The sequence below is a fragment of the Marinobacter sp. F4218 genome (genome assembly GCF_019443085.1).
Classification (GTDB): Bacteria; Pseudomonadota; Gammaproteobacteria; order Pseudomonadales; family Oleiphilaceae; genus Marinobacter; species Marinobacter albus.
In genome coordinates this window covers 285,092-342,762 of record NZ_JAHZIL010000003.1, presented here as the reverse complement: position 1 = coordinate 342,762, position 57,671 = coordinate 285,092, and the positions used below count along the sequence as shown (strand labels likewise).

Sequence of the window (57,671 nt, the reverse complement as noted above, 5' to 3'; positions counted from 1 at the left end):
CTCGCTCATCACCGTCGGTGGATGCTTGCGTTTGAGTTCTTGCCAGTTGCGGATGCCGCAGAGGACGTAGGCGCATGAGCCACCCCGGGATTCGGCATGGCGCAGCATTTTGGCGAGACGTTCCCGGCCATACTTGTTGTTGCAGAGACCGGTTTCCAGATCGATGATGTTGGTCGCCTCGAGTTCCCGATTGTTCTCAATCAGCAGAGAGTTCGCCCTCAGCAGGGTGTTCTGGCGATCAGCCATACGATCCGCGGCAAAGATTCGGGGGATCAGCTGCTTGGTCATGTCGGACTTGTAGATAAAGTCATCCACGCCTCGATCAAACGCTTCCGATAGTGCCTCCACGCTCTCCCGGGCGGTGAGCAGAATCACATAGGTGTAATGGTTGTTCTGTTCGTCCTGTTGCCGAACACTGTCGGTCAACTCGAGCCCATCCATCTCCGGCATCAGCCAGTCGGCAATCAGCACGCTGACCGGGCGTTGTTCGATCAGCTCAAGCGCGGCGGGGGAGTTGTTGACGATTCGTACGTCGCGGTAACCGGCATTGCGCAGGGTGCGGCCAACCACCATGCTGCTGAATTTGGCGTCATCTACTACGAGGATGGGTAGGTCCAGGTTTGGCATTGTTATCTACTTCTCACCAGTCCATTGTCGAATGCGGCGCCCTTTGCCGGATGCGGTCCGGCGTGGGTCTTGCTATGCTTTGGCACCTTGAACATCCGGGAATTAATGTAGGCCACAGTATACCCCCGGTGGCTACTGGAGAATAACGACCATGCCTTCTTTTGACATAGTTTCTGAAATTGACATGCACGAAGTCACCAACGCGGTGGACCAGGCCAAGAAAGACCTGGCCACCCGCTGGGATTTCAAGAACGTGGAAGCGAATATCGAGCGTGATGACAAGGGCATTACCATCAGTGCGGAGCAGGAATTTCAGCTGGAGCAGCTGCTGGACATGTTGCGAATGGCCTTTGCCAAACGCAAAATCGACGTCCGCGCCCTGTCCGAAGACGGTGAAAGCAAGTCCGGCAAGCTGGTAAAGCAGCACCTGCTCCTGAAGCAGGGTATTGAAACGGACATGGCGAAGAAGATCGTGAAGATGATCAAGGACGCCAAACTGAAAGTTCAGGCCAGCATTCAGGGTGACAAGGTTCGGGTAACCGGCAAGAAGCGGGACGATCTGCAAGCTGCCATGGCGATGCTGCGCGAAGCGGATCTGGAGATCCCGCTGCAGTTCAACAATTTTCGCGACTGATCCGGAGGCTTGACCATTCTTTCCAGCGACCGCCGCGCCCTGATCCGGGACACGCTCTACACATACACTCGCTGGCAGGTCATTGCCCTCCTGTTTCTGGGGTTTTCGGCGGGGCTGCCTTTCTTACTGGTTTTCTCCACGCTGAACGCCCGGCTGGCGGACGTGGGAGTGGAAACCGCCACCATCGGCTTCTTCAGCTGGCTGGGCATAACTTACTCCATCAAAGTTTTCTGGGCGCCCGTGGTGGATCGGTTACGGTTGCCGCTGCTGGACCGGTTGCTGGGGAAGCGCCGTAGCTGGATCATTCTGGCCCAGTCCGGGATCGCAACCGGCCTCTATCTGATGGCCAATGTCGATGCCACGACGGCACCGGAAATGATGGCCCTGTGCGGTCTTCTGGTTGCGTTCTCGTCGGCAACACAGGATGTCGCCATCGATGCCTATCGCATTGAAATCGCGGAGGAGCGATTGCAGGCGGCGCTGGCGGCCACCTACATCTTCGGCTACCGGCTAGCGCTGCTGGTTGCCGGTGCCGGCGCGCTGTATCTCGCGGAGTTCTGGTCCTGGCAGGTGTCCTACCAGGTGATGGCCTGCCTCGTCGGCGTCGGAGCCCTGACGGTACTGATCGTCCGCGAGCCGTCGGTTAACCACTTCGCCGCCGCCCAGGACATCGCCCACAAAATCGAACAGGAAGCGGCCAAACGTGGCCACCTCAATCCGCGCCTCGCACGACTCGTCGGCTGGTTCTATGCCGCCGTCGCCGGCCCGTTCCTGGATTTCTTCAATCGCTACAAAGAGCTGGCGGTGCTCATACTGGTGATGGTCGCGGTTTACCGGATTTCCGACATTGCCATGGGGGTAATGGCCAACCCCTTCTATCTGGACTTCATGGGCTTCAGCAAGACCCAGGTAGCAGATGTCACCAAGATCTTCGGTTTCTTCATGACCATTGCCGGTTCGCTGGCCGGCGGGGTCATGGTGGTGCGGTACGGCGTTCGCAGGATTCTGTTGCTGGGGGCGGTGATGACTGCAGCAACCAACCTGCTGTTCGTCCTCCTTGCCCAGTACCCGCCGAACGTGATTACGCTGGCGGCCGTGGTCAGTGCCGACAACCTGAGCGGTGGCATCGCCAACGTCGCGCTCATCGCCTGGTTGTCCAGCATGACCAGTGCCTCCTTCACGGCAACCCAGTACGCCCTGTTCAGCTCCCTGATGACCCTGCCGGGTAAGTTTCTTGGCGGCTTCTCAGGCATCGTCGTGGCCGACTTCGGCTACGCCCAGTTCTTCTTCGTTGCCGGTGTCATGGGCGTGCCGGCCATCCTGCTGGCGATGTTCATGATTCGACAGGGCGAGAGACTGGACGCGCTGGCACCACGAAAAGCCGAGCAGATTGATCCAGACTCAGAACCGGCTCTGAAGGAGTCCTGAGTGATGGAACCAAACAAGGATCAGAAAATCTGGCAGGTCGTTCTGAGCATTCCTGAAGGGAAGGTCGCCAGCTATGGACAGGTGGCGGGCATGGCCGGTCTCGGACGGCAGGCCCGGTATATCGGCCGCGCGCTGGGTAAACTCCCGGAGGGACATTCAGTTCCCTGGTACCGAGTAATCCGCAGCAATGGCCAGATCGCCTTCCCGGAAGGCTCGCCAACGTTCGTCTTGCAAAAAGAGCTGCTGGAACGAGACGGAGTAGAAGTAAAAAACGGGAAGATCAACCTGCGCGAATACCAATGGCAACCCTAGTCCTTCTTCGTTGTCAGTAAGCTTATTCCATAGGTCTGCCGGTCACGGGGTGGGGTACCTTTTCTGCCGGAACAAAGATGTCTGAGCGCAGCGAGTTCGTGTACCAGAAGAAAAGGTACCCCACCCCGGGGCCAGCCCTCAAACTCGAAGGCTACAGCCTCAAAGCCCCATCCACCTCAATCATGCGCCCGGAAAGGTAGTCGTTCTCAAAAATAAACGCCGCCGCTGAAGCAATCTCCTCAGGCTTACCCATGCGCTTCAGCGGAATGCCCGCGGTCATCTTCTCCAGCGCTTCCGGTTTCATGGAGGCGGTCATCTCGGTTTCGATAAAGCCCGGAGCAATGCCCATGCAGCGAATACCATAACGCGCCAGCTCCTTCGCCCAAACCGGTACCAGGGCAGACACACCCGCCTTGGCGGCAGAGTAGTTGCTCTGTCCCATATTCCCCGCGCGGGAAATCGAGGCAATGTTGATGATCACGCCCTGGTCGCCGTTCTTGATCATCTGGGTAGCCGCTTCCCGACCACACAGGAAAACACCGGTCAGGTTGACGTCAATAACCGACTGCCATTGGGACAGTTCCATGCGCTTCTCAACCTGGCCATCCTTAACCTTGACCATCAGGCCGTCCCGCAGGATGCCGGCGTTATTAATCAGACCGTTGAGCTGGCCAAAGTCGCTCGCAATGGCCGCGAAGGTTTGCTCGACCTCTTCTTCCTTGGCCACGTTGCAGACGTAGCTCTTTGCCTCCACACCTGCGGCTTTGCAGGCGGCAACGGCTTCGTCGAGCTTTTCGGGCATCAGATCGATGAGTGCCAGTTTGGCGCCCCGGGCGGCAAAGTATTCGGCCATGGCGCGGCCCAGGCCCTGGCCACCGCCAGTGATTGCGATTACGGAATCTTGAAGTTTCATGTTTTGCCCTAACTACTGTTATCAGGTGGTTTAGGTTTGACGTGTGTCCCGAACCCGCCGGCCGGCGTTGTCGTATTGAGCCATTTGTGTGGCTTCTTGTCCAAAACAGAGGGGCTGGGAGTATACCAGACCTTCTTAAATTCCTATTCAGACCGTGAGGGCCTGATGTCTGTGTTTCTGTTTCTCTTCATTATCATGCCGATTGCCGAGATGGCGGTGCTCATAAAGGTGGGCGGTATTATCGGTGTGTTGAATACCGTTGGCCTGGTGCTGTTAACGGCGGTCATCGGTGCCTGGCTTCTACGCCAGCAGGGGCTGGCCACCCTGCTCAAAGCGAACCAGCGTCTCAACAGTGGGGAATTGCCTGCCAAGGAGGTGGCCGAGGGGCTGATCCTGGCGGTCGGCGGAGCCCTGTTGCTGACCCCGGGCTTCATTACAGACACCATCGGGTTTCTCTGCCTCCTACCCGGCACCCGCCACTGGCTCGCGGCACAGGCCCTGAAGCGGATGGTGGTTTCCGGCCAGAGCCGGGGCTTTTATTTCCGCTCTGGAGGCGGCCAGGGACCCTTTGATCAGCCCCCATTTGGTAACCGTGAGAATCCCTTCGGCAGACAGCGACCATTCGATCGTGACAGCAATGGCGACATCATTGAGGGTGAGTACCAGGACGAGACCGAATCCGATCGCGATCGCATCGAAAAAAAGTGAAAAAAAGTTGTATCCGGGGTGTTGAAAACCCCTACGCCAACCCCACATAGGTTGCACAAGTTCGCTGCAGGCTGATAACGGCTGGAAAACAGCAGGTTAGGCAGCCGGGCAATTTGGCCGGATGACGCTTTGCAAGTCCGACCTTTTTAAACAGCAAATGTCATTGCCACATTAATCTGACTACTGGAGAAACCGAGCAATGAAAATTCGTCCGCTACACGATCGTGTTGTCGTGCGCCGTAAGGAAGAAGAAGAGAAAACTGCGGGTGGCATCGTGCTGCCGGGTAATGCCAAGGAGAAGCCTTCTCAGGGTGAAGTCGTTGCCGTAGGCAACGGTCGCATTCTGGACAATGGCGAAACCCGCGCGCTGGCGGTCAAGGTGGGTGACACCGTGGTCTTTGGCCAGTACGCCGGAAACACCGTAAAAGTCGACGGTGAAGAGCTGCTCATCATGAGCGAGAACGACATTTACGGCGTGCTTGAGTGATCGCTCCGGCGACCGGCACGAACCCTCATTAATCCGATTGATTCAACAATTTCGGTTTAACGAACAGGAATAGAAGACATGGCAGCAAAAGACGTTAAATTCGGTGATAACGCGCGCAAGCGCATGGTCGCAGGCGTCAACGTTCTGGCAGACGCGGTTAAAGTGACCCTGGGTCCCAAGGGCCGCAACGTGGTCCTGGAAAAGTCCTTCGGCGCGCCGACCATCACCAAAGATGGTGTTTCCGTTGCGAAGGAAATCGAACTGCATGACAAGTTCGAGAACATGGGCGCCCAGATGGTGAAAGAGGTCGCCTCCCAGACCAACGACACCGCAGGTGACGGCACCACCACCGCGACTGTTCTGGCTCAGTCCATTGTTAACGAAGGCGTGAAGGCAGTAACTGCCGGCATGAACCCGATGGACCTTAAGCGCGGTATCGATAAGGCTACCATCGAAGCGGTGAAAGCGATTCGTGACATGGCCAAGCCGTGTGACGACAGCCGTAACATTGCCCAGGTAGGCACCATCTCCGCCAACGGCGACGAGACCATTGGCAAGCTGATTGCCGACGCCATGGAGCGTGTGGGCAAAGAAGGCGTCATTACTGTTGAGGAAGGCCGCGGCCTGGAAGATGAGCTGGACGTGGTCGAAGGTATGCAGTTCGACCGTGGCTTCCTGTCTCCGTACTTCATCAACAATCAGGACAACATGTCCGCCGAGCTGGACGATCCGTACATCCTGCTGGTCGACAAGAAGATCTCCAACATCCGCGAACTGCTGCCGGTGCTGGAATCTGTCGCCAAGGCTGGCAAGCCGCTGATGATTATCGCCGAAGACATTGAAGGCGAAGCGCTGGCGACTCTGGTTGTCAACAACATGCGCGGCATCGTAAAGGTTGCTGCGGTTAAGGCTCCTGGCTTCGGTGATCGTCGGAAAGAGATGCTGCAGGATATTGCCATCCTCTCAGGTGGTACTGTGATCTCCGAAGAAGTGGGTCTGACACTCGAGAACACCACTCTGGACGACCTGGGCACTGCCAAGCGTGTCAACATCACCAAGGAAAACACCACCATCATTGGCGGTGTGGGTGCGCAGGCCGATATCGAGGCCCGTGTTGAGCAGATCCGCAAGCAGATCGAAGACAGCTCCTCTGACTACGACAAAGAGAAGCTGCAAGAGCGTGTGGCCAAGCTGGCTGGCGGTGTTGCCGTCATCAAGGTGGGCGCTGGCTCCGAAGTGGAAATGAAAGAGAAGAAAGCTCGCGTTGAAGACGCACTGCATTCCACCCGTGCTGCGGTTGAGGAAGGTATTGTTGCCGGTGGTGGCGTTACCCTGATCCGTGCCATTGCGGCTCTGGACAAGGTCGATGCGATCAACGAAGAGCAGAAGGCCGGTGTCAACATCCTGCGCCGTGCCATGGAAGCTCCGCTGCGTCAAATCGTGTACAACGCCGGCGGTGAGTCTTCCGTGGTCGTTGCCAAGGTGCGCGAGGGTGAAGGTTCCTACGGCTACAACGCCTCTACCGAAGCGTACGGCGACATGCTGGAAATGGGTATCCTGGATCCTGCCAAGGTTACTCGCTCCGCGCTGCAGGCGGCTGCGTCTGTTGCATCCTTGATCATCACCACTGAGGCGATGGTTGCGGATGAGCCTCAGGACGAGTCTGCCGGCGGTGGTATGCCGGACATGGGCGGCATGGGCGGTATGGGAGGCATGGGCGGCATGATGTAATGCCGGCCTGATCCCGGTCGCGTCTTGGAACCTCAAGGCGCCGCCCGATCGACCTCAAAAACCCCGCGTCGGTTCGCACTGACGCGGGGTTTTTGTTTTTTTCTCATGAACTTGCCTCGGGCCTTTGTTAGACTCGGCTACCGACCAATTGTCTTTGTGTGGCCCGATGAGTGACGCCGAACCCAAATCCTTTCTCCGCCCCGGCAAGGTGATTCTCCTTGTCCTGTTGGGGCTGGTCGTCTATGCGGGGACACTGGTGGTTTGGATACCCGCAGGATGGGTCTGGCACCAGGCTTCAGCCCATGTTCCCCTGCCTGAACAGGTACAGGTCCGGCAGGTTTCCGGTCAGGTCTGGAACGGTGCCGCGGGATTGGTGGTGGCAGGTTATCCGGTACGTGTTGACTGGCATCTCGGCTGGCCGTCCCTGACCGACCTGTCGTTACCGGTCGACATTTCTGTTGCTTCGTCACAATCTTCGGTTGAGGGCGATGTTACGATTGGCTGGCCGGAGCGTGCCGAGCTCAATGCCCGTGGCCAGGTCGTGGTCAGCGAGTTTGAGGACCTGATTCGCCGGAGTGGTGGCGCCATGATCGAGGGCAACGTCACCGTTGATCGGTTGAACCTGGTGTGGGCGGATGGCCGAATCGCCCGTGTCGACGGGTTTGCTCGTTGGGCTGGAGGGCAGGTCACGTGGCCCATGGGTAACCAGACAGGCCAGGCACGATTCCCGCCCATGCAGGCCAACCTCGACACCACTCAAGGTGGAATCGCCTTGACCGTGGCAGAGCAGGATGGCACCGGCCCGGCAGCGGAGGCCAGCATCCTCTGGAATGGCATGATGGAAGTCCAGGTCTACAAACGTATGGTGGATCTGGCCGGTCAACCCTGGTCGGAATCGGCCAGCCCGGACGATGTGGTTTTCCGGGTCAAGCAACCATTGCTGCCGGGAGCGCGTTGATATGGCATTGATGGATGTTCAGGTTCAGAGCCGTATTTCCCGGGTTCTTGCGAATCTGCTGTTGCTGGCGCTCGCCGTTTACATCGGGATCGCCTTGGCCAAGGTTACCTGGCTTTTTGCCTGGGATGACAAGCCCGTGCCCGTGGCTCCGGTTTCAGAAAGCGGAAGCATGGGTGGCTCCGGCCAGGGTCTATCGTACCCCATGGCAAGTTTTGATTTTTTTGGTCGGCCGGCAGAGCAGCGTGGCGTTGCAGAGGTCGTCAAACGATCGGCCCCGGAAACAGGCCTGCGGCTGCGTCTTGAAGGGGTTCTCGTAGGACAGCGTCCGGAAGACTCCGGTGCTATAGTTGCAGGAAGCAACGGAGAAACCGCGTATTACCGGGTAGGGGACATGCTGCCCGGCAACGCAGAGTTGGCCGAAGTTGAACCCAGCCGCATTCTGATTCGTCGGGGCGGTCGGTACGAATCGCTGACGTTTGAAGAGCCGGATTCGGAAACCCTGGTTGCGGAAGCGCCGGAAGAGCCTGCAGAATCCTCCCCGGAAGCTTTCCTGGAAAATGCCCGGGCCGAGCTGGACAGTCAGGGGGTCGCGGCGCTTAACGCCTACGGGCTGAGCCCGGCGGATCAGAGCGGAACGTCTGGCTACGTGTATGACGGATCCAACGCCATGCTCAATGCGGTCAATCTTCAGGCCGGCGACGTGATCACCGCCATCAACGGGCAGCGGCTGGGGGACATAGAACAGGACAAATCCCTGCTTGAGAGCTGGCGAGGACAGTCTCAGGTGGACATAGAAATCGAACGTGACGGATCCATCCTCACCATTAGTTATGCCATACCCGAGCAGTGGCGCTGATCGGGTTCATCGATACAGGACGAAATCGCCGCATGTATAACCACAAGACAAATCTGTTGCGGGCTGTAGCCTTGCTTATCCTTCTGCCAATGATGTCCCTGGCCTACGGGCAGGAGGAAACCTGGCGGCTCAACCTGAAAGACGCCGATATCAGGGCGTTTGTGACTCAGGTTGCGGATATCACCGGATACAGTTTTGTCGTGGACCCTCGGGTCAAGGGCAAGGTCACAGTGCTTTCCAGCGCACCGATGAACAAGGACGAAATTTACGACCTTTTTCTGGCGGTATTGAACGTCCATGGATTTACCGCCATCCCCGGCGAAGAAGTCATCAAGGTGGTTCAGCAGGTTGATGCCAAGCAGTCGGCCGAGTCGATGTCCCGGTTTGAGGCCATTCCCTCCGAGCAGCTGATCACCCGGGTGATCCAGATCGACAACGCCAACGCTCTGGAGCTGGTCCCGATTCTGCGCCCGCTGGTGGCAAAATATGGCCACCTTGCTGGTGTGGCTGCCGCCAATGCGCTGATCGTCAGCGATCATTCCGCCAATATTCAACGTATCGAACAGATAGTTCGCGAGCTCGACAGCCCCTCCAAATATGAGGTGGAAGTGATTCAGCTCGATGAGGCCTGGGTCGGGGATATGGTGACCCTGTTACAGGAGCTCGCACCCGATGAACTCGGCAAGAGCGGAGGCGAGAATGTTGCACGCAAGTACAGCGTTACCGCCGACGAGCGCAGCAACCGCCTGATCCTCCGGGGCGATCAGACCTTTCGCGACAAGATGCGCAGTCTGATCCGGCAACTGGATCAGCCGTCAGCCACCGGTGGAACCACCAAAGTCCTTCGCCTGAAGCACGCCGACGCCAAGAACCTGTCCGAGATACTCAAAGGCGTGATGGGTGAGCTGGTCAAAGAGGAGTCTGCCGGCTCGAACGGGTCGTCCAGCAGCAAGCCCAGCGCCAATTTTGCGGTCTTTGCCGATGAAGGTCTGAATGCCCTCGTAGTCCGTGGCGAGCCATCACTGATGCAGGAGGCCGAACAGATCGTTGCGCACCTGGATGTCCGGCGTGCCCAGGTCCTGATTGAAGCCGCCATTGTGGAAATCAGTGACGAAGTGGGTGAGGACCTGGGCGTTCAGTTTGCCGTGGGTGACCGGTCAGGAAATTCCACGCCGATCGCCGGCACCAATTTCAGCAACGTTGGCCGCAGCCTGAGTGAAGTGATCAACGCCATTGTGACCGATACGCCGATCGGGCCGGCTGCGGGCGGCATCACCATCGGTGCTGGTCAGGATGACTCGGACGGCATCACCTGGGGCATTCTCCTCCAGGCCCTGTCCACCTCTGCCGCGGCAAACCTGTTGTCCACGCCCAGCATCATTACCCTCGATAACCAGGAGTCGGAAATCATCGTTGGTCAGAATGTGCCCTTCCGTACCGGGCAGTCCACGGTCACCGGCGATGGCACCACCAACCCCTTTACCACCATTGAGCGCCGGGACATCGGTCTGACTCTGAAAGTAACGCCGACCATCAGTGCCGACGGCCTGGTGCGGCTGGTGGTGGAGCAGACCACCGAGAACGTGGCCGACAGCATCGAGAACGCATCTGACATCGTGACCAACAAACGGGAAATCAAGACCACTGTTCTGGCCGATGACGGGGAAACCATTGTGCTCGGCGGCCTGATCCGCGATGACTATCAGATCAACAAGAGCAAGGTACCGCTCTTGGGCGACATTCCCTTCCTTGGCCGGTTGTTCTCCTCGGAATCCGAACGTCGTGTGAAGCGGAACCTGTTGGTGTTCCTGCGCCCTACCATCATGCTGGGTAAAACCGAAGCCGTTGCGGCAACGGACGATAAGTTCCAGGAGCTCTGGGATGTGAATCTGAATATCAGGGAAAAACTGGACCTGCCGCAGGTCGACGCCAACCCGGATATCGACGTGCTGTTCGATGGCCGGACCCGGGAGAGGCTGCGCGACACTAGCAAGTGAGCGGCGGCATCGGGCAGTCCAGCTGATCCGCCACCAGCCTCATCAACTCATATTCCCTGACGTCAACTTTGCCGTCGTGGGTGATGCAGTACCCGCACGCATCGATGATTGCAGGCTTCAACAGCGGTGACAGTCCATTTAATGCTGTCAGCGCTTCCCTCAGCTGCCGCATGGTGACCTTCTCGAGAACTGGCTGATTGCCTTCGCCAACGGTCGTGAAGCCGGCCATCGCTTCCCGGTAGAGCCGCTCGGCATCAGAGTTGTCAGCGGTTCCAGCGCGTGCCAGCAAACTCAGCAACTTCTGGATGGCGGGCATAACCGGCCGGTATTTGCGGTACCGGACCGGCATTTCCCGGCTGGCACCGCCCCCCAAGTGCCTGGAGAGGAAGCTGGTCAGGGCCAGCTCGAACAGGGTGACCCGATTATCCGCCGCAACCAGTTTCTGGATGTTAGTGATCAATCCCTCCCGCTCCTCCGGATCCAGTTTGCGCAGGGCCGGCATTGCCAGCTCCAGGGCAGGAAACCGGACTTCATCCCCCAGCGTCTTCAACGTCGGAAGGAGCTTGTCCAGAAGGTCTCGTTCGACGCCGAGTAGGGGGTGCGCGGGGATCAATGCCAACCGCTCCCGCTGGAGCTCCCGGGAGAGTCCGTCAATCACTAGGGCATAGCAGAGCTGGATGGCGCCCGCTCGCGTGTACAGCAGGTTGCGGAACGTCGCTGGCAGACGCGCCAGAAAACGGGTCGCAAAATCTTCACCCTGAACCGTCACTGTGCCGACACGTTCGGATAGCCTGTTGCCCAACGTGGACTCAGGGGCCGCCGTGGAGGCCAGCGGCGAGGTGCTGGACCGTTTTAACGGTTCCCATGTCCCATCAGTGTTGCTGGCAAACCCGGATGCCTGTACAGGCTGCCGAGCCCCGGTGGCGGACCGGAGGTCGGCACCGGTTTCCGTGTCACGGAAACGGCTTCGGAGCCGCGCCAGCATTCCGGGCTGAATGCAATTGATGCGTTCTTCGATTGGAGGATGGGAGGCAAGCAGGGCCGTAAACTTCATCCGCGCGCTTTCGCCGAAGCACATGTGGTTCATGTCACTGGCATGGCTGGTGGTGTCCAGATACCCGCCCTTGAGTCCGATTTTGAACAGGGCGCCGGCGATACCCTCGGGGTTGCGGGTAAACTGAACCGATGAGGCGTCGGCCAGCATTTCCCGTTGCCGGGAGACAGCGGCCTGAATCAGCCGCCCGAAAAACACTCCGACGTAGCCAATAACCAGCAGGGCAATACCAATCAGGCCCATTGCCGCCTGCCCGCGGCTGTCGCTGGAGGACCTGGAGGCGCGGTGGCTGCTGTAAAACGAGATGCGCATCAGGAAGCTGCCAATCTGCCCAATCATCAGGATGCCGGCCAGGATTGCGATCAGGCGCACGTTCAGTCGCATGTCACCATTCAGGATGTGGCTGAACTCATGCCCGACCACGCCCTGAAGCTCGTCACGGCTGAGTTGGGTGAGGGCTCCGTGGGTCACCACCATCACGGCTTCACCGGGCGTGTAGCCCGCGACAAAGGCATTGATGCCTGTTTCCTGGTCCATCACGTAGAGTTCGGGGACCGGAACCCCGCTGGCAATTGCCATTTCCTCGACAATGTTTCGAAGCTTGCGTTCGTCACCATCACGGGTGTCGGGGTCGATCGGCCGGGCACCCACCATCTTCGCGACGCGGGTGCCGCCGCCGGCCAGGTCGATCCACCGGACCAGGGAACTGACGCCAATCAGGGTCACAACCGTGGCTGAGGTCAGCAGGCCGTGACTGGAAAGCAGCCAGTCCTGGAAGGCAAGCCCTGAGGTTTCACTCCGGGTAACGAAATACCCGACCAGGCTGACGGCCAGTGTGATCAATACGACCGCCGTCAGAAACAGGAACACAAGAAGACTGGTGTTGCGCCGGGCACTGGCCTGGCGCTGGAAAAAACCGTGATGGGCCATAGGTCAGAGCATCAGAAAGCGACTTTTGGGGCCTGTCGGGCCTCCGGCGACTCAAGTTCAAGTTGCGAGGTTTCCTTGAAGGCGAACATCCCGGCGATGAAGTTATTGGGGAACTGCTCGCGGAAGATGTTGTAGCTCATAACGCCATCGTTGTAGGCCTGGCGGGCAAAGGCAACTCGGTTTTCGGTGCTGGACAGTTCCTCCATCAATTGCTGGATGGTTTCGTTGGCTTTCAGGTCCGGATAGTTCTCTGCCACCGCATAGAAGTTGGCGAGGGCCTTGGTCAGCAGATTTTCAGCGCTGCCCAGGCGTTGGATCTTTGTGCCGTCACCGGGGTCGCGGGCTGCATCCTTTTGGGCGCTGACGGCGTTGTTTCGAGCTTCCATCACCTGGGTGAGAGTCGACTTTTCATGGTCCAGGTAGGCTTTGGCAGCCTCTACAAGGTTAGGGATCAGGTCGTGGCGGCGCTGCAGCTGGACATCGATCTGAGCGAAGCCATTCTTGAACTGGTTTCTCAGCGATACAAGGCGGTTATAGATAAAAACCAGATAGATCACTGCGACGGCGATAACAATCAAACCGATAACGGTAGTTCCCATGGCTACTCCTTGGGGGATTAAGGTTTAGGCGTTATTCTCTGCGAACTGTTCGTGAAATCCCTTAACAAAGGTCTCAAATTCGCGTGGTTGAAGTGGTTTGCTGAAATAATATCCTTGGGCCAGTTGACAACCCCGCTGGCTCAGGTAGTACTCCTGTTCTGCAGTTTCCACACCTTCTGCGACAACGGAAAGGTTCAGGCTCTTTCCGAGGTCGATAATGGTGTTGGCAATTCTGGTATCTTCTTCGTTCACCAATAGATCGCGGATGAACTGTTTGTCGATCTTGAGGTGCTGGACCGGCATCTGCTTCAGGTAGGTGAGGGACGAGTAACCGGTGCCAAAATCGTCCACCGCGATGCTGATCCCCGCCTTGCTCAGGCGATGCAGCTTTTCCACGGCATCCGAAAGGTTGGTCATGAAGCTGGTCTCGGTGACCTCCAGCTCCAGCCGTCCGGCCGGGATATTGTGACGCTGAAGGGTTTCCAGAATATCGTTGACGATGTTGTCCTGACGCAGTTGCACCGCTGACAGGTTAACCGCGATACGCAGTGGCGTGCTTTCGGCCGCCCAGCGGGCTGCCTGCCAGCAAGCCTGTTCGAGTACCCATTGCCCTATCTCGACGATGGTTCCATTGGACTCCGCGACCGGAATGAAATCGTCCGGGGGTACCAGCCCTCGTACCGGGTGGTCCCAACGAAGCAGGGCCTCTGCACCAATAACCCGTTTGCTCTCAAGATTGATCTGGGGTTGATAGACAAGGTGGAGTTGATGGCTGGCAAGAGCCTGGGAGAGGTCTTTCTCAAGTTGCTTCCGGTCCCGGATTTCCTGATCAATGCTGGCAACATAGAATTGGAAGTGATCGTTCCCGTTCTGTTTCGCCAGTGTCATGGTCTGCTCTGCGCTTTGCAGTAACCGGTCCGCCTTGTCGGTGTCTGAGGGGAACAATGCCACACCCAGCGTTGCAGTGGTCGCAACATTCTGTTCTTCGACCAGCATCGGTTCCCCGATACACGCGAGAATTCGTTCGGCCGTGTCTGCCGCCTGGAACCCGTCCCGCAGGCCTTTTTCCACAATAACGAACTGGTCACTGCCAAGCCGGGCGATGGTGAAGCGGGTGCTTCCGAGCTTGGCGACAAGTCTGTCTGCGATGATCTGCAATATGATGTCGCCGGTGCGGAAGCCGCACTGTTCGTTAACGGATTTGAAGTCGTCTATGCCGCAGACCATCAGGGATAGAACGCTATTGCGCTTCCTGGCTTCCTGTATGTCCCGTTCCAGCAGCTCCATAAAGGTGTCGCGGCTCGGAAGGCCCGTGAGTTGATCGTAGCGTGAAAGTCGGCTGACCCTGTCCTCCGCCTCACGATGGCGTGTCTGACTGTCACCAATGGCCACCAACAGGTTGTTGGTGGCGTTGACCCAGAGCCCCAGTTCGTCACGCTGGTGTCCCGCCGGAATGGTCACTAGGCGATCATCCGGGTGTTCCGGGTCTACCTGCTTGACCGAGCGGACAATGCGCAGGAGGGGGCGGGTCAGAAGCAGGTGGAACACGAAGTAGAGGACCATTCCGAGAATCAGCGCCGTTGCCACGCCGGAGGCAAAAGTAACAGTCGCCCGATTAAGCCAGGTTTTCGCTGCGGGAGCCGTGTCGTAATGGACCTCAAGGTACCCGTACACAGTATTCGGATCGCCATCGCGAACGAGGGGAGTGCGATACAGTCTTTCGGGTTCAAAAATCGGGTCAGTGACGGGGCGGAAGGTTGTTTGTTGCAGTGGTCGGTTCCGGTTGCCCAGGGCCTCACCGTCAGGATGGGCGATTCGGGCCATGCGCACGGCCTCCCGGGCAAAAAGGCCATCAACCACTTGCTGCGCCAGTTCCGAATCGATGCTGAAGACAGCCTGTGTTGCCGCGTCCCTGACCATGGAAATGGTCTGGTCCGCCTGACTGTCGAGGTCCATGGAGACACGCCTAGCGTCCAGGATAACCTGTACGGTACTGACTAGGACGCCACTCAGGAGGGCTATGGCAAAAATCCACCAAAAAATACGATAGCCCAGGCGATGTTCAACCTCGAAGGAGTTTTTCATTCAGGCCTGTTTGTCATCCGTTTCTTCGGGAGGTCATGGTCGCATAATTTCCAAGACTTCGGGAGCTACGCGCCCGGCTGGCTTGTAAGTATGGTCCAGAGTCGGCGTAACCTCGTTGAGTATCGGCGATTTTTTCAGAGAATGCAGGGTGGGCGTGTATCAATTTGTTAGGTTTTCGTTCCCCTGGATACACAAACGCCCGCTACGGCGCGGGCGTTTGTGTTGCAGCGGTCTTCAGCTGCGGTCTGTCAGTCATTCTGCATGTCTGATCAGGCCAGGTTTTCGTTTACGAAATCCCAGTTGACCAGATTCCAGAAGGCTTCCAGATAGTTCGGGCGGGAGTTGCGATAGTCGATGTAGTAGGCGTGCTCCCACACGTCGACGGTCAGTACGGGCTTGTCTGCACCGGTCAGCGGGGTTTCCGCGTTGCTGGTGTTAACAATGGCCACGCTGCCGTCGGCCTTCTTGACGAGCCAGGTCCAGCCAGAACCGAAGTTGTTGGCGGCCTTGTCGTTGAACTCTTTCTTGAAGTCTTCGAACGAACCAAACGCTTTCTCGATAGCGTCCTTGGCAGCGCCAGTCGGTGCACCACCGCCATTCGGGCTCAGGCAGTTCCAGTAGAAGGTGTGGTTCCAGACCTGTGCGGCGTTGTTGAACAGCGGGCCGCTGGCACTCTTGATAATGTCTTCAAGAGATTTGTTGGCATTGTCCGTACCTTCGACCAGGCCGTTGAGCTTGGTCACATAGGTGTTGTGGTGTTTGCCATAATGGTACTCAAGGGTTTCCTGGGAGATGTGCGGTTCCAGGGCGTTCTTTTCATAGGGTAGTGCGGGAAGTTCAAATGCCATGAGGTCGTTCTCCCTGTCTCTCTGTTTTATGTGGATGTACAGTGGGCCAATATAAGGGCGATTTGAGCTATATCAACCCCTTGGTGTTAAAGAACTTTTAAACTCCGGGCTGCCCGGAAGGAACTGTGCGCAGTTACGGACGCGCCAGACCAGTTCCTCATAGCTGTCTGCCAGAATGTTTACGTGGCCAAGCTTTCGGCCCGGACGCTCCCCCTTATTATAGAGGTGTAAATGCGCGTACGGCAGTTCAAGTATGCGGTTCAGCTCACCGTGCTCACCAATGATGTTGATCATGCAGCTGAGGCCCCGCGGTTCCGTGTTACCGAGAGGGTGTCCGCTTATAGCCCGGATGTGATTCTCGAACTGGCTTGTCATCGCGCCTTCGATGGTCCAGTGACCGGAGTTGTGGACCCGCGGCGCCATTTCGTTGGCAATCAGCCCGTTTTCCGTTTCGAACAGCTCGAGAGTCAGTACGCCAACGTAGTTCAATTCGTTCAGTAAGGCACGAATATGCCGCTCGGCATCTTCCTGGATCGACCTGTCCAGATCAGGCGCAGGTGCGATGGAATATCGAAGAATGCCCTCGTGATGGGTGTTTTCCGTCATCGGATAGAAGGCCACGTCCCCATCCTCTGCACGCACTGCGATCATGGACACTTCGCGGGTGAAGTCGACAAATTTCTCGACAATCAGCCGTGGGTGTCCGATAGAGGCCCAGGCGTCGGCTGCATCCTCGGGACTGCGGAGTACCGCCTGGCCCTTGCCGTCATACCCTTCCGTGTTGGACTTCGCCACAACCGGGCAGCCAAGCTCTTCGGCTGCAGCCCGAAGAGATTCAGCGCTGTCGGCGATTCGCCACGCCGGGGTGGGGATGCCCAGTTGACCGAACAGCGTCTTTTCCAGTTCCCGGTTCTGGCAGACCTGAAGGGCGCGTGGGCAGGGGTGAACCGGTTTAACTTCGGCCAGCTTCTCGGCTACACTCACCGGCAGGTGCTCGAATTCGTAGGTGACACGGTCTACCCGTGACAGGAAGTCGTCCTGATATTGCCCTTCGCGATCAATAATGACTTCCCCGAGTCCGGCGCTTGGGCTGCCTGACATGTCATAGAAAACAAAGGTCTTGGCCAGCGGGTAACCGGCGAGGGCGAGCATGCGTCCAAGTTGGCCTGCACCTAAGACACCAATTCTCATCTTCATTCTCCTGCCATCGTGCGGCAAATTAAGCGTTCAGTTCGAGCGACGTCGCAATGTTTTACTGTTGCCTCGGGTCCGGGTTGTCCAGAACCGTTTGCGTCTGGGAGGCCCTGAATGCGTCAACGGCCTTGCGAACGTCGTCGTTGGCGGTGCCCACAATCTGGGCGGCCAGCAGGCCGGCATTGGTTGCCCCCGCTTTGCCAATGGCCAGGGTGCCTACCGCAATGCCGCCCGGCATCTGGACAATGGATAGCAGCGAGTCGAGACCGTTGAGTGCCTTGGACTGGACAGGAACCCCCAGAACCGGCAGGGAGGTTTGTGAGGCGACCATGCCCGGAAGGTGTGCGGCACCGCCGGCACCGGCAATAATCACTTTCAGGCCCCGGTCCGAGGCAGTCTTGGCATAATCGAACAGCAGGTCGGGCGTGCGGTGAGCCGAGACCACTTTGGTTTCGTAGGCGACGCCAAGCTTCTCAAGCATCTGCGCGGCGTGTTCCATAGTGGGCCAGTCCGATTTGGAGCCCATGATGAGTCCTACAAGCGGCTGCATAAGCAACGGTCCTGTGATAATTGGAAAGCCGGCCATTGTATGTTTTGGCTACTTACCATGCAACAAAGCCTGACCGCTCCGCGAATTGTCCCGCGCGGGAAAATCAGGGCTCCATTTCACCAAGTTTATAAGTGCATGTATTATCGGGTCTTGAGGTAAGGCCCGTCCATATTCAGGAGTTGTAATGGAACCAATCCGCCCAGATGACGATGAACTCAGATCCGAGACCCCGATTATCCGCGCCGAGCGCGGGGATTCGGAGCAGGCAAAAACAGAAGGCTCCTCCCGGGGTGGTGGAAGGAAGCCGTCCAGGGATGATGGTTCCGGAAAGGGAGGGGGAAAGGGCGCCGGCCGTGGCGGAAAGTCGCTTTTGTGGCTCGTTTTAATTGCGGTTGCCGGGGCCGCACTCGGCGGCTGGTATTCGCAGAATCAAAGGATCGAGGCTCTGGAAGGGCAGTTGGAGGAGGCGGATTATTGGGCCCGGCAAAGCAAGCTGGCGCTGGCTCGATTCGAAGGGGAGCTGTCGGAAACCGGAGAAAGTCTGCAGGAACGTGGCGCCTCGCTTTCGGAGCAGATTGCGGCCCATGACAAAGCTCTGAAATCTGCCAACAGCGAAATCGGGAAGCTGTGGGTCGTGGCAAATGAGCGGAACAAGGCGCGATTGAATGAGCATCAGGAACGGTTGTCCGCCATCGAACAGGGCCTCGCAGAAAACGCGGAGGCGCTGGCAGCGCTGGAAACCTCGGTCGATCAGGTGAACCGTTCATTGTCCGCCGACATTGCCGCGCTGAAAGAACAGACCCAAACGTCCATCGTTGCACTTCAGGAATCCACGCGGCAGGCCACGGATCAGTTGACCAGCCTCAGTCAGCAGATGGCTGATGTGGATCAGGTGATTGATAATCGCATCCGTCGTTTCGAGCAGGAACAGAAGTTGGGCATCAGCGGCATGGAAGGCCGTATCACCGCCCTTGAAAAGACGTCGGATGGCTTTGCTGGCGAGAGCAGTGTCAGGTCGCTGCAGAACGAGGTGGCAAGTCTCAAGCGCACGGTTCAGGCAATAGACTCTTCCAGGGCCCAAATGACGTCGCGCCTGGTTCGTCTGTCTGAAGAAGTGAACATGCTGCGATCTCAGGTGTCCCGCAACTGAGGCTTGGGAACGGGGTCCCCCGGCGCTTGGGTCGTTTGTAACGGATTGTATTCATCCCTTTGCGGTAGCTCTCATTTCTGACCGCGAGCAGTTGTTATCATCAGGCTACTCGCGGAAAGATGAAGAGTGAACAACAATGAAAACCCAAACGCCCCCAGCCGTTTCGGCTGGTATCTCGTTGCCTGCGCTGGCCGCCAGGGTCCTGCTTGCGTCAGTGCTGCTGCTCAGCTCCGGTTGTACGATCTATCAGTCCATCGGCAAGAGCGTGGGCGCGTTCCTGCACCCGGTCTCTGGTCCCGATTTCGTACACATCCCTGACGATGAATGGGACCGGGAGAACGCTCTGCTCTACTTCTATCGCACCCACTCCCAATGGGCGGCCGATGAAATCGAATCCCCCAGCGTCTACATCGACGACAAGCACTATTTCAATATTCGCAACGACAGCTATACCTGGCTTGAAGTCAGCCCGGGCGAGCGGCACATTGCCATGCGGCGCCCGCTGCTGGGACTGGAAGGCCTGAACTCGTTCAGCCTGAGTCTGATTGCCGACGCTGCCCTGAGGGTTGAGCCAGGGAAGATCTACTACTTGCGTTACAACGAACTGACGGAGCCCGAACAGGCCCATCCGGATCTGGATCCAGAGCATCCGCTGGCCCAGGGCGACTTGCAGCTGGTTACACGGCGGTATGCCATGCAGGCGGGTGAGATTGTCAGCACACGCTTCCTCAACAGCGATCTCCTCGCCCCAAACCATGCGGCGACCTCGATCGTTGAGACCAACGAGGACATGGACTACGAGCGCAAGATGGTGATGCTGGAAGAGGAGCGGGAACTGGAAATTGAACGCCTGAAAGAAGAGGGCAAATACGAATCAGCGTCCTGGTTCTGGCCTTTCGGTGGTGGCCCCACGGTTCCCCTGGAATCCGAGGAAAAGATGGAGCAGCTCGAACGGGAGTACGCGCAGCTCGAGCTCGAGCGGGAGCGCCGGGAAGAAGCGGAATCGGGTGGAGGCTGGTGGATCTTTTGACGGATTGGCCCAAGCGACAGGGAATGTGATCGATTTCACAATTGTCGAGTCGGGTTACGGTTACTACACTGACATCGGTTGAAACATTCAGGAAGTCAAAACCATGTCCTTTAAGGATTCGTTACAGGGCCGGCTCGAGAAGCTTGCCGACGAGGTAGTGCCTCAGTTGCAGGGCGCCTGGAAAGATGTCCGGAAACGGCTGGATGAGCTGAATTGCTCGCTGGCCAATCGTGCGGTTCCGGAGCATCGGCGCTCCAAAGTCAGCGAGCTGTCGTTGCGCCAGAAAGCCGAGCAGGCGGGGCAGGGGCGATCGAATTTAAAGGTTGTCAAAAGCTCTCGGAAGACGGTTGTCAAATAATACTGATTGCTTAAAAAATGCCCGATTCTTAAGGGGTTGGAAGTTTTTTAGGGTTTTTCCCGGAAAACATTTGACACCGTCAGTGAAATGCTTAAAATGCGCGTCTCACTTGGTCGAGACAGCAAGTCTGCTTCGGCAATCAGCGCCTGGCGTTGCAAGTGAGGGCCTTTGAAAGGTTTCCAAGATGGAAAGCCCGAAAGTGGGTGGTTAGCTCAGCTGGGAGAGCATCGCCCTTACAAGGCGAGGGTCACTGGTTCGATCCCAGTACCACCCACCACTTTCAAAGTGCATCACCGGATCACCCCATCCGGTTTTAGGTTCGGACCCTCAGGGTCAGAATTGATGCGGAGCGGTAGTTCAGTTGGTTAGAATACCGGCCTGTCACGCCGGGGGTCGCGGGTTCGAGTCCCGTCCGCTCCGCCATTTTATTCCCGGGTGGTTAGCTCAGCTGGGAGAGCATCGCCCTTACAAGGCGAGGGTCGCAGGTTCGATCCCTGCACCACCCACCAGAATTCCTGAAAAGGCAGGCCCTCGGGCCTGCCTTTTTTATTGCCTACTTGCCAATCAGCGACTGGCCGCAAACCCTCACCACGTTGCCATTGACACCATTGGATGCCGGATTGCAGTACCAGGCAATGGCTTCGGCAACATCGACAGGCAGGCCGCCCTGGGACAGGCTGTTCATTCGTCGGCCAGCTTCTCGGATGGTCATCGGCATTGATGCGGTCATCTGGGTTTCGATGAACCCCGGAGCAATGGCGTTGATGGTGATGCCATTCTTCAACTGTTTCGCCATCGCTTCCACGTAACCAATGACGCCGCTCTTGGCTGTTGAGTAGTTGGTCTGCCCGAAGTTTCCGGCAATCCCGCTGATGGAAGAAATGCACACAATACGTCCGTTTTCGCGCAGCAATTCCCGGTGAGCCAGTTCTTCGTCAATGAACTCTTCAGCACTCAGATTGACGGCAATGGTCATGTCCCAGAAATGCTCGGGCATATTGCCGAGGGTCTTGTCGCGGGTGATGCCGGCGTTGTGGATGACCAGATCGACACCCTCGAAGTGTTCCTGGATGAAATCCGCAATCAGCTTGGGCGCAGCCTTGTCAGTGATGTCGCAGGCCAGGGCCTTGCCGTTGATGGCATCGGTCACCTTCTGCAGTTCGGCCATCGCAGGAGGGATATCCAGTCCAACCACGGTGGCGCCGTCCCGGGCCAGAGTCTGGGCAATGGCGGCGCCGATTCCGCGTGAAGCGCCGGTTACCAGCGCGACCTTGCCGGTCAGGGGGTTAACCGGACTGGTGGCCGGCGCGGCTGTGCTCTTACCGACGCGGACAACCTGGCCCGAAACATAGGCAGAACGGACGGACAGGAAAAAGCGAACGGTAGAGTCCAGCTGTTTCTCTGCTCCGGGCGCTATCCGGACGAGGTTAGCGGTTGAGCCTTTCTTTCCGATCTCCTTGCCGACGCTTCGCACGAATCCTTCCAGGGCTTGCTGGGCGGCGGCCTGGGGTGCTTTCCGGCAAGTGCTCGGGTTCTGGCCAATCACCAGGACCCGAGCATTGCCAGTGAGTTTCTTGATGGTCGGATGGAAGAAGTCGTACACCGCTCTCAGTTCGTCGGGATTCTTGAGGCCGGTGGCGTCGAAGATCAGGGCGGAAAAGGTCTGCTCGACGCTCTGGGACAGGTCCAGCGCTTTGGCCTTGTTGCCCGCCTTTGCCGAGTCTGTGAGCGAATCCACGCCGGCGGCATGATGCAGGTTAGCCGCACTGGCGCCCAGAATGCTGCCCAGTGTTGAAACGACTTTACCGCCGGTGCCGGCACCGATGAGCACGTCACCCTCGATAAACGGCTGGTCCGGGCGCTGCAGACGTTTAAGCGGAACCGGGGAGGGCAGGCCCAGCGATTGGGCAGCGGTCTTGCCCACCGGCGTATTGACGAATTTAAGGTAGAGGTCAGACATAGGTTCTTCCTTGTGGTTGCTATGGGGCATCTTGGATGCGAATCGACCTACAGGGTAAAGAATCGGCCAGTTTTTGTATTGACTCAACGCATGGGGCTCATTGTCAGGCATGCCAATGAGCGACTAGTCTTTCGGGTTAGACTGCTTTCAGGTTAAACACTTCCAGCAAGGACATCATCATGGCACAGGCATCGAAAACCACTCAAAAGAAAGCGCCCGCACCGGCAAAAAAGTCCGCGTCCTCCAGCAATGGCGTCCGTCGTGTTGCCATTATTGGTGGTAACCGGATTCCGTTCGCCAAATCGAATACCGCCTACAGCAAGATCAGCAACCAGGAATTGCTGACCTCCGCGCTGCGGGGCCTGGTTGATCGCTACAGCCTTCAGGGGCAGCGTCTCGGTGAAGTGGCTGCCGGTGCGGTGATCAAGCATTCCCGCGACTTCAATCTGACCCGGGAATCGGTGCTCAGTTGCGGCCTGGCGCCTGAGACGCCGGCCTACGACATTCAGCAGGCCTGTGGTACGGGGCTCGAGGCGGCCATTCTGGTAGCTAACAAGATCGCTCTGGGGCAGATCGAATGCGGTATTGCCGGCGGTGCGGACACCACGTCCGATGCCCCGATTGGCGTGGGCGAGGGGCTGCGGGAGATCCTTCTGGATCTCAACCGGGCGAAGACGGCAAAAGAGCGGCTGAAGATACTTGCTCGCTTCCGTCCGGGGCACCTGGTTCCTGAGTTTCCGGAGAACGGGGAGCCTCGTACCGGTATGTCCATGGGGGACCATGCCCAGGTGACAGCTCGGGAGTGGGGAATTGCCCGTGAAGATCAGGACCAGTTGGCGATGGAGAGCCATCATAAGCTGGCAAAGGCCTATGAAGAGGGCTTCTTCGTAGATCTGATGACACCCCTGGCCGGTCTGGAGCGGGATAACATACTGCGCCCGGATACTTCGCTGGAGAAACTGGCCACCCTGAAACCCTGTTTCGACCGCGACAACGGCACCATGACCGCGGCCAACAGCACCGCCCTGACCGACGGGGCGTCCTGTGTGCTGCTAGCCAGTGAGGAATGGGCCAAAGCGAACAACTACGAGGTCAAAGCCTGGTTGACCTTCTCTGAGGTCGCAGCGGTGGATTTTGTGGAGAAGAAAGAAGGCTTGCTCATGGCGCCGGCATACGCGGTACCGAGAATGCTGGATAAAGCCGGGTTGAGCCTTCAGGATTTTGACTTTTACGAGATTCACGAGGCCTTTGCCTCGCAGGTGCTGTCCACGCTCAAGGCCTGGGAAGATCCGGAGTTCTGTAAGGACCGCCTGGGTCTTGATAAGCCTCTGGGGAGCATTGATCGCTCCAAGCTCAACGTCAAGGGCAGCAGTCTCGCAGCAGGACATCCGTTTGCCGCTACCGGTGGGCGCATCGTCGCCACCCTCGCGAAGTTGCTCGAAGAGAAGGGCACTGGGCGCGGCCTGATTTCCATTTGTGCGGCCGGTGGTCAGGGGGTTACTGCCATCCTGGAGCGCTGAGTTCCGGAAAATTCCAATTTAGCTTTGACAGGCTAGGCTTCAGCCCTTATTATGCGCGCCACGTTGATCGGGGGATTCCCCGAGAAAACAGCCAGTTTGATGCGGGGTGGAGCAGTCTGGTAGCTCGTCGGGCTCATAACCCGAAGGTCGTTGGTTCGAATCCAGCCCCCGCTACCATATATGAGAAAGGCAGATCGGTAGTTTACCGGTCTGCCTTTTTCGTTTATGGACGCGCGCCCCTTTCCGAGGAATACCGGGGCAACTTTATTTTTTCTGACCCGTCCAGTTTTTTCTTTCCTGAAAATTTTCTGACTCTTTGATTCCGTTTGAAATGGAAAGGGCTTCTATAAAGGAGCAAAAACTGCGCAAATCGCATTTTTGTGAAAGAAACGTAATATTCTTGCTGAATAAATCGGATTCTGGGCAGGTGATGTGCCCACAAATTTCGAAAACATAGAGTGTTACAAAATGTAAGTTTATTAATATTTAATCTTTCACCACATTTCAAAAATGTGAACCCCGTCAAAAAAGCCCCCGTAAAATTGTGATAGTCCGACGGCGCTGTCGTTTGATCCGCGCATCGAGTCCATGTGACCGTGCATAAGTGCGTGCCGAACAGGTAGTTGGCTGATCCAGACTCTTTTGGGAGGAGTGATACCTCCCGTTAACGACGTTTATGGTCAGAGCATCGGGGGATTCGAATGAAAATTAGCATCTTTGGGATGGGGTACGTCGGCGTCGTGTGCACGGCGTGTTTGGCAAAACGAGGCCACAACGTAACAGGGGTAGATGTTTCACCATCAAAGCTAGGTCTGATAAATGACGGCATTTCTCCGATTGTGGAGCCAGGACTGGAGAGCTTGCTGCAGTCCGGCAGGGCAGAAGGTTATATCGAAGTGACCTTGAACGGCTACAAAGCGGTTCATGATACAGAGCTTTCCATGATCTGTGTGGGCACGCCGAGCAAACCCAACGGAGGCCTCGAGTTGCAGTTCGTGGAGCGGGTCTGCCAGGAGATTGGTCGAGCGCTCAAAGACAAAGATAGCTGGCATCTGGTTGTGGTACGCAGCACCGTGCTGCCAGGCACGGTGAGCGAATTGATCATTCCGATTCTCGAAGAGCATTCTGGCAAAAAGGCTGGTTGGGAGTTCGGTCTGTGCATGAATCCGGAGTTCCTGAGAGAAAGCACAGCGATTCACGATTTTGATCATCCGCCGATGACGGTGATTGGTGAACTTGATACGCAGTCTGGCGACCTGTTAGCTCGTCTTTACGAAGATCTCGACGCACCCATTGTCCGCAAAACGATCGAAACTGCAGAGATGATCAAATACACCTGCAACGTCTGGCATGCCACCAAGGTGACGTTCGCCAACGAGATTGGAAACATTGCCAAAACCCTGGGCGTGGATGGCCGGGATGTTATGGACGTGGTGTGCAAGGACAGCAAGCTGAACATATCCCGATACTACATGCGTCCGGGATTCGCCTTCGGCGGCTCCTGTCTCCCCAAGGACGTGCGAGCACTGGCCTACCGGGCCAATCAGCTGGATGTAAGGCATCCGTTGCTGAGTTCGATCATGGACAGCAACAACGAGCAGGTCCGGCGCGCTTTCAATATTGTTACCGGATGTGGCTCTCGCAAGATCGGGATGCTTGGTCTGAGCTTCAAGGCAAATACCGATGATCTGAGAGAGAGCCCACTGGTGGAGTTGTCCGAGCTGTTAATTGGCAAAGGCTATCAGCTCCAGATATTTGATCGAAATGTCGATCAGGCCCGCACTTTTGGCGCCAATCAGGAATACATCAACGGCAAGATACCGCACCTCGCCGAGCTGTTGGCGAAGGAGCTGCGCGACGTGATTGAGTGGGCAGATGTGATCGTGCTGGGCAACAACGATCAGTCCTTTGAAGCAATCGCGGCAGAGGTTCCGGAAGGGAAGCAGGTCGTTGATCTGGTTGGTTTCATGAAAACCCGGTCAAACGGTACTTCCGTAGGGATCTGCTGGTAAACAACCTGACACCGCCAACGGTCGGGCGTAAGGCTCGCGTGACCGTTGGCGGCCTCCGGAGAAACGGGCCATGATCCGGTTCGAAAACAACGGGCTGACGCGGGTTGGGGGCTGGTGCTTCTATCTGGCCCTGCTCGGTTTAATGGCGTTGGCTCTGCCGCGGGAATTCTTCATACCTGGTGGCGCACACTTCATCCTGTTGATCGGCAGCATTGGTCTATGGCGATACTCTGTGGGACTGATGCACTTTGCCCGCGGAATGTACTTTCTACACGTTTCCTTTCCCCTCGCCCGTCGGCAGGCCCGGCTGCTTGGCGACGCCGCCACGCCCTCCCATGTTTATCTGATGGTAACCAGCTTTCGTATCGATAGCCGAACTACCGCCCAGGTATACGATTCCATCATTTGCGAAGCCATGCGGAGTGAATGGCCGACCACAGTGGTTGCGTCGGTCGTCGAGTTATCGGACGAAATGCTCATGCGTTCCCTCTGGCGCAAACGGAAGCCGTCTCAGCGCGTAAGCCTGAAGGTAGTGCGTATTCCCGGCACCGGTAAGCGAGATGGCCTCGCGTACGGCTTTCGAGCTATCTCCCGGGATCTGCCCGATGATAACGCCATTGTTGCCGTGATTGACGGGGACACGGTGCTTAACCCGGGGGTTGTTGCCAGGACCGCACCTTATTTCAAACTGATGCCGACTGTGGGCGCACTGACGACCAACGAATTTTGCGAGGTTCAGGGCAGTTACCTGATGTCCGAGTGGCACAAGCTCCGCTTCGCCCAGCGCCATGTCGCCATGTGCTCGATGGCGTTATCACGTCGGGTTCTGACACTGACCGGCAGGATGTCCGTGTTTCGTGCCAGCGTTGTCACACAGCCGGAGTTTATTGCGGACGTTGAATACGACAACCTCCGGCACTGGCGACTAGGGCAGTTCCGGTTTTTGACGGGCGACGATAAGTCCAGCTGGTTCAGTGTCATGCGTCTTGGCTACGACACCTTCTATGTTCCTGACGCCTCCATCAATACCGTTGAGCATCCGCCAGATCCCAGGTTTTTGCGCTCGGCCCGCCAGCTGATGTTCCGCTGGTACGGCAACAACCTGCGACAGAATTCCCGGGCCACCAAACTGGGTCCAAGCCGGCTTGGATGGTTCACCTGCTACGTCTTGTGGGATCAGAGAATCTCCATGTGGACGACGATTCTGGGACCCACCGCTGCGATTATCGCTGCCATCAAATATTCCGGCGTAGTACTGATCATGTATCTGCTCTGGATTGGTCTGACCCGCCTGGCCTTGACGCTGTTGCTGACGGCCAGCGGCCACCGGATTGGTCCGGCGTTTCCGATCATTCTGTATTTCAACCAGATTTTCGGGTCGCTGGTAAAGATTTACGTGTTCTTCCGGCTCGACCGGCAGTCTTGGACACGTCAGAAAACCAAATTCAATGCCGACACCGCCTCGTTTCAGCAGCGCTTCAATCGCTGGTCGTCGCGGGTCATGACTTTTGCTGCCGGTAGCATTTTTCTGGTGGTGGCGGTCGCAATCGTTTGACGTAAGCCGACGCGACTAACGGATTAGGGTAGATACACAACATACGGGGACAGCCAAGATGACTACTACCGCGGTTCAGCCGCAACTCGTCCACGAATCCGAGGCTCAGCGGCAATATGCGAGGGTGAAGATCCCGGCGACGCTGGTCGTGGATATCGACGGTCAGTCCCGCACCCTTCCAATTCACGACCTTTCAGCCGGCGGCTTCAGCCTGAAACAGCCGAATGATCAGCTCACTCGAAACCAGGTCTATAGCGGCCGGCTGGTGTTTCAAATTGATGGGCTGGACCTTGGTATGGAAGTCCGGTTTGTGCCCAAAAACCAGGATTCCGACGCGGGGCGCTATGGTTATGAGTTTCAGGAGCTGGGGGCGAGCGAAGTCTCCACCTTGCGGTATGTCATTACCTCGTTTCTAAGTGGTGAGGTGGTGTCGGCCGGCGACGTGCTCAATACACTGTCACGGGAAAACTTCACCCGAACCCGCAAAAACAAGGGGGGAGAGGATTTGGGGGGCTTTGCCCGCGCCAGGGCCCTGATCGGCAGCCTGTTATTCATGTTGGTAGGCCTGGGGGCGGCAAGCTTCGTTCTCTGGCAATTGTGGCAGATGTACTTTGTTACCCGGGCAGAGTCTGCCATGGTCGGCGCGGAACAGGTGTCCATCACCGTGCCCAAGGACGCTCGGGTGACCACGTTAGTGAAAACAGGGCAGCAGGTCGAGGCGGGTGCGGTGATCGCCACCTTCGATGCGCCCATGCTGTCGTACGTCGCTGACCTCCTGGGAGAAGGCGACTACACCGTTGAACAGATTGAGGAGCTGTTAGGCCAGAGCGTGCGCGGTACATTGACCAGCCCCTGTGATTGCACCGTGGCTAATCTCAGACCGGCAAAGGATCACTATATGGCCAAAGGGGATCAACTGGCATTGTTGGCCCCTGCAAACGCCAGTGTCCACGTAATTGCCCGCTTCAAGTTTGAGGACGGAGAGCATCTTGAAGAAGGGCAGACGGTGACATTGAAATTGCCCGGTGGCGAAGCCCAGGCCGGGACCATCAGTGCGCTGTACGTGGATGCCCGACAACCCAATCAGCCGGGCACGGCGATCAACACCCTGATTGAGGCCAACCAGCCACTGCCAATATCCGCCATCGGTCGGCCCATCCGTGTGACTGTTGAGCCGTTTCAGAACTCGGTTCTAAATGCCGTCCTGGCCGGGCCGGCGGGTAATCCCTGAGGGGCGCGTGATGAAATTGCGGGAGGTGGGGATGGTCGCAGTGCTGCTCGGTGCCCTCACCGGCTGCAGCAGCCTGCGAGATCTGCCTGATCTGGATCGGGCGGAGCAGGACTTGGCTCAGGGCAGGACCGACCGGGCCCAGTCGCAGCTTGAGGCTCTGGCGGGCTTTGGCATTGCCGATGCCCAGGTGGATCTTGGGGATTTCTACCGTGACTCTGACAGCGCTTCCGCACTGGAAGCAGCTTTGACCTGGTACCACCACGCTGCTGAGCAGGGCAGCGAGCGGGCCTGGCTGCGCCTTGGCAAGCTGTATGCGCGGGAAGGCACCACCGCTGAGCAGCGGGCTGTTGCTGAAAGCTACCTGCGGCAGTCGCTCGCAGCTGGTGACGACAGCGCCTTGATCGCCCTGATCAACCTGTATCTGGAATACCCTGCCGAATTTACACATCGGAATGTTCTGGCGTTGATTGAACAAGGCGAGTCTGAGGGTAATCCGTCGGCGAGCTATGCGCGGGTCCTTTACTACCAGCTCACGGGCGAGTTTGATGCGCGCATGGCAGAGATTGAGTCTCTGTGCGCACCGGCAGTGCTGGCGGAGCCGGCATGTATGTCGGTGCTGGCACGCATTTATATGCAGGAGGGGCGTGAAGCAGATCTGGATGGTCTGATTCGGCAGGCCCGCAGTGCCTGGGAAACCGGCGAAATAGACGATACCGATCTGTATCAGTTTGCAGGGTTCCTCGCCAGTGATGAGGCCCCGAACCCCAAAGTGGGCGAGAGTTACCGGCTTTATCAATTGTTGATTCCGGGTCACGTGCCCGCCCTGACCGAATCATCGCGGCTGGCTCTGGATAACCCTTATCTTGCCGATTCTGAGGTGATTCTGGGAGCGCTGGAACAGGCGAGAACGGCGGGCGACCTTCGGGCCTCTCTGACACTGGCCCGAATTTACGAACTTGGACGAATTGCACCGGCGGATCCACAGAAGGCCCTTGCCTACGCAGAGGAGGCCAGGCCCCGCTATCCGGCAGCGGATTACACCATTGGACGCATCTACAAGCGTGGCTATCTGGGCAAGCCCGACCCCGGAAAAGCACTCGATTACCTGCTTTCGGCAGCCCGCCGTGGCTATCCAAAGGCGGACTTTCTGCTCGCCCGACTGTTCTGGGAAGGCAAGGGGGTCGCCATCAATCCGGTTTACGCCTGGTCGTTCGCCACTCTGGCTCTGGAAGGCGAGGTGGCCCAGGCGCACGAGCTACTGGATGAAATGGCTCAGACCACGCCCTTGAGTGTGCGGCAGGAGGCGGAGCGACTGAGCCAACGGGAGCTGATCTCTCGCCAGCAGCAGCCTCTGGATTTGCTTCAGCAATCGATAGCTGGAGGAGGCTAGGGGATGCTCTTAAAGCGCCACCAAAAGCTAATAATGGCTGTGTCCCTGGCTGGGGGATTTGGCCTGACCGCGTGGCCTGCCGGAGTTTACGGGCAAGACGAAACGGTGTCTGTCGATAAAGGCGAAAACTCCGCAAGCAACGAGGAGGCACCTCCACAGCAAGCGGAGGCATACGAAGGGCCCACGTTGTTGGTGCAGTCCACCCGCGCCCAGATAAGCCTGATCAGTGAGGGCGATCGTCGCCTTGGACTGGCGCCCGGCGGGGAGACCGATTCCAACGATCTGGCGGTTGACATCAAACCGGAGTGGTACTGGCAACTTGCGCCAAAGTGGCGAGCCAAACTTGTGTTGCAGGGCTTTGCGGCCACCGGGGTGGTGGATGTGACCGAGGAAACCGGTGGCTCTCCGACCGATGGTTTTCTGGCTCTGCGAGAGGCGTGGGTGGATTATCGCGGCCTGAGCGACTACCCGGGCGAATCACTGCGCTTTGGCCGTGAGCGGCTTGAGGAAGCCACTGGGTTGTGGTGGGACGACGACATTATGCTCGCCCGCTGGATTTTCAATACCACACTTCTGCAGTCCACAGCTGGCATTGCCCAGAAGTTTTCTGAAATGCGCACCGATCAGCCACGGGTGCTTGAACCGGAACGGGACATCGCCCGGTTTTTTGCCGCCAGCCGCTGGCAATGGCGCAGCGGGCATTATGCCGGCTTGCTGCTGACTCACGCCGAGGGTTACGGCGATCAAGCCGTTGACTACGCAACTCGAGGCGAAGTGGCGAGCGAGCGTGATCCCTCCCTGACCTGGATTGGTCTTTCGGCTGACAACGGCTATTTCGACTGGCGTGCCAATGAAAGCTGGCAGTACTCGGCAACTCTGGCGGCAGTCACCGGCTCCGAGCAGAGCAGCATCAGCTCGTCCGATTCGACCGGCGGATTCACTCGCCGCGAACAAGGTGTAGATGGCTGGGCGGTAGACCTGGGCCTCAGAGTCCAACTGGCTGAATCGCCCCGCTGGTTGGTGGGTGGTCACTGGGCCATGGCGTCAGGCGGTGGCGATGCCGGTAGCAGTAATGGCTTTCGCCAGACGGGTATTGAGAGCAACCGCTCACGTTTTACCGGAAGTCGATCGCTGGTCCAGCGCTTTGGTGAGGCCTTTCAGCCGGAGTGGCGCAATCTTGAATCGGCCACAGTGTATACCTCGGTGAATAGCGCCAACCACTGGGACGCGAGCCTGATTTACCAGCGCTTCTGGGCGAACGATGTAAACGGCGTTATCGAGTCCGATCTCATCGAACCGGCCCGGCCGCTTCAGTCGGATGATCTCGGGCAGGCGCTGGATCTGGTGGTGGGCTATTTCGGGGATCGTAGCCCGGTCTGGCACGCAATGGATGTGCGGCTTCGGGCCGGGGTGTTTTTCCCTGGCGATGCGTACGGTAGCGGTGCCGACAGTGCCCGCCATCGCGTTCTTCTCGATTTTCTCAAACGATTTTAGGAGAGCGTGATGAACTTCCAGCACCTCCTCGCTCCCGTGTTTTTGATGGCAAGCGCCTGGCTACACGCCGCGTCCGGTGCATCGGACGGGTCGGGAACTCCGCCCCCGGCGGTAGCACCGGAAGACGAAAGCTATGTCTTTGAAGTGCAGTCTGGCGATCTCCTGAATCGTGAAAGGCCGACCTTGCCCGACCTTTCAAGGTTCAGCGCCCAGCAAGTCGAGGCGCATCTCCGGCAGCGTCCCGACGCACCGGGTATCGTGCGGATTGAGCGGATGGTAGGCATTCCGGCACTGGATGATTTTCTGGAAGGGGAACAGGCGCGGGAATGGGTTATCCGGCAGTTCTCATTCCCCAAGGCCATCGTTATCAAGGCAGGACGCGCCACCCTCGAAGACGTGTATCGGCAAATCAACAATGGGCGCGTCATGGAGCGCCTCGCGGAAGGGGTGTACCTGGCCCGTTTACCCATTGCCATCATGCAGGGTGCCACCCTGGTGATCCGGGGGGAAACCTTGAGGCTGTCAGAAGAGCGCGGCGCCTTCCTGGCCAGTGATGGCGGGTTCTTCTTGATCAATGGTCGGCTTGAGGGCTGGCGGGAAGCGGCGAATGGCCCCGCCACGTACCAGGCCAGTGAGGCGTTCCGGCCGTTCTACACCGGCTGGGGCGGCAGCGAAACCTTTGTTCATGGCAGTGAGCTGGCGCATCTGGGCTACAACATGACCAAATCCTACGGCTTTTCCGTTGCCCAGTATTCGGAGGATGACAACGCCATACTCCAGCGCAGCGCTCCCACCGGCTGGCTGATCGAATCGGGTTTCACCGATCTGTACTTCGGTTTCTACAGCTCCCAGGCCGAGGACGTTGCGATCATCAATAATCTGTACCGAAACAGCATTGCCAATGGCATCGACCCCCACGACCATTCCCAGCGCCTGATCATCGCCGGCAATGAGGTTCGCGGCACCCGTGAAAACCACGGCATCTTTATTTCCGGCCAGGTGAATGGCAGCTGGATTTTCGGCAACCGCAGCCACCATAACGGGCGCTCCGGTATCGTGCTGGCCCGACAGAGCAGTGGCAATGTGGTAGCTGACAATGTGGTCTCTGACAACCAGGGCGATGGCATTGGCCTGTACGAGTCTCCGGACAATCTGCTCTGGGGCAATCGCCTGATCAAGAACCAGAGCAATGGTATCCGGGTGCGCAACAGCACCGATGTGTTGTTGTACCGGAACGTGGCCCTGCTGAACGGTACCTACGGCATCTTCGGGCAGCTGAAGGACCTTTCCGATACCGATCGTGATTTTGCCGAAGACGCTTACCGCTTCGCCGTTTCCATGACAGTAGTGGGGGGCAAGCTGGCGGCTAATGCCAGCGGGCCCCTGGCCTCGGACAATCCGCAGTATTTGTCATTGTTCGATGTTGAGATGCGCTTCCCGGGAACGGAAGGGGGTATTCAGTTCGATGGTGCACTGGGGATTCACCAGAGTGCCATTCTGGATGCGCTCATCAACCAGCAGCAGGCCGTGACGTTGCGTCCAGCGCCTCGCGTGTCGTTGAACTAGGGGGCGGCATGGTTTTCTCATCCAACATCTTCCTGTTCCTGTTTTTGCCGGCCTTTCTGGGGTTGTATTACCTCACGCCGTTCCGGTACCGGTCCCTGGTCATTCTGATCGGCAGCTACGCGTTTTACGCCTGGTGGCGGGTGGACTTCCTGCTGCTGTTCGTGGGCGTGACGCTCTGGAACTACGTGATCGGCAACCAGATCTACCGGTCCGGGTTGGGCACCAAGGCGGCCAAACGTTGGGTGGCGTTGGGCATCACCGGCGATCTGGCCACACTGGGCTACTTCAAGTACGCCAATTTCGGGGTGGATAGCCTCAATCAGTTGCTGGTGGGCCTCGGCAGCCAGCCTCTGGAACTGGCGAACATCATCCTGCCCATCGGTATCTCGTTCTACATCTTCCAGGCCATTTCCTACGTGATCGATGTGTACCGGGGGGATACCGAACCCACAAGGCGGTTCATCGATTTTGCCGCCTTCATTGCCCTGTTTCCGCAACTGATTGCCGGCCCCGTGCTGCGCTATAAGGACCTGGCCGGGCAGTTCGCCCACCGTACCCACACGCTGGACAAGTTTGCCGAGGGCGCGAGCCGATTCATGCTGGGATTCGTCAAGAAAGTGTTCATTGCCGATTCTATCGCGCCCCTGGCGGACAATGCCTTCGCCCTGGAGAACCCGACCACGGCGGATGCGTGGCTAGGTGCCCTGGCTTACACCGCCCAACTGTACTTTGACTTCTCCGGTTACTCGGACATGGCCATTGGCCTGGGGCTCATGATGGGCTTCCGGTTCACCGAGAACTTCAACCAGCCCTATGTCAGCCAGAGCATCACCGAGTTCTGGCGTCGCTGGCACATCAGCCTGTCGAGCTGGTTGCGGGACTATCTCTACATTCCGCTGGGGGGCAACCGCCATGGCACGCTGATGAACTACCGCAATCTGCTGCTGACTATGCTGTTGGGCGGACTATGGCACGGCGCGAACTGGACCTTCCTGCTCTGGGGCGCCTGGCACGGTGGTTTGCTGGCCATTGAACGGATGCTGGGGGTATCGAGTGCGCCCACGGGGTTCCGTATCAGCCGGTGGGCGATGACCTTTCTGTTTGTGATCCTTGGCTGGGTCACCTTCCGCGCCACCACGGTTTCCGATGCCTTTGCTTTCTACGGGGCCATGTTCGCCTTCGACGGTGTGGGTTTCAGTTACGACTACTTGCAGGGCATCAGCCGCCTGAATCTGGCCATTCTGGTACTGGCCTTTGCCATTGTAGCGTTCATGGGCGTGCGTGATAGGAGGCAGGTCGGCACGCCGAGGGCTCGTCCGATCCAGTGGCAGGGGGTCAGCATGCTGTTGTTGTTGCCAATTTTTAGCCTGGCGGTGCTCAAGTTGTCTGCGGGCAGCTTCTCACCCTTTCTCTACTTTCAGTTCTGAGGAGGCCGCGACATGTCCAAGGCAGCAAAGCACCTCACTGTGACAGCCTTCATTGTCATTGTCCTTGTGCCTGGGTTGATGGCGTTGGCGCCCCTCAAGAACTATGAGGCTCCTGAACAGGTTGACCCCATCGCCGGGGACTTGGCCCGAGATCTGGAAGCCCACTATGACCAGTCGTTTCCCGTACGGGAATTTGGCACCAACCTTTGGGCGGCTATCCGCTACAACCTGTTTGGCGAGGCGCGCAAAGGTGCGGTGGTGGGCCGTGAGGGCTGGCTGTTTACGGCCGAGGAGTTTTACCCGCCCCCCAACCAGAGCGGCGAGGTTGAAGCCAACCTGCAGCGGATTGCCCATCTGGTGGCTTACCTGGAGCAGCAGGGCATTCCGGTCGTGCTGATGGTGGTGCCCGCCAAAGCCCGGGTATACGAGGACAAGCTGGCCAATGGGAAACCGGCACCGCAGATGCAGAGTCTTTACCCACGCATTCTGCAGCATGTCGAGGGCGAGCAAGTGCTGGTGCCGGATGTTCTGGAAGGTTTGCAGGCGGAAAAGTCGCCCGAAGCCCCTCTGTTCCTGAAAACCGACACCCACTGGACCCCTCGGGGTGCCGATGTGTTTGCGCGCCAGATGGCGGAGCAGATCACGAAGACCTTCCCGTCGCAGGATTGGCACCAGGCCGAATATATCACTCGAGAGCGGGAGCCTCAGAGCCATCGCGGCGACCTGCTCAACTTCATTCCCGTGACCCCCTATCTGACGGCCCTGGGGCCGGAGCCCGACTGGATGACGCCCCATCTAACAGAACCTGCCGAGGCCACCACCGGCGGACTTTTTGGCGGCAAGACGCCACGAGTGACGCTCGTAGGAACCAGTTACAGCGCCAACCCGCTGTGGAACTTTGATGGGGCATTACGCCAGCACCTGGGGGCGGACCTGATCAATGTGGCCGACGAAGGGCACGGGCCCTTCGAGCCGATGGTGGCGTATTTGCGGTCGCAGGATTTTCGCGAGTATCCGCCGGAACTCGTGCTCTGGGAGTTTCCCGAGCGCTACCTCGTCCAGCCTGTCGACAGCGAATCGGTACTGGGCTGGTTTGAACAAACCGAAGAGCAGATGGCGAACGTTTCCAACCGCCGGGGAGGAGTAAAGTGATGAGTGTGAATGAACATCGCAGTCTTGTCGTGCGTATCTGGGCCGCAGCCCTGATCTACCTGTTGTGCGCCATTCCGGCACAGGCCGAAGATGCCCTTTACGCGGCGGATGCCCCGGACGGTGTGGCATTTATCCGGGTACTGAACGCTGGCAGTAGCGGCGAACTTGAATCGGCCTCGGCCGGCGGCAAGCGCTGGGACGAAATTGCGCCGCTGGAGGTCAGCCCCTACCTCTATCTTCCTCCGGGCAGTCATTCCATCAGCGCTGGCGGTGCTTCGGCCACCGTTGATCTGCAGAAAGACCAGTTCTACACCGCGGTGGTGTTGCCCGATGGCCGGCTGGAAGTGCTCAAAGATCGGGCCTTTGAGAATCCCCGCAAGGCGCTGGTGAGCTTTTACAACCTGACTGACTCCGGTGGCGTTTCCCTGAAAACCGCCGACGGCAAAGTGGCCGTGATCGAAAACCTGGGTTCGCTGGAAGTGGCGGATCGGGAAATCAATGCCGTCAAGCTTGCCTTTGGGGCCTTTGAGGGCAGCCAGGTGTTTGGAACATCAGACCCCATGAGCCTGCAGCGCGGAAGAGTGTACAGCTTCTTTGCCGTTGAAGTGGCCGGGCGCCCCCGGTTTTTTGCGTCGGAGAACCGTGTGGACGCTTCGCTGTGAATCGATTGGCACATGAAGGGGCGAACGTCGGGCGAACAACAGAGACAATGGGATGAAGACGCGAAACAGAGACGATGAATACAGCGGAATCGCTCGCGTTGTTTGTGCGCTGTTGGTTGCGTTTGCGACATCGGCGGGGCCGGCGACAGCAGGCGAGGTTACTGGCGCGCCGGAGTATGAAATTGAGCCCTGCTGCGATCTGTGTACACGGGCGTCGGACCCGGCCAGTTACGATACCGGTTTCCTTGAGCTGTTCAGGTTGCTGGTGGAGGGGGAAGGCGGCTGGCTGTTCCGCTCGGAGCAGGAACTGCGGGAGGACTTCGGGCCAACACAGGAAGGGCTCTCGCAACTTCGTCGATTCGCCCGCCACCTGAAGGAGGAGAAGGGCACCGAACTGGTTCTGGTTTTCCACCCCACCAAAGGCCTGGTGCATCCGGACAAACTGCCCTTTGACGCGCCGGTTACCTTCGCCTGGCCCCGAGCGCGTGACAATTACCGCGAAGCTCTGGGCCGGTTGCGGGATACCGGGATGATTGTGCCGGATTTGACGCCGTTGCTGGCGGAGCCGCCAAAAGACGACGCCTATTACTTCGAGCGGGACCACCACTGGTCCCCCTATGGCGCGCGCCGGGCGGCCCGTTTGGTTGCCCAGCGTATTCGCCAGTTGCCGGTCTACAGCGAGCTTGAGAAAAAGACCTTCGAAACCCGGCGCGTGGGTTTGCTGCGCCGGCGCGGCACCCTGCAGGTGGCCGCCGAGCGCCTTTGTGGTTTTTCCTACCCGAACCAGTACGTGAACGAGTTTCGTACCGAACTCGCCAGTTCTGGTGAAGATGGCCTTGGTGATGCCTTGTTCGGTGAGGCGAGCCTGCCAAGCGTGACCCTGGTGGGCACGAGCTTCAGCAAAGGCACATTGAACTTCAACTTTGCCGGTGCCTTGCAGGAATTTCTGGGCGTTGAAGTACTCAACCTGGCCCTGACCGGCGGCAGTTATGACGGTGCCATCCTCGATTACCTGAAGTCCGACAGCTTTCACGAGGCAGCGCCGGAAATCCTGATCTGGGAGGTGCCGTCGTACCATCAGATGAATAATCAGGATTTCTACCGTCAGCTGATGCCGCTGGTCACGAATGCCTGTGAACCCCAGCCCCCCATACTGCAATCGACCGCCACCCTGAAAGCCGGAGTCAATGAGGTGATCTTCAACGGTGGCGGCCGGTTTCTGGTATTGCCCAGCCCTAATTACGTCATCGATCTCCAGTTCAGCGACTCTAGCATCAGGCGTCTTGAGGCAACGACCTGGTTTGTCGCCGACCGCAGCGACCGGATCAAAATGGAATACAGCGACCGTACCTCCGATTCCGGCCGCTTTGTATTCGAGTTGCCCAAAGGCGAGAGCTGGGAGAAGGAGAACTTCATGTCTCTGGAGCTGGAAATGCTGCCCGAGCAGATCAGCGAAGGTCTGACCGTGACAGCAAAACTGTGCAAACGAGAGGACCTATAACGCCATGCGCCACTCTACGACATTCAGCAAACCAGTCAAACGGCCACTGGTGGTTTCGGCCGTTGCCTTCAGCCTGAGCCTGGGTGTGGTTGAGGCTGCCGAGTGCCCAGCTGAGGGGTTACGCGCGCCACCCGGATACTACCTGATGGCCGACGAAAACCCGCTTCAGGAGTACGTTTGTCCGACTGTTGAACCCCACACCGGGTCGATGAACTTTACCAGTAAGTACGAGGGCAGCGACGCCTCCCGGGACGAGCTCAATACCGAAGCGGAGGCGGAATACAGAGCCGCCGTGGAAAATATCCGGACCCTGGAGAAGGCCGTGATTGCCGCCGCTAACGACTACCAGATTGATGGTGACGGTGCACTGGCGCGGGAATGTGTGTTGCAGCTACTGGATAGCTGGGGCTCCAGTGATGCCATGGTGACGGACGACATCAATGGCACCGGGCAGGCGGTTCGAAAGTGGGCGCTTGCGGCCATCGCCAACGGCTATTTGCGAGTCACCCTGCCCAAGCCCGAGGCAATCACTGACCCCGATCGCCAGCAACGTATCAAGGGTTGGTTCGCTCGCCTTTCGCAGGGCGTACAGGCGTACTACAGCGACCGGCCGCTGGAAAAGGTCAATAACCACGACTACTGGGCGGCCTGGGCGGTCGCAGCGACCGCCGTGGTATCGAATGATTGTGCCAGGTGGAACTGGTCGATGGCCAAGTTTGATGAGGCCATGGGGCAGATCAGCGGGGAGGGGTATTTGCCAAACGAACTGAGCCGGGAAACCCGGGCACTGGAGTACCTCAATTACGCCATGCAGCCGCTCGCTACCCTGGCCACCTGGGCGCAGGTCAATCAGCAGCCCCTCTATGACACCTATCACCCTGAATTTCAGAAGCTGGCTGGAAATGTCGTGGACGGTCTGAACGACCCTTCGATCATCGCAAGCCTTACCGGGTTCGAGCAGGTGACGGATGGCTTGTACACCTCCTGGTCGCTGGCCTGGCTGGACCCCTGGCAAGCCGGTGAGGAGCTTTTGCCCGGTATGCAGACATTAATGGACATGTACCGGCCTCTGAAATCGACCCGCTTGGGCGGCGATCTAACCTGGTTGTATGCCGTCCAGTTAGTAGAGGAGAAACCGCAACCGCCCGGAAAGGTTCGGGTCAATGAGAAAGAAAAACCGGGCGGGAAGAAGTAGCGGTTTCACCAAACCCGAGTCAAAACCACAGGAGCAAAATTATGATTCCAGTCATCTTGTCAGGTGGTACCGGAACACGGCTCTGGCCGTTGTCTCGACAAGCCTATCCCAAGCAGTTCCTGTCTTTGATTGGCGAAGGCAGTATGTTCCAGCAAACACTTCAACGTCTCCCCTGGAGGGACGTCCACTCACCAGTGATTGTTGCCAACTGTGACCATCGTTTTCTGGTCCAGGACCAACTGTCGGAACTGCAAATAAGCCCACAAACCATTTTGCTGGAACCTTTTGGGCGTAATACTGCGCCTGCGGTTGCGCTGGCGGCGCTGGTCGTTGCCAGGGACGATCCGGAAGCGATTATGCTGGTTTTGCCAGCCGATCATCTCATCGATGATGGTCCGGGTTTTCAGGTGGCGCTTGAGCACGCGCGCGGCGCCGCCGAACGGGGGCAGCTGGTGCTGTTTGGCATTACGCCTACTCGACCGGAAACCGGTTACGGCTATGTGGCGGTGGAACCCTCCTCGGATGGCATCATGCCGGTGCAGAGATTCGTAGAGAAACCGGACGCCGCGACTGCCCAGGACATGCTGGAAATCGGGGGATATTACTGGAACAGCGGTATGTTTATGTTTCGCGCTTCCAGTTATCTCGAGGAGCTCAAGAGCCATCGGGCCGATATCTACGAGGCCTGCGTGGCGGCGGCGGCCAATCTCCGGGATGATTTGGGATTTGTGCGGGTACCGGAAGAGATCTTCAAGGATTGTCCGGATGAATCGGTGGATTATGCCGTCATGGAACATACGAAAAACGCCGTTCTTGTTCCGCTGGATCTGGGCTGGAGTGATGTTGGTTCATGGTCTGCGTTGTGGGACGTCCAGGGCAAGGACGAGCGCCAGAACGTTGTCGTCGGTGATACCTGTCTGGAAGATACTCATGGCTGTCTGATCCACGCCCGGGACAAACTGGTTGCCATGCTGGGGGTTCAGGATCTGGTGGTTGTGGACACCAAAGACGCGCTCATGGTGGCCCAACGTGACCGGGTCCAGGATGTAAAGAAACTGGTAAACCAACTCAAGGTCGCCAAACGTTCGGAGACTGAAAACCACCGGGAAGTCTTCAGGCCATGGGGGAGTTACGACAGTATCGATAACGGCAATCGCTTCCAGGTGAAGCACATCACCGTCAAACCGGGAGAGCGGCTCTCATTGCAACGTCACCACCACCGGGCCGAGCACTGGATTGTGGTGAGGGGCACGGCACAGGTGACCCGCAATGAGGAGACGTTCTTGCTGTCGGAAAACCAATCCACCTACATTCCGATAGGTGCAACCCATCGCCTGACCAATCCCGGAAAGATTCCTCTTGAGCTGATCGAGGTGCAATCCGGGGCCTATCTGGGAGAGGATGATATTGAGCGCTTTGACGATATCTATGGCCGAACGGAGAAGGCAGAGCCTGAGATAGCTCCAGCGAATGTCGAAGGTTAACGCCGATTCGTTACCCTTGGCCTTTTCTTAGATAATGCAGAAGCCGGTGTATGCGCCGGCTTCTGCATTATCTGAAATCAAAAACCCTTTGGCGGGCGAAAGCCTGCCAGGCCGGCCTCTTCAAGTAACTGTCCGAAACGTATAGTGGTCAGATCCTTGCCCGGGGCGCCAATCACCTGAATATTGAACGGTAAACCTGCCTTCGTCCGGCCGATCGGCACGGAAGTGGCGGGCAGGCCCAGCACTGTCGCCAGGGCAATCCAGCAGAACTGGTCCATGTAGGCTCGGGGCTGGCCGGCGACCATGATACGGCGCTTGAATACCGGCTGACTGTGATCGTGTTTTATTGCGGCGGTAGGGGTGACCGGTGTGAGCAGAACGTCAAACTCCTCGAACAGTGTTTCAATCTCGCTCCGCATTTTCTCACGCCGCTCGTTCCAGCTCGCCCACTGATGGGCCGCCTGATTCACACCGCGCGCATATTCGCCGATAAACGGCGTCACCGGGCCGAAAAACTTCAGCCATGTATCGAGGCGGGCAATCCACTTCATTTGCCGGCGTTGATGAGGTTTGATAGAGCTGCCTATCAAACTGCCCAGAAGATTGAAGTAAACCGGCAGAATATGCTCGAGGTTAAGCAGACCATGCTTTGGTTCAGCAACCAGCGCACCCTGCGCTTCCAGCTCGCTGGCCAGGTGTCGATACCCCCGGGAGAGCTCTTCCTCGATCGGGCAGAGCGGATCGTCCAGCCAGAGTCCTACCCGGGCTTGTTCAAGGTTCTCCAGGCTGGATGGTTCCATGCTCAGAGACCAGCTCCGGGCTTCCGCCGGACTTGGGCCGGCAATCACCTTGAGCAGCAGCTCCAAGTCTCTGCTGGAGCGGGCCATGGGGCCACCCTCCGCCAGATCGGGTTGGGACTGGGTGCCCGGCGGCCCGGGGATATGTCCTCTCATAGAGACCAGCGCACGGGTCGGTTTGTGGCCGAACACACCGCAGAAGTGCCCCGGCGTGCGAATGGAACCGGCCAGGTCGCTGCCCACTTCCAGCGGTGTCATGCCACTGGCCAGGGCTGCCGCAGCGCCACCGGAGGAACCACCGGGGGTATGGTCGCGATTGTAGGGATTGTTGGTTACGCCAAAAAGCTTGTTGTAGCTCTGCAGGTCGGTGGCATAGATCGGGACATTGGTCTTACCAATAATGATGGCGCCAGCGTCTTCCAGGCGCCGGGCGACGTCGGCATGATAATCCGGCAGGTGTTTGTGCAGTGCCGGCGCACCAGCCGTGGTGGTCATGCCGGCCACCTCCCAGGTATCTTTGAGCGTCAGGGGCAGACCGTGCAGAGAGCCAGTGGCCTCGCCGGCCGCCAAGCTTCGATCAGCAGCCCGAGCCTGCTCAAGGGCTCTGCTTTCGTCCAGCGTCACCGCGGCATTGATGTTGCTGTTGTATTGTCGGATTCTCTCCAGAAAACATCGGACAAGACTTTCGCTGGTGATCCTGCCTGCCTTCAATTCCGCTAGTAATGCGTATGCCGGCTGGTAATGCATTGAATCCATAAAGTATCGCCTTGGTGTTTTTGAGCAACGGCCTGAAGCGTTTGATGTCAGGGCAGGTTTTCTCGCCAGTACTTAACGCGGACCTGTTGCTTGACGGCGTCAATGATCTCGATGATGAGGTTAATCAGCGCCTCGTTCTCGGTTTCATCCGCCTTCATCTGTTCCGGGCTTGGCAGAAACACGTTCACGATGTCTTCAATGAAGGCGTGATTGGAGGCTGAGGCCAGATCCTCGAGTATTTGATGGATAACGTTGGCAACGATATCGCCGACCGCCTCTTCCAGGGTTTCCTGAATGGTGGGGCCGACAACCGGCAGGTACTTCAATCGGGACAGCTCAAGGTTCTGTTTGAGGGCGTTATCAACCCGGTCCTCAAGATAACTGCGCAAGGCTCCCCGGTTGGGTACGTAACCCTCCTGGGCGGCTTCGGCGATGCGGTCTGAAATCCAGTCGGACAGCATGGCCCGGCGCGGGTAGAGAATGTCCTGCTGGATTCTGTCGAACAGCGGGGAGCCGCGACGAACTTCCTGTTGGACGCCGCTCAGCACTTTCAGCACGATGCGGTCCGACAGCTCCTCCATGAAGGCCTCATAGTAGAAATTAACAAACCGATACAGCTTGGTGCTGGTAACGTCAATGATCTGGTACTGGTGCAGGCGATAGATGATCGAGATGATCCGCAGCACCCGCAGGAAGCGGAGGCTGCCCACGGGGATACAGCCAACGAGGTCGTACCAGTGGATGAATGGATAAAAGTACCAGCGGTCATAGATCTTGGCCTTGACCGCGTATCCCCAGCGCAGGAAAAACTCGCCGAGAAAGATCGAGACGAAAATCATGTCGTAAAAGATAAAGTGGGTGTGAAGGGGGTGGTACAGGCTCTGCAGGCCCGGGGTGTATTCCCGCATGAGATCCTGGACGGCCTCGAAGTTGTAAATGGAGTCCCAGATGATGAAGGCCAGGTTAATGATCAGCAGGCCAAGCATCAGGAAGTCGATGATGAACCAGATGAGCTGATGGCTGGACTTTAGCTTCTCTCGATTGATGTGGAGCATTCAGGACTTCCGGTTATCTGTCAGGACGTTATAAGCTCCTGACAGATTAGCTTATTTTGTTACTGACGACGACACGCCATGGTTTACTTGACCGCCTGCAGTTAAACTCCCACGCTGGAATGGACGGTTCGCTCATGACTCTCAACCCTGAAATAGCCGGATGCTATCTAGAAACCACGCTGTAACAACAGGCCGGCTCCGGCTCCTTGCATCATTGATCCTTTGGGCGCCGCTGGCGGTTTTTGCCCAACAGGTCGAGGTGAAGGTCGAGGGGGATTATCCGAAGCTCAAGGAGAACGCTGAGGCCTTTATCGGCGAAGTGGAGGGGCGCAGCGCCAGCAACCTGCGTCGTTACGCCTCAACGGCCGTCAGTCAGGCGGGCCAGGCTTTGCGTGCCCTGGGTTACTACAGCCCGCGGATAGACTGGCGGGTCGATCAGGGTGATGCCGAGGAGATCGCCCGTCTCATTCTGGAAATTGTACCCGGAGAGCCGGTCAAGGTTGTGTCGCGGACCGTGGAAATCCGGGGACCTGCCGCTTCCGATGCCGAATTCACGGCTGAGCTGCCCAAACGGCCGGCTGAGGGCGATGTCCTGAATCACGGAGAATATTCGAGCCTTCGGGACACGATTCAGACCCGGGCCCGCCAGCGCGGCTATTTTGACGGAACCTTTGCCGAGAAAAGCCTCAGGGTGAACCCCGAGACCAGGATCGCCGAGATCACCCTGATCTTCGAGAGTGGGGAACGCTATCGCCTTGGCGAAGTCTCTTTTGAAGAGGGTCACTGGTTTGAAACCGGTCTGCTTGAGGACTTTGTCACCTTTGAGCCCGGTACTCCCTATCATGCTGATGAAATCGCCAAGTTGAACCGGGATCTGGCCAGCAGTGGTTATTTCTCCGGGATCGACATAGATGCTGTGCCGTCCCGGGCAGTTGATGGTGTTATCCCCGTCAGTGTTGCCCTGACCCGGCGGGACTCTCGTTCGGTTTCGGCCGGCGTGGGCTTTTCCACCGATGTCGGTCCCCGGTTGCGAGGCAACTGGCGTGAACACTGGATCAATCCCATGGGGCACCGTCGTGGGGCAGAGACCGAGCTGTCCGGTCCTCGCCAGAATGTCAGTGCCTGGTACGAACTGCCGCTCGATCCCCCGATGACGGATCTGATTCGTCTGACCGCAGGCTACCAGCGCGAAGACATCGAGAATGTCGAGTCTGAGTTGCTGACGTTCGGCCAGCAGTGGCAGCACGAGCTGGATAGCGGCTGGCTTCAGGTACTTTCCCTGCGTTGGGAGGGGGAGCGCTACAATATCGGTGATGACGAAACCGGCACCAGTAGCCTGCTCCTGCCGGGGGCAGGCTATTCCAAGCTCTATGCGGATTCGGCCCTGGATCCGTCGAAGGGGTACCGGTTGCAGTTCGACGTCACCGGAGCGCACCGGGCGGTGTTGTCGACGGTGGATATCGTGCACGTTAATGCGCTCGCCAAAGGATTGTATACCCTGTTTGATAATCACCGTTTTCTGGGTCGGGTACAGATGGGTGCTGTCGCCACCAACAGCTTTGAAGATGTGCCGCCGTCTCTCCGTTTCTTCGCCGGTGGTGATCAGAGCGTCCGGGGCTACGGCTATGAAACCCTGTCTCCGGAAAACGACAACGGGGTCCCGGTTGGCGGACGGTTCCTGCTGGTGGGCAGTGGCGAGTATCAGTACCAGTTCGCCGACCGCTGGAGAGTGGCGATGTTCGTGGATCATGGTAATGCGATCAATGATCCGTTTGACCCACTCGCTACCGGCGCGGGCATCGGTCTTCGCTGGATCAGCCCGGTCGGGCCCTTGCGCCTGGATGTTGCCAAGGGCCTCGACCGTGAGTTTGGGGGCGGGTGGCGCATTCACTTTTCCATGGGGCCTGAATTGTGACCAATCAGACCGACCACGACCAGGAGCAGCAGGGGGCACAGGTTTCCAGGCGCCGACCCGCCTGGTTCTGGTTGTTGCTCGTGCTTGGCATCCTGATTCTGTTGCCGCTGGTTCTTGTCGTCGTGATCCTGCTGGCCCTGAGATCGGAGACGGGCACAGCCTGGGTTGTTGACCAGATTCCGGGCCTGGACGTGAGCGAAGGCCGGGGATCGCTGATGGGCAAATGGCAGGCTGCGACAGTCGACTGGCAGGGCTACGGTGTCGATGTATCGGTCGAGGCGGCGGTGATCGATTGGTCGCCATCGTGTTTGCTCAGTAAGCAGGTCTGTCTCGATGTCCTGAAAGCCAGGAAAATTGAGGTGAGTGTTCAGCCGGCTTCCAGTGAGGATGGAGGTGCGCGGGCAATCGATTTGCCGGATGTGGACTTGCCAGTAGGACTCCGTATCGGCGAGGTTGACCTCGGGGCGTTCAGCTTCAATGAGACCCGGATCTGGGATCGGGTCGAACTGTCAGCCGGTGGTTCGGGGGCGGATTGGCAAATTGAGCGGGCTACGTACCAACTGGACGACTATTCGGTGGCCATATCCGGCCGGGTGGAGACCCGACGGGACTGGCCGGTGGTTCTGAATGTCGAAGCCTCATTGCCCCCCCCGTCCGGCGAGCGCTGGTCCTTTGACGTGAATTTGTCCGGCAGTGTCCGGGATCTCCGGCTGTCGGGACACAGCCGGGGATATCTCGAGGCACGCCTGAATGGTCAGGTGTCGCCACTGGACCGGGCCTTGCCGGCAAGACTCCGGGTCACCTCGGAGCAATTCCTGGCGCTTGAAACCCTGCCGGAGACGCTGGAACTTCAGAACTGGTTTGTCGAGGCCGATGGAAGTCTCGAGTCGGGGTTCCGGACCCGTGCCCAGGCGACTTTGCCAGGTACCGAAGGGCCTATTGATCTGGCCCTGGATGGCCTGGTGGATACGGGGGCGGCAAATGACCTGGAACTGATCCTGTCTTCATCGGGCTCCGGTACGCCGGGAAAGGCCCGGGTTGCCGGCGAGGTTTCCTGGCAGGGAGGGCTGGAAGCGAACGCGCAGCTGTCCCTCGATCGCTTCCCCTGGTACTCGCTGCTCCCTGATATGGCCGAGCCTGGGGTTCAACTGAATCGACTCGACGGTTCGGTAACCTGGTCGGATAACCGTTATCACGCGAACCTGAAGGCGGATGTTGAGGGGCCCCAGGGAGAGGCGACGCTGTCCTCGGTGGTGGACGGCGATGCCAGCGAGACCAGACTGACAGACCTGAAGGTGGTGACCGGCGCTGGGTCCCTGTCCGGCAACGGGGCGGTGAATTTTTCCGGGCCCCTGTCCTGGCAAGCCGCCCTGCAACTCGACGGATTCAATCCGGGCTATTGGGTGCCGTCGCTTGAAGCCAGTCTCAGTGGCGCCATTGAAACCTCCGGCACACTGCGTGACGATCAGATTCCCGCCCTTCAGGCTCGTTGGGATCTGGGCGGGCAGTGGCAGTCCCAACCTGCGAAGGCACGAGGGTCCCTCGACACGTCAACCGGCAACTGGGAAGTATCCGGACTCGAGATGACGGTCGGGGAGAACCGCCTCGAAGGATCAGGAACCTGGGGTGAGGAGCTCGCGGGAGAGCTTCGCCTGCAGTTGCCAGCGCCAGGCCAATTGTTGGCGGATCTGACAGGGCAGGTGGACGCCGAATTGACGTTAGGCGGAACCCCGGAAAGACCCTCGGGAGAGCTCACTCTCGGTGCCAGGGAGCTGGGCTGGCAGGATAGTCTGGCGGTTGCCAGCCTCGATGTGGACGCGGTTATGGAGCCGGGGTTCAACCTGAAGAGTCGTATCGGGGCAAAAGACGTTGATGTGGCGGGCCAGCAGTTGGAGGCTCTGACTCTCAACGCGTCCGGGACCAGGGAGGACCACCGGCTCGAGGTTTCGGCCCGGCATGCCGAAGCCGACGTGCGTCTGTTGTTTGCCGGAGCTTTTGCCCCGTCGTCCTGGAGCGAATGGACGGGCTCTCTCGCACAAGGGCTAATTGAAGTGCCGGAGCAGAATCAGAGCTGGGAACTGGAGTCGCCAGCTTCACTGGCCTATCGGGCGGATGGTGAACTCACGTTTGGTGCCCACTGCTGGCGCTGGCGGCAGAGTACCGTCTGTGCCGAGGACCAGACTTTGCTGCCGACCCCAAGCCTTGCGTACCGAATTGACAGCTTCCCGACAACGGCGCTGGACCCGTTGATGCCGGAGACGCTTCGCTGGCGAGGGAACCTCAATGGCGAGATTGATGTAACCATGACGGACAACGGACCAAGCGGGCAGATACGGGTCGATGCCGGTAGCGGAAGCTTTCAGGTCCTGGTGGATGAGGACTGGGAGTCGCTCGCTTACGACCGTTTCGTCACACAGTTGAACCTGAAACCGGAGGTCGCCGAGCTCGATCTGCAGCTTGCAGGCCCGGATTTGGGTGAGTTTTCCGTCGATGTAGCCGTTGATCCGCGTTCGCCCGAACGCCAGTTGGAAGGGCAGTTCCGGCTGGATAATCTCGATATTGCCCTGGCCGGCATTTTTGCAGGCCTTCAGGAGGTTTCAGGTGAGATCAATGGGCAGGGAACGCTGTCCGGACCGCTCATGAAACCCGCCGTTAACGGCGAGCTGGCGCTGACGAACGGACGAGTGGTTGACCCGAAACTGCCAATTCCGCTGGAAGAAATTGTTGTCAGTCTGGGGCTCAACGGCTACTCCGCAAAGATTAGCGGCAGGATCAATAGCAATGCCCGTAGCCAAACCACTCTGAGTGGCAGGTTGAACTGGGAGAACGCCCCGGCGGGCCAGTTGAAAATCAGGGGTGAGCGCGTCCCGTTCAGTCTTGAGCCCTACGCCCGGGTGGAGCTGGCGCCGGACCTTGCCATTGCGTTCCGGGAGGGCGAACTGAGTGTTACCGGACAGCTTGCGGTGCCGCGGGGCGAAATCGAAATCAAGGGCCTCCCGGCGCAGGCGGTTTCTGTGTCCGAAGATGAGGTGATTGTCGGGGTTGAGCAGGAAAAACCCGCGATCCGCACCCTGAATATGGATGTAACCGTTATCGTTGGCGAGGATCAGGTGACCTTTGCAGCCTTCGGTGTTACCGGGGATCTGGAAGGTACACTTCGCATCGGTAATGACCTGGATACTCGCGGCACTCTGCAACTGGTGAATGGCCGATACGAAAAGTTTGGTCAAGAGCTGGAGTTGCGAACAGCAAGGATCTTATTCGTGGGCAACCTGACGCAGCCCTATCTGGATATCGAGGCCATTCGGACCGTGGATACTGTAGTGGCCGGTATTCGTTTGAGTGGGCCTGTGCAATCGCCGTCCACGGAAGTGTTTTCCAACCCTGACATGCCGCAGACCGATGCTCTGTCCTATTTGATTCTCGGAAGACCGCCCCAGGGCCGTGGTGATGAGGGGCAAATGAGCGGGGCTGCATTATCGCTGGGATTGACCCAGGCCAACAAGTTTACTGGAAAGCTGGGTGAGGAGTTCGGCATTCAGCAGTTCATGCTGGAGTCGGAGGGCAGCGGAGAGCAGACGTCCGTCGTGGCCAGTGGTTACCTGACGGACGAACTCAGTGTGCGTTACGGCGTTGGTATCTTCGAGCCCATCACGACGGTGGCGCTGCGTTATGATCTGGGGCGGTATTTCTATCTGGAAGCGGCCAGTGGACTGGCCGCGTCGCTGGACATCTTCTACACCCGGGATTTCTGACTTCAATCCAGTTCAAAGGTCGCATTAACGGTCGCGTGAACCTCCCGCACCCCAACGCTGGACACCGTATCCGCAGATCCCTTTGCCTCCGCCATCATCATCGGAACTGGCCGGAAGTCGCCATTGATGCTGATGGTCACGACATCACCACAGGATTGCTGGAGTTGCTGGGCCACAAACTCGCAGCGAGACTGGGCATTCGCAATAGCCTTGGACAGCGCCTCCTGCTCCAGTCCTGCTTCATCAGAGTGAAAGAACTGACTTGGGCCGAGGTTGTAGTTCAGTCCGATGGACTGGGCCTGTTCAAGCAGCGGATTCAGCAGGGAAAGGTCATCAATGTGAAACGTCACCGTTTGTGAAGCCACCGCCCGTTTCTGCGGCTCTTCCCCGCGTTCGCTTCCGGGCAGGGTTCGGTTGTAAAGGTTCACGGTAGCATCCGTGTAGTCCTGGAGCCGGTCCTGATACTGGCTGATTGCTTCGCGCCACTCGCTCATCATCGCCGCTACCTGCTCCGTTGCCTGCTGCGGCATTTCATGCTCGGCACTGGCGGTGAACTGCAGCCTGGCGCTGTCTGGCTGATAGCGTACACTCCCTTCGCCACTCAGGGTTACTTCGCCAGCGATCGACAACGTCGGAACCAGCAGCAGTGATAAGCCAAGGCCCGATACGCGCTTCCATCTGTTCATGGGTCATTCCTCCATTGAATCCGAGTTGGGGTAGGGCCTTCCGGAATCCGGCTCCAGGCGGCCCAGTTTGAAGTCCAGCGCTGCCTGGACGAGTTGCCCAAAAATACGTCGATGTCCTCCATGGTATAGCAGATATTCCGGATGCCACTGCACACCCATCAACCATTGGTCGTGGGTATTCTCGATCGCCTGAACAAACAGGTCATTATCGACGGCAACCACCTTGAGGTTCCGTCCCAGCCGTTTGATTGCCTGGCTATGGATCCGATTGGCACCAATCATGGACGACTGCATGATCTGTCCAAGCCGGCTCGTCTTCACCACTCTGACCGTTTGCATGGGTAACAACAGCGGGCGATGGCGGGTATGGACGCGAAATGGCGTCACATTCTGGCACAGGGATCCGCCATGGAACACATTGATGAACTGGGCCCCGCGGCAGATTCCGAGCACAGGAATTCCAATCCGTTCCGCTTCCTCAAGGAGTCGCTGGTCAGTGGCATCCCGCTTGCGGTCATAGTTCGCCGTGACCTGCGGTTCCTGGTTATAGCGCTCCGGATGGACGTGGGTTCCCCCGGACAGCACAAGGCCGTCGAGCAACGAGACGTCGGTCTGGGACCCGGGGCGAATATAATGGGTTCGGGCGCCATGCATCCTGATGCCCAGGCTGATGAGGCGGTGTGCTGTACCCTTTCTTGCCGGGCCGCTGATGCCTATGGTCAGTCCCGGGAGCTCTTCTTCGGTTCCCTGTCGTTCAGACATAACCCCTGCTTTGTAGCCAATCGGAGGTTGTATCGAGCCAGCTGTGGGTCAAGTTGCGCAGGCTGATCTTGTTGCCTTCCCGGAAAAGAGCCCGGAGCTCTGCCAATTGGCTCGCGTTGGATGCAATCTGTTCCAGAATGATCCAGTCGTTCCAGACACTGGAAAAGTGCCACGAGGGATTATCAATGTCACAGTCTGGCAACCGGTAATGCAGGGTGGGGCGACTCTTGATCCTGGGATCGTCCACATACCGTCCCAGGAGCGCGGAGTCGAGGTGGGCAAACAGAGGAAGCAGATCCAGCGCCCGGTTACGGGTCGGATTGTACTCCAGATAATCCCGCATGAGCTGTTCCTGATCGGGAGCATAGTCGTCCCTCATCAGTATCTCAGTATACCGGCTGCTCCACGGCTCAATGTACGTCGTGAATTTCCGACTGATGTCCAGCTGATGCCGGGATTTCAGCCATTCGTACAGGGCAGCGAAAGCCTGGAGATAGCGAACCAGGCTATCCGGGGTCAAGTCCGGGAGTTCCGGATTCAACTGGAGGCCGAAGGCATAGTAGATGGCTTCCCGACTTCCCAGCGCACCTTCCTTACGCAGCATCTCAGTCAGCGCCTCTATCCGGGGGGCGTCGGAGAACGGTATGGGGGGGCTGATGATTTCAAGGGGGACAATGCGCTCGGCCGCCGCATCGATTACCTCCATAGCCTGGCCTCCCAGCTCCCGAATGGAGTCGGGCAGGCGATCATCGGCCAGATCGAGATCTTTGATCGGATCCGAGTCGAGTTCAATGGTAAAAGTGCCGAGATCGGTTTCCAGCTTGGTTACATAGCGGGACCGGAGGTCGGGCTCCGCCTCCAGAAAGCGTGCCATGAGGTTAACGAGTGTCTCGTAACCCAGTCCGGAAAGTTCAATTTCGATACCAACGCGGCGTTCTTTGCCCTCATCGGTCTTGAGAATGTCCGGCATTTTGCAGCCAGGCGATTGGCTCATAGCTCTCCCTAAGCACGCGAATTTCATGTCCGATTACCATACCACACTCATTGCGGCTGGCATGGTTATGCCGTTGGCAGAAAAAACACCGAGGGGTTTACACTGGATAAAACACTGTATATAGTCAGTTTACTGTATATAAAAACAGGGCTGGTCAAGAGAGATTTCAAGGCCGGTCCCCGGGATCCCCGTGATGGAGTAGCTCAATGAAGCTGACAGCAAGGCAATCTCAGGTACTGGATATAATCCGGCGTTATCTGGATGAAACAGGTTATCCGCCCACCCGTGCGGAAATTGCCGCTGAGTTGGGTTTCCGCTCCGCCAATGCGGCGGAAGAGCATTTGCGTGCGCTGGCCCGTAAAGGGGCCATAGAAATGGTGCCCGGTGCCAGTCGGGGTATTCGCCTTCCGGAGGCGGAGGAAGACCTCGGATTGCCCGTTATTGGCCAGGTCGCTGCAGGTAGTCCGATCCTTGCGCAGGAACATATCGAAGATCATGTCACCCTCCAGCCCAACTTTTTCTCGCCGTCAGCAGACTACCTTCTGCGGGTGCGCGGAATGAGTATGAAAGATATCGGCATCCTGGATGGAGATCTGTTGGCTGTTCACCGTACCCAGGATGTCCATAACGGTCAGGTGGTGGTGGCGCGGGTTGGCGAGGAAGAAGTAACCGTCAAGCGTTTCCGAAAGGAAGGGTCAAAGGTTTATCTGATCGCGGAGAATGAGGAATTCGAGCCAATTGAGGTGGACCTTACGGAACAGCAGCTGTTCATCGAAGGTTTGGGAGTTGGTGTGATCCGTCGGTCAGATCTTCACTGATCGGTTGAGTTGCCACAGACAGCATAAGAGCAGGTGAATCATGGAACAGTTAAGCTTCAATCAGAATCTGGCTTATCAGCAAGGTGCGATGTCCTACGCGGTACCGCCATCTGCGGCTCCAGAGAGGCGTTCTGTGATTCGTGCTCGTCGCAGGTCTGAATCTGGCGATGCGGCGGTTAGCGGCAACGTGACGGAAATCATCTTGCCGGAAGGGCAGGTAGAGAACTTTCAGTTGCTGTTACCAATGCTGACACAATTGAATCAGGAAAAGCGCTGGCTTGCCTGGATCGACCCGCCTCAGGCTCTGGTCAGTAAGTGGCAGAAGATGCATGGCATAGTGACTGGCGAGCTTTTGGTTCTTCGGTCGACTGGCGATTATTCCGCACAGGAGCTGGCCGAGCGGGCCCTGAATGCAGGTACCTGCCACGCGGTCGTGATGTGGACGCGGAAGTTGGGCCATTCGGCGTTTGAGGCCCTTCAGCGAGCCTCTGCCAATGGTAATAGCCATGGTGTCGTGTTGCGCCAGCGCTGAGCATCGGCCTCGTCACCCTTCCTCGTGACGCGGCTCAAGCCATCGGTAACCTTGCGGCCAGTGCTCACTGATCAGTGGAGGGTATAGGACGGCTGGGAGTCGGCGGCGTCCAGCTCGTCGTCTTCCCAATCGATGTCGTGCGCGACATTTCCAACCGCCTCAATGCCAGCCGCTATCATGGCTTTGGCTACGTTCATGTCCCGGTCTTCCATCATTTCCCGGGCTTCTTCAGAGAACGAAATTTTCACGAGTGGTGCGCTATCGTCGTCGATACGACGAAGTGCATAGTCGCCGTTGCTCAGTTGTACGATTTCAAAAAACGATGGTGACATTCGGTAAACCTTTCTATTAGTGAAGACCTGGAGCGGTTCGGCGCTCACTTACCACTCGCTGTGTTGCTCTTCCAGGTCATCGGCAAAATTTTTCATTGCGCCCAACGTTCGGCGCAGCGCTTGAGCTGAACGGTCAGGTCCAGTGTCGGCAGAAACCGCAATAATATTTTCCTCACTCACCGATTTCCGGTTGACCGGGGGCCGGCTCTGGGACATTTCCAACTGGTCCAGATGGTTCCACCAGCTGTCTGGCCTTTGCTCCAGATCCCGCAAGCGAGCAATGTCGCTAGGGCCCTCTCCGATCAGCGACGCGAGCTCATCCAGCGTTGAAGGCTCCCCATTCCGTTTCTGGTAGAAGCGGGCAATCATTGCCAGCAGCAGCCGCCGTGACCTGAGTAAAAGCTCAATGGCTCCCTGAATGGCTGCCTCGCGCCCCAAAGCCAGTTCTGCCTCATTGGCAGGCTGATCTCTTGGGGGCATTGAACCGTTGTCCAGCTGACTCAGAAGCGTTCGTGCAAGGAACAGTTTCTGTGAAACCAGTGAATGCCATTGCGAGGCCATGGGATACCTGCGATCACGGAGCGGTTGTTTCAACCCGGAAAGTTAATTGACCATCGTAACATTTTCGGCCACAAATTTCTTCCCCGGTTTGGTGTCCTTTCCGCTTCACAAGAAAATACAAACATTCACTTGAAACGCCCGTTTGAATTTGGCAAAAAGGCGCCCGGTTGTGCGTTCGGTGCAAAGCACAGCCGTCTGCTGGAGTGCCCGTGAACGGCAGCAATCCAGCCAAACTGCATTTTTTTGGAGGTGTAAGGGATGCGGACTCATGTTGTCGCAGGATTTGCAGCGGTTTTGTTCGGAATTTCCGGGCACGCCCTGTCCAAGGTAACTTCGACCGAAGCTGAGCGGCTCGACAAGGAGCTGACGCCGGTGGGGGCAGAACGGGGAGGCAACACCTCCGGAAGCATTCCCGAATGGATCGGCGGGCTGAAGACGCCTCCAAAATCCTGGCGCAAAGGTCAGATCGAGACGAACCCGTTCCCGGATGACGAGGCACTGTTCGTAATCACGAGCCAGAACTACCACCTATATCGGGACAAACTGTCTGATGGACATGTCCGGATGCTGGAGCAGCATGGGCCGGAGTTTTTTATGCCGGTTTACCAGACCCGGCGCACAGCGGCGTTCCCGGAGCACGTTTACGCCAAGTCCCGGGAAAACGCGACACGGGCTGAGCTCCTGGATAACGGGAACGGCGTCCGTAACACAATCATGACCAGCCCGTTTCCGATTCCCAAGAATGGGCTCGAGGTGATCTGGAATCACATTCTGCGTTATCGGGGCACCGAAGTGGCGTTCCGGAGCGCCTCGGCAACTCCCCAGACCAACGGCTCCTATAATCCGGTGGTTAACGATTACGAGTATTTCTTTGCCTACAGTAAGAAGGGCGCGGAACTGTCGGAGATCGACAACAAGATCTTTTACCTGAAGACCGATACCATCTCTCCGTCGGCGCTCGCAGGCACCATCACGCTGGTGCACGAGACGCTCGATCAGATCCGCTCCCCGCGGCTCGCGTGGCGATACGATGCGGGTTCCCGCCGGCTTCGTCGGTCGCCCAATCTTGCCTATGAGACGGACCTACCCAACTCGTCTTCCCTGCGTTCGGTTGATCAGAAGGATATGTATAACGGGGCGCCTAACCAGTATGACTGGACCCTCAAAGGTAAGCGGGAACTGTATGTGCCCTATAACGCGTACCTGCTGCATGACGAGGAGGTCAGACCTGACAATGTCATTCGGCCGAATCATATCAATCAGACGCTGACCCGCTACGAGTTGCACAGGGTCTGGGTGGTCGAAGCAAAGCGTCGCACGGGCATTGGTCACATCTACGATCGGCGGGTGTTTTATGTCGATGAGGACAGTTGGCAGATTCTGGCGTCCGAAGAGTACGACGAGGCCGGTAACCTGTGGCGGGTGTCCGAAGCCCATAACATCAGCTATTACAGTGAGCCGGTATTCTGGACTACCATGGAGATGACCTACGATCTCAAGGCCAATCGTTATTATATCGATGGGCTTAGCGACGGTTTCCCGGCATATGACTTCAAACCGGCATTCCGGGGTAGTGATTTCACTGCGTCGGCCGCGAGACGCGCCGCACGCCGCTGATCGAGTGTCGGGGGCGGTTCAGAGGCCGCCCCTGACCGGGCCGGGCGGACCTCACAGACACCTGACAGGAGCACGAAGCATGGCCGATCCCCAGTCACATCTGGACGACGTTGATCAATTGATGGTGGAAATGGGGCGTGCCATGATCAACCAGGACTGGGATGAACTTGCTCGGCTCAATGGTCAGGTCAGGCCAATGATTGAGCCCCTGATGGCTGCCCTGGAATCGGGTGCGCTGGACGCTGAGCCGGTTCGCACCCGGCTTCAAGAGCTTCAGCAGCTGGTTGATACGGCCAACCAGAGTGCGACGAGAGCCCGGCAGGAGGCGCAGGAAGCGCTCAAAGGTGTTAACGAAAATAGACAGGCCGCAAAAGCCTACCAAAGCGTTTCCTCAAATCGTTCCAAATAGCGTCATAAAATTGACTCTGACGTCCTTACAGTCTTAAATACGTCACAAATCCATCAAGAGATTTTGTGAATGTCCAAAAATAACAAGGTGCTGGTGCTGAGCGATGACGAATCAAGACGCCGGGACATGGTCACGATTCTTGAATTCATCGGCGAGGAGGAGGTCGTTGCCGGTGATGAAGCCCTCGCGCTCCTGAAGTCCGGCGATGTCGACCGCCTTGCCGAGGTTTCGGTCGTCGTCGTCAATGGTGAGGACCAGGGCGTGGCTGGTACTGTCACGACGGCTTGCTCGACCGTTCACGGTGTTCCGTTGCTGGTGGTGGGAGATCCTTCACTCAAGGGAGTCTCGGAAGAGCATGCGGCCCGTGTGATCGCGCGGATGGAATGGCCCCTGAACTACACCAAGTTTGTCGACTCCCTTTACCGGGCGCAGGTCTTTCGGGACCAGTACGGTCGATCCCGTGAGCGGGGACAGCAGCGTGGTCTCCAATTGTTCCGCAGTCTGGTAGGGACCTCCCGCAAGGTGCTCCATGTGCGTCAGCTGATGGAACAGGTTGCGGATAAGGACGTCAGTGTCCTGATCACTGGGGAGTCCGGGACGGGTAAGGAGGTCGTTGCCCGCAATCTGCATTACCACTCTGCCCGGCGTGACAAGCCCTTTGTTCCGGTCAATTGCGGGGCGATTCCGGGCGAGCTGCTTGAGAGTGAACTCTTCGGTCACGAGAAGGGGGCCTTTACGGGAGCAATCACCGCGCGCGTTGGCCGGTTTGAAATGGCCGAGGGTGGTACCCTGTTTCTGGACGAGATCGGCGATATGCCCCTTAGCATGCAGGTGAAGATCCTTCGCGTTCTGCAGGAGCGAACCTTTGAGCGTGTCGGCAGTAACCGCACGCAGTCCGCTGATGTCCGGATCATTGCTGCTACTCACAAGAACCTTGAGGACATGATCGAAACCGGCGATTTCCGGGAAGACCTCTACTACCGGCTGAACGTGTTCCCCATCGAAATGCCGGCCTTGCGGGATCGGGTGGAAGACATTCCCCTGCTGATCAACGAATTGATCTCCCGAATGGAGAAAGAGAAGCGGGGCTCCCTGAGAATGAATTCGGCGGCGATCATGAGCTTGTGTCGTCACAACTGGCCAGGCAATGTTCGGGAGCTGGCAAACCTGGTAGAGCGACTTGCGATCATGCACCCCTATGGTGTGATTGGGGTTCAGGAACTGCCGAAAAAGTTTCGTTACGTTGATGATTACGATGAGAATCGCCCGGTCGAAGACGGGGGTATGCCATCCGGCGTGCCTGGCCTGATTGGGCTGGACGCACCGGCGCTGTTGCCGGTTAACGGCATTGATCTCAAGGACTACCTCTCCAATCTTGAGAAGCAGCTGATTCAGCAGGCGCTCGATGAAGCCGGCGGCGTGGTTGCGCGGGCTGCCGAGAAGCTTCGGATACGGCGAACTACCCTGGTTGAGAAGGTCCGTAAGTATGGTCTCAGGGAGGAGGAGCCTGAAGAGTCCTGATTCCAACCCCGGATCATCCCGTAAATAACGGCGTCAAAGGTTTGTAACCTGCGACGCCGTTCTCATTTCTGGCCGACGTAAAACCGTCATTGGCTTTCTGTCTGATTTTCCTTCCCTCTGATATTTAAAGAAAAAATTGAGTTGGCACGGTGCTGGCTAAGAACCCTGTAAACGAATAATCCGAATGGGGCGGCCTGTTGGTTGGGCCGGTCAGGGGGGAAGTGATGAGTCAGGCACATTCTGTTGTTCCATCCGACGCACGAGAAGCCCAGGCTAATGCGGCGGCGGACGCTAATGACAAGGTTACGGCGCTGTTTCCACAACAGGACGACGAGGCTGTCGATTCCGCGTTGGAGTTGTTCAACCGGATGTCACGGCAGATTACTGACTCCTATCGGACCCTCGAATCCCGGGTCAACCAGTTGTCCGGCGAGCTGACCCAGGAAACCATGCAGCGGCAACAGGAGCTGGAAGCGAAGGAGGAACTGGCTGACCAACTGTCGACCCTGCTCAAGGCGCTTCCGGCAGGGGTTGTGGTCCTCGATAGCCAAGGCGTCGTCACC

At 57.9% G+C, this 57,671-nt stretch carries 49 protein-coding genes and 4 tRNA genes (2 of these 53 running past the window's edge); 37 read left to right on the top strand and 16 right to left on the bottom strand.

Translation table 11 applies throughout. The features are described from left to right. Positions 1-627: the 5' portion of a response regulator gene (locus K0B93_RS05490; RefSeq protein ID WP_219866252.1), read on the bottom strand. 345 nt of this gene lie to the left of the window's left edge; the window shows 627 of its 972 coding nt (coding positions 1-627); it begins with the start codon at positions 625-627; the stop codon falls past the left edge of the window. Between the two features lie 151 nt (positions 628-778). Between K0B93_RS05490 and K0B93_RS05485 the strand changes: the two genes are divergently transcribed. The 3 genes from K0B93_RS05485 to K0B93_RS05475 are packed head-to-tail and all read left to right on the top strand — an operon-like array spanning position 779 to position 3,001. Beyond that, on the top strand, positions 779-1,261 hold the full coding sequence (locus tag K0B93_RS05485) for a YajQ family cyclic di-GMP-binding protein (protein WP_219866251.1): 483 nt from the start codon (positions 779-781) through the stop codon (positions 1,259-1,261). 9 nt (positions 1,262-1,270) lie between these two features. Beyond that, positions 1,271-2,689, top strand: a complete 1,419-nt coding sequence (locus K0B93_RS05480) for an AmpG family muropeptide MFS transporter (RefSeq protein WP_416383194.1) — start codon at positions 1,271-1,273, stop codon at positions 2,687-2,689. A gap of 3 nt (positions 2,690-2,692) precedes the next feature. After that, the gene (locus K0B93_RS05475) at positions 2,693-3,001 is read left to right on the top strand and encodes an MGMT family protein (protein WP_219866250.1); all 309 of its coding nucleotides are present in this window, start codon (positions 2,693-2,695) and stop codon (positions 2,999-3,001) included. Positions 3,002-3,152: 151 nt separating this feature from the next. On the opposite strand, the gene K0B93_RS05470 is transcribed toward K0B93_RS05475, so the two are convergent. Then, the gene (locus K0B93_RS05470) at positions 3,153-3,914 is read right to left on the bottom strand and encodes an SDR family oxidoreductase (RefSeq protein ID WP_219866249.1); all 762 of its coding nucleotides are present in this window, start codon (positions 3,912-3,914) and stop codon (positions 3,153-3,155) included. Between the two features lie 165 nt (positions 3,915-4,079). On the opposite strand from K0B93_RS05470, the gene K0B93_RS05465 reads away from it, so the two are divergent. The 6 genes from K0B93_RS05465 to gspD all read left to right on the top strand — a co-directional run bounded on the left by K0B93_RS05465 (position 4,080) and on the right by gspD (position 10,651). Then, entirely contained in the window at positions 4,080-4,622 is a 543-nt protein-coding gene (locus K0B93_RS05465; protein WP_219866248.1) for an FxsA family protein, read from the top strand. 199 nt (positions 4,623-4,821) lie between these two features. Beyond that, complete coding sequence (gene groES / locus K0B93_RS05460) at positions 4,822-5,109, top strand: co-chaperone GroES (protein WP_041341247.1); 288 nt, start codon at positions 4,822-4,824, stop codon at positions 5,107-5,109. Positions 5,110-5,187: 78 nt separating this feature from the next. Then, complete coding sequence (gene groL, locus K0B93_RS05455) at positions 5,188-6,840, top strand: chaperonin GroEL (protein ID WP_219866247.1); 1,653 nt, start codon at positions 5,188-5,190, stop codon at positions 6,838-6,840. Between the two features lie 166 nt (positions 6,841-7,006). After that, positions 7,007-7,798: a type II secretion system protein N gene (gene gspN, locus K0B93_RS05450; protein WP_219866246.1), complete on the top strand. Its 792-nt coding sequence runs from the start codon at positions 7,007-7,009 to the stop codon at positions 7,796-7,798. A gap of 1 nt (position 7,799) precedes the next feature. Continuing rightward, a complete protein-coding gene (locus K0B93_RS05445; protein ID WP_219866245.1) occupies positions 7,800-8,654 on the top strand; it encodes a type II secretion system protein N in 855 nt (284 codons plus the stop codon). A gap of 32 nt (positions 8,655-8,686) precedes the next feature. Further along, positions 8,687-10,651, top strand: a complete 1,965-nt coding sequence (gene gspD / locus K0B93_RS05440; protein WP_219866244.1) for a type II secretion system secretin GspD — start codon at positions 8,687-8,689, stop codon at positions 10,649-10,651. Here the strand turns inward: gspD and K0B93_RS05435 are convergent. From K0B93_RS05435 to purE, 6 genes are all read right to left on the bottom strand, one after another. Beyond that, positions 10,641-12,635, bottom strand: a complete 1,995-nt coding sequence (locus tag K0B93_RS05435) for a M48 family metallopeptidase (protein ID WP_219866243.1) — start codon at positions 12,633-12,635, stop codon at positions 10,641-10,643. The two genes, gspD and K0B93_RS05435, sit on opposite strands and share 11 nt — an antisense overlap. An 11-nt stretch (positions 12,636-12,646) precedes the next feature. After that, positions 12,647-13,234, bottom strand: coding sequence for a LemA family protein (locus tag K0B93_RS05430; RefSeq protein WP_218634918.1), 588 nt, complete (start codon positions 13,232-13,234; stop codon positions 12,647-12,649). Between the two features lie 24 nt (positions 13,235-13,258). Next, the gene (locus K0B93_RS05425; RefSeq protein WP_219866242.1) at positions 13,259-15,319 is read right to left on the bottom strand and encodes a putative bifunctional diguanylate cyclase/phosphodiesterase; all 2,061 of its coding nucleotides are present in this window, start codon (positions 15,317-15,319) and stop codon (positions 13,259-13,261) included. Positions 15,320-15,588: 269 nt separating this feature from the next. After that, positions 15,589-16,167, bottom strand: a complete 579-nt coding sequence (gene sodB, locus K0B93_RS05420; protein ID WP_219866241.1) for a superoxide dismutase [Fe] — start codon at positions 16,165-16,167, stop codon at positions 15,589-15,591. Positions 16,168-16,239: 72 nt separating this feature from the next. After that, entirely contained in the window at positions 16,240-17,358 is a 1,119-nt protein-coding gene (locus K0B93_RS05415) for a 5-(carboxyamino)imidazole ribonucleotide synthase (protein ID WP_219866240.1), read from the bottom strand. A 61-nt stretch (positions 17,359-17,419) separates the two neighbouring features. After that, positions 17,420-17,911, bottom strand: a complete 492-nt coding sequence (purE, locus tag K0B93_RS05410) for a 5-(carboxyamino)imidazole ribonucleotide mutase (protein WP_219866239.1) — start codon at positions 17,909-17,911, stop codon at positions 17,420-17,422. A 184-nt stretch (positions 17,912-18,095) separates the two neighbouring features. Between purE and K0B93_RS05405 the strand changes: the two genes are divergently transcribed. From K0B93_RS05405 to K0B93_RS05380, 6 genes are all read left to right on the top strand, one after another. After that, positions 18,096-19,061, top strand: a complete 966-nt coding sequence (locus K0B93_RS05405; protein ID WP_219866238.1) for a hypothetical protein — start codon at positions 18,096-18,098, stop codon at positions 19,059-19,061. A 136-nt stretch (positions 19,062-19,197) separates the two neighbouring features. Further along, positions 19,198-20,091, top strand: coding sequence for a DUF2846 domain-containing protein (locus tag K0B93_RS05400; RefSeq protein ID WP_219866237.1), 894 nt, complete (start codon positions 19,198-19,200; stop codon positions 20,089-20,091). Positions 20,092-20,194: 103 nt separating this feature from the next. Continuing rightward, the gene (locus K0B93_RS05395) at positions 20,195-20,449 is read left to right on the top strand and encodes a hypothetical protein (protein WP_219866236.1); all 255 of its coding nucleotides are present in this window, start codon (positions 20,195-20,197) and stop codon (positions 20,447-20,449) included. Between the two features lie 201 nt (positions 20,450-20,650). Then, positions 20,651-20,726, top strand: a tRNA-Val gene (locus tag K0B93_RS05390). A gap of 69 nt (positions 20,727-20,795) precedes the next feature. Beyond that, a tRNA-Asp gene (locus K0B93_RS05385) sits at positions 20,796-20,872 on the top strand. A gap of 10 nt (positions 20,873-20,882) precedes the next feature. Beyond that, positions 20,883-20,958: transfer RNA gene (locus tag K0B93_RS05380), tRNA-Val, on the top strand. A gap of 44 nt (positions 20,959-21,002) precedes the next feature. Here K0B93_RS05380 and K0B93_RS05375 read toward each other — a convergent pair. Further along, positions 21,003-22,409 (bottom strand): 3-oxoacyl-ACP reductase, encoded by a 1,407-nt coding sequence (locus K0B93_RS05375; RefSeq protein ID WP_219866235.1) that lies wholly within the window; start codon positions 22,407-22,409, stop codon positions 21,003-21,005. Positions 22,410-22,588: 179 nt separating this feature from the next. Between K0B93_RS05375 and K0B93_RS05370 the strand changes: the two genes are divergently transcribed. The 14 genes from K0B93_RS05370 (at position 22,589) to K0B93_RS05305 (ending at position 40,598) form a co-directional block, all read left to right on the top strand. Further along, complete coding sequence (locus K0B93_RS05370; RefSeq protein ID WP_219866234.1) at positions 22,589-23,929, top strand: acetyl-CoA C-acetyltransferase; 1,341 nt, start codon at positions 22,589-22,591, stop codon at positions 23,927-23,929. A 100-nt stretch (positions 23,930-24,029) separates the two neighbouring features. Beyond that, positions 24,030-24,106: transfer RNA gene (locus K0B93_RS05365), tRNA-Met, on the top strand. A gap of 524 nt (positions 24,107-24,630) precedes the next feature. Next, on the top strand, positions 24,631-25,941 hold the full coding sequence (locus K0B93_RS05360) for a nucleotide sugar dehydrogenase (RefSeq protein ID WP_219866233.1): 1,311 nt from the start codon (positions 24,631-24,633) through the stop codon (positions 25,939-25,941). Positions 25,942-26,011: 70 nt separating this feature from the next. Then, on the top strand, positions 26,012-27,496 hold the full coding sequence (locus tag K0B93_RS05355; RefSeq protein WP_219866232.1) for a glycosyltransferase family 2 protein: 1,485 nt from the start codon (positions 26,012-26,014) through the stop codon (positions 27,494-27,496). Between the two features lie 58 nt (positions 27,497-27,554). Beyond that, entirely contained in the window at positions 27,555-28,727 is a 1,173-nt protein-coding gene (locus tag K0B93_RS05350; protein ID WP_219866231.1) for a PilZ domain-containing protein, read from the top strand. 10 nt (positions 28,728-28,737) lie between these two features. Continuing rightward, entirely contained in the window at positions 28,738-30,117 is a 1,380-nt protein-coding gene (locus tag K0B93_RS05345; RefSeq protein WP_219866230.1) for a tetratricopeptide repeat protein, read from the top strand. Between the two features lie 105 nt (positions 30,118-30,222). Continuing rightward, a complete protein-coding gene (locus tag K0B93_RS05340; protein WP_219866229.1) occupies positions 30,223-31,611 on the top strand; it encodes an alginate export family protein in 1,389 nt (462 codons plus the stop codon). Positions 31,612-31,620: 9 nt separating this feature from the next. After that, a complete protein-coding gene (locus K0B93_RS05335) occupies positions 31,621-33,177 on the top strand; it encodes a NosD domain-containing protein (RefSeq protein WP_219866228.1) in 1,557 nt (518 codons plus the stop codon). Between the two features lie 8 nt (positions 33,178-33,185). Next, entirely contained in the window at positions 33,186-34,604 is a 1,419-nt protein-coding gene (locus K0B93_RS05330; RefSeq protein WP_219866227.1) for an MBOAT family O-acyltransferase, read from the top strand. 12 nt (positions 34,605-34,616) lie between these two features. Further along, a complete protein-coding gene (locus K0B93_RS05325; RefSeq protein ID WP_219866226.1) occupies positions 34,617-35,756 on the top strand; it encodes an alginate O-acetyltransferase in 1,140 nt (379 codons plus the stop codon). Continuing rightward, entirely contained in the window at positions 35,756-36,418 is a 663-nt protein-coding gene (locus tag K0B93_RS05320; protein WP_219866225.1) for an alginate O-acetyltransferase AlgF, read from the top strand. Before K0B93_RS05325 ends, K0B93_RS05320 begins: the two co-directional genes overlap by 1 nt. Before the next feature lie 52 nt (positions 36,419-36,470). Then, positions 36,471-37,919 (top strand): alginate O-acetyltransferase AlgX-related protein, encoded by a 1,449-nt coding sequence (locus K0B93_RS05315; RefSeq protein WP_219866224.1) that lies wholly within the window; start codon positions 36,471-36,473, stop codon positions 37,917-37,919. A 4-nt stretch (positions 37,920-37,923) separates the two neighbouring features. Beyond that, complete coding sequence (locus K0B93_RS05310; RefSeq protein WP_219866223.1) at positions 37,924-39,114, top strand: alginate lyase family protein; 1,191 nt, start codon at positions 37,924-37,926, stop codon at positions 39,112-39,114. 41 nt (positions 39,115-39,155) lie between these two features. Next, complete coding sequence (locus K0B93_RS05305) at positions 39,156-40,598, top strand: mannose-1-phosphate guanylyltransferase/mannose-6-phosphate isomerase (RefSeq protein WP_219866222.1); 1,443 nt, start codon at positions 39,156-39,158, stop codon at positions 40,596-40,598. A 77-nt stretch (positions 40,599-40,675) separates the two neighbouring features. Here the strand turns inward: K0B93_RS05305 and K0B93_RS05300 are convergent, their stop codons facing one another. Both K0B93_RS05300 and K0B93_RS05295 read right to left on the bottom strand, forming a co-directional pair. After that, positions 40,676-42,151: an amidase gene (locus tag K0B93_RS05300; protein ID WP_219866221.1), complete on the bottom strand. Its 1,476-nt coding sequence runs from the start codon at positions 42,149-42,151 to the stop codon at positions 40,676-40,678. 47 nt (positions 42,152-42,198) lie between these two features. After that, on the bottom strand, positions 42,199-43,206 hold the full coding sequence (locus tag K0B93_RS05295; RefSeq protein WP_219866220.1) for a hypothetical protein: 1,008 nt from the start codon (positions 43,204-43,206) through the stop codon (positions 42,199-42,201). 160 nt (positions 43,207-43,366) lie between these two features. Here K0B93_RS05295 and K0B93_RS05290 point away from each other — a divergent pair, with 160 nt between their 5' ends. Next, positions 43,367-45,121 carry an autotransporter assembly complex protein TamA gene (locus K0B93_RS05290; RefSeq protein ID WP_219866219.1) on the top strand — a complete coding sequence of 585 codons (1,755 nt, stop codon included), beginning with the start codon at positions 43,367-43,369 and terminating at the stop codon, positions 45,119-45,121. After that, positions 45,118-48,876, top strand: coding sequence for a translocation/assembly module TamB domain-containing protein (locus K0B93_RS05285; protein ID WP_285367729.1), 3,759 nt, complete (start codon positions 45,118-45,120; stop codon positions 48,874-48,876). The genes K0B93_RS05290 and K0B93_RS05285 overlap by 4 nt, the downstream gene beginning before the upstream one ends. Positions 48,877-48,878: 2 nt before the next feature. Here the strand turns inward: K0B93_RS05285 and K0B93_RS05280 are convergent, their stop codons facing one another. Genes K0B93_RS05280 through K0B93_RS05270 form a run of 3 tightly spaced genes read right to left on the bottom strand, consistent with a single transcriptional unit; the run spans position 48,879 to position 51,318 of the window. Continuing rightward, on the bottom strand, positions 48,879-49,562 hold the full coding sequence (locus K0B93_RS05280) for an SIMPL domain-containing protein (protein WP_219866218.1): 684 nt from the start codon (positions 49,560-49,562) through the stop codon (positions 48,879-48,881). Positions 49,563-49,565: 3 nt separating this feature from the next. Next, positions 49,566-50,324: a gamma-glutamyl-gamma-aminobutyrate hydrolase family protein gene (locus tag K0B93_RS05275; protein WP_219866217.1), complete on the bottom strand. Its 759-nt coding sequence runs from the start codon at positions 50,322-50,324 to the stop codon at positions 49,566-49,568. Next, positions 50,317-51,318, bottom strand: coding sequence for an amidoligase family protein (locus K0B93_RS05270; protein ID WP_219866216.1), 1,002 nt, complete (start codon positions 51,316-51,318; stop codon positions 50,317-50,319). Before K0B93_RS05270 ends, K0B93_RS05275 begins: the two co-directional genes overlap by 8 nt. Before the next feature lie 206 nt (positions 51,319-51,524). Here K0B93_RS05270 and lexA point away from each other — a divergent pair, with 206 nt between their 5' ends. Together lexA and K0B93_RS05260 are read left to right on the top strand one after the other, a co-directional pair. Further along, positions 51,525-52,136 carry a transcriptional repressor LexA gene (gene lexA, locus K0B93_RS05265; protein WP_219866215.1) on the top strand — a complete coding sequence of 204 codons (612 nt, stop codon included), beginning with the start codon at positions 51,525-51,527 and terminating at the stop codon, positions 52,134-52,136. Between the two features lie 40 nt (positions 52,137-52,176). Then, entirely contained in the window at positions 52,177-52,668 is a 492-nt protein-coding gene (locus K0B93_RS05260) for a cell division inhibitor SulA (RefSeq protein ID WP_219866214.1), read from the top strand. 71 nt (positions 52,669-52,739) lie between these two features. On the opposite strand, the gene K0B93_RS05255 is transcribed toward K0B93_RS05260, so the two are convergent. Further along, positions 52,740-53,000, bottom strand: a complete 261-nt coding sequence (locus tag K0B93_RS05255) for a hypothetical protein (RefSeq protein ID WP_219866213.1) — start codon at positions 52,998-53,000, stop codon at positions 52,740-52,742. 48 nt (positions 53,001-53,048) lie between these two features. After that, positions 53,049-53,561, bottom strand: a complete 513-nt coding sequence (locus K0B93_RS05250; protein WP_219866212.1) for a DUF6586 family protein — start codon at positions 53,559-53,561, stop codon at positions 53,049-53,051. 258 nt (positions 53,562-53,819) lie between these two features. Here K0B93_RS05250 and K0B93_RS05245 point away from each other — a divergent pair, with 258 nt between their 5' ends. The 4 genes from K0B93_RS05245 to K0B93_RS05230 all read left to right on the top strand — a co-directional run. After that, the gene (locus tag K0B93_RS05245) at positions 53,820-55,178 is read left to right on the top strand and encodes a DUF1329 domain-containing protein (RefSeq protein ID WP_219866211.1); all 1,359 of its coding nucleotides are present in this window, start codon (positions 53,820-53,822) and stop codon (positions 55,176-55,178) included. Between the two features lie 79 nt (positions 55,179-55,257). Next, on the top strand, positions 55,258-55,587 hold the full coding sequence (locus K0B93_RS05240; protein WP_219866210.1) for an SOS cell division inhibitor: 330 nt from the start codon (positions 55,258-55,260) through the stop codon (positions 55,585-55,587). 69 nt (positions 55,588-55,656) lie between these two features. Continuing rightward, positions 55,657-57,108 (top strand): sigma-54 dependent transcriptional regulator, encoded by a 1,452-nt coding sequence (locus K0B93_RS05235; protein ID WP_219866209.1) that lies wholly within the window; start codon positions 55,657-55,659, stop codon positions 57,106-57,108. Between the two features lie 224 nt (positions 57,109-57,332). Next, positions 57,333-57,671 carry the 5' portion of a sensor histidine kinase gene (locus K0B93_RS05230; protein ID WP_219866208.1) on the top strand. It continues 900 nt past the right edge of the window, so 339 of the gene's 1,239 nt are visible here — the first part of the coding sequence; it begins with the start codon at positions 57,333-57,335; its stop codon lies off the right edge, out of view.

Excerpts from the sequence above, each read along its gene's own strand:
- K0B93_RS05445 (WP_219866245.1), top strand. The coding sequence starts at position 7,800 with ATGGCATTGATGGATGTTCAGGTTCAGAGCCGTATTTCCCGGGTTCTT.
- K0B93_RS05260 (WP_219866214.1), top strand. The coding sequence starts at position 52,177 with ATGGAACAGTTAAGCTTCAATCAGAATCTGGCTTATCAGCAAGGTGCG.
- K0B93_RS05300 (WP_219866221.1), bottom strand. The coding sequence starts at position 42,151 with ATGGATTCAATGCATTACCAGCCGGCATACGCATTACTAGCGGAATTG.
- K0B93_RS05475 (WP_219866250.1), top strand. The coding sequence starts at position 2,693 with ATGGAACCAAACAAGGATCAGAAAATCTGGCAGGTCGTTCTGAGCATT.
- K0B93_RS05360 (WP_219866233.1), top strand. The coding sequence starts at position 24,631 with ATGAAAATTAGCATCTTTGGGATGGGGTACGTCGGCGTCGTGTGCACG.
- K0B93_RS05405 (WP_219866238.1), top strand. The coding sequence starts at position 18,096 with ATGGAACCAATCCGCCCAGATGACGATGAACTCAGATCCGAGACCCCG.
- K0B93_RS05310 (WP_219866223.1), top strand. The coding sequence starts at position 37,924 with ATGCGCCACTCTACGACATTCAGCAAACCAGTCAAACGGCCACTGGTG.
- K0B93_RS05415 (WP_219866240.1), bottom strand. The coding sequence starts at position 17,358 with ATGAGAATTGGTGTCTTAGGTGCAGGCCAACTTGGACGCATGCTCGCC.
- K0B93_RS05395 (WP_219866236.1), top strand. The coding sequence starts at position 20,195 with ATGTCCTTTAAGGATTCGTTACAGGGCCGGCTCGAGAAGCTTGCCGAC.
- groES (WP_041341247.1), top strand. The coding sequence starts at position 4,822 with ATGAAAATTCGTCCGCTACACGATCGTGTTGTCGTGCGCCGTAAGGAA.
- K0B93_RS05435 (WP_219866243.1), bottom strand. The coding sequence starts at position 12,635 with ATGGCCCATCACGGTTTTTTCCAGCGCCAGGCCAGTGCCCGGCGCAAC.
- K0B93_RS05320 (WP_219866225.1), top strand. The coding sequence starts at position 35,756 with ATGAGTGTGAATGAACATCGCAGTCTTGTCGTGCGTATCTGGGCCGCA.
- K0B93_RS05330 (WP_219866227.1), top strand. The coding sequence starts at position 33,186 with ATGGTTTTCTCATCCAACATCTTCCTGTTCCTGTTTTTGCCGGCCTTT.
- K0B93_RS05465 (WP_219866248.1), top strand. The coding sequence starts at position 4,080 with ATGTCTGTGTTTCTGTTTCTCTTCATTATCATGCCGATTGCCGAGATG.
- gspN (WP_219866246.1), top strand. The coding sequence starts at position 7,007 with ATGAGTGACGCCGAACCCAAATCCTTTCTCCGCCCCGGCAAGGTGATT.
- K0B93_RS05290 (WP_219866219.1), top strand. The coding sequence starts at position 43,367 with ATGCTATCTAGAAACCACGCTGTAACAACAGGCCGGCTCCGGCTCCTT.
- K0B93_RS05485 (WP_219866251.1), top strand. The coding sequence starts at position 779 with ATGCCTTCTTTTGACATAGTTTCTGAAATTGACATGCACGAAGTCACC.
- K0B93_RS05470 (WP_219866249.1), bottom strand. The coding sequence starts at position 3,914 with ATGAAACTTCAAGATTCCGTAATCGCAATCACTGGCGGTGGCCAGGGC.
- K0B93_RS05370 (WP_219866234.1), top strand. The coding sequence starts at position 22,589 with ATGGCACAGGCATCGAAAACCACTCAAAAGAAAGCGCCCGCACCGGCA.
- K0B93_RS05350 (WP_219866231.1), top strand. The coding sequence starts at position 27,555 with ATGACTACTACCGCGGTTCAGCCGCAACTCGTCCACGAATCCGAGGCT.
- K0B93_RS05280 (WP_219866218.1), bottom strand. The coding sequence starts at position 49,562 with ATGAACAGATGGAAGCGCGTATCGGGCCTTGGCTTATCACTGCTGCTG.
- K0B93_RS05255 (WP_219866213.1), bottom strand. The coding sequence starts at position 53,000 with ATGTCACCATCGTTTTTTGAAATCGTACAACTGAGCAACGGCGACTAT.
- K0B93_RS05400 (WP_219866237.1), top strand. The coding sequence starts at position 19,198 with ATGAAAACCCAAACGCCCCCAGCCGTTTCGGCTGGTATCTCGTTGCCT.
- gspD (WP_219866244.1), top strand. The coding sequence starts at position 8,687 with ATGTATAACCACAAGACAAATCTGTTGCGGGCTGTAGCCTTGCTTATC.
- K0B93_RS05275 (WP_219866217.1), bottom strand. The coding sequence starts at position 50,324 with ATGTCTGAACGACAGGGAACCGAAGAAGAGCTCCCGGGACTGACCATA.
- K0B93_RS05430 (WP_218634918.1), bottom strand. The coding sequence starts at position 13,234 with ATGGGAACTACCGTTATCGGTTTGATTGTTATCGCCGTCGCAGTGATC.
- K0B93_RS05295 (WP_219866220.1), bottom strand. The coding sequence starts at position 43,206 with ATGCTCCACATCAATCGAGAGAAGCTAAAGTCCAGCCATCAGCTCATC.
- sodB (WP_219866241.1), bottom strand. The coding sequence starts at position 16,167 with ATGGCATTTGAACTTCCCGCACTACCCTATGAAAAGAACGCCCTGGAA.
- groL (WP_219866247.1), top strand. The coding sequence starts at position 5,188 with ATGGCAGCAAAAGACGTTAAATTCGGTGATAACGCGCGCAAGCGCATG.
- K0B93_RS05245 (WP_219866211.1), top strand. The coding sequence starts at position 53,820 with ATGCGGACTCATGTTGTCGCAGGATTTGCAGCGGTTTTGTTCGGAATT.
- K0B93_RS05250 (WP_219866212.1), bottom strand. The coding sequence starts at position 53,561 with ATGGCCTCGCAATGGCATTCACTGGTTTCACAGAAACTGTTCCTTGCA.
- K0B93_RS05315 (WP_219866224.1), top strand. The coding sequence starts at position 36,471 with ATGAAGACGCGAAACAGAGACGATGAATACAGCGGAATCGCTCGCGTT.
- K0B93_RS05335 (WP_219866228.1), top strand. The coding sequence starts at position 31,621 with ATGAACTTCCAGCACCTCCTCGCTCCCGTGTTTTTGATGGCAAGCGCC.
- K0B93_RS05235 (WP_219866209.1), top strand. The coding sequence starts at position 55,657 with ATGTCCAAAAATAACAAGGTGCTGGTGCTGAGCGATGACGAATCAAGA.
- K0B93_RS05355 (WP_219866232.1), top strand. The coding sequence starts at position 26,012 with ATGATCCGGTTCGAAAACAACGGGCTGACGCGGGTTGGGGGCTGGTGC.
- K0B93_RS05325 (WP_219866226.1), top strand. The coding sequence starts at position 34,617 with ATGTCCAAGGCAGCAAAGCACCTCACTGTGACAGCCTTCATTGTCATT.
- K0B93_RS05345 (WP_219866230.1), top strand. The coding sequence starts at position 28,738 with ATGAAATTGCGGGAGGTGGGGATGGTCGCAGTGCTGCTCGGTGCCCTC.
- K0B93_RS05375 (WP_219866235.1), bottom strand. The coding sequence starts at position 22,409 with ATGTCTGACCTCTACCTTAAATTCGTCAATACGCCGGTGGGCAAGACC.
- purE (WP_219866239.1), bottom strand. The coding sequence starts at position 17,911 with ATGCAGCCGCTTGTAGGACTCATCATGGGCTCCAAATCGGACTGGCCC.
- K0B93_RS05270 (WP_219866216.1), bottom strand. The coding sequence starts at position 51,318 with ATGAGCCAATCGCCTGGCTGCAAAATGCCGGACATTCTCAAGACCGAT.
- K0B93_RS05240 (WP_219866210.1), top strand. The coding sequence starts at position 55,258 with ATGGCCGATCCCCAGTCACATCTGGACGACGTTGATCAATTGATGGTG.
- lexA (WP_219866215.1), top strand. The coding sequence starts at position 51,525 with ATGAAGCTGACAGCAAGGCAATCTCAGGTACTGGATATAATCCGGCGT.
- K0B93_RS05305 (WP_219866222.1), top strand. The coding sequence starts at position 39,156 with ATGATTCCAGTCATCTTGTCAGGTGGTACCGGAACACGGCTCTGGCCG.
- K0B93_RS05425 (WP_219866242.1), bottom strand. The coding sequence starts at position 15,319 with ATGAAAAACTCCTTCGAGGTTGAACATCGCCTGGGCTATCGTATTTTT.